Origin of the sequence: Alcaligenes sp. DN25 (assembly GCF_023674485.1) — a bacterium.
GTDB lineage: Bacteria > Pseudomonadota > Gammaproteobacteria > Burkholderiales > Burkholderiaceae_B > Alcaligenes > Alcaligenes phenolicus.
On record NZ_CP098408.1, the window covers coordinates 1252601 to 1310271 of the forward strand.

Below are 57671 nucleotides of genomic sequence, written 5' to 3' on the forward strand. Positions count from 1 at the left end.
CTGGCGCCAACGTCCAGGGCACCACGGAAGATGAAGGGGAAGCACAGCACGTTGTTGACCTGGTTCGGGTAGTCCGAACGGCCAGTCGCGATAATGCAGTCAGGGCGGGCAGCCTTGGCTACTTCAGGACGGATTTCAGGCTCGGGGTTGGCCAGGGCCAGAATCAGGGGCTTGTCGGCCATGGTCTTGACCATGTCGGCGGACAATACGCCAGGAGCGGAACAACCCAGGAACACGTCAGCGCCAACCATGGCATCAGCCAGGGTGCGGGCATCGGTTTCCTGAGCGTAGCGAGCCTTGTTGGGCTCCATGTTCTCGTCGCGACCTTTCCAGATGATGCCGCGCGAGTCAGCCACGAAAATGTTGCTCAGCTTCACTCCCAGGGCAACCAGCAAGTCCAGGCAAGCAATGGCAGCAGCGCCAGCGCCCGAGCAAACCAGCTTGATGTCGGCGATGTTCTTGTTGACGACTTTCAGGCCGTTCAGAACAGCGGAGGACGAGATGATGGCGGTACCGTGCTGGTCATCGTGGAACACGGGAATGCTCATGCGCTCGCGCAGCTTCTTCTCGATGTAGAAGCATTCGGGGGCCTTGATGTCTTCCAGGTTCACACCACCCAGGGTGGGTTCCAGTGCGGCAATGATGTCGACCAGCTTGTCCGGATCGGTTTCGTTCAATTCGATATCGAACACGTCGATGCCAGCGAATTTTTTGAACAGGCAGCCTTTGCCTTCCATGACGGGCTTGGCGGCCAGGGGGCCGATATTGCCCAGACCCAGCACGGCGGTACCGTTGGTAACCACGGCAACCAGGTTGGCGCGCGAGGTGTACTTGGCGGCGGCTTCTTCGCCTTCGGCGTGGATGGCCATGCAAGCAGATGCAACGCCGGGGGAGTAGGCTAGCGAGAGGTCATCTTGATTGGCTAGGGTCTTGGTAGGGACCACCGAGATTTTCCCGGGAGTGGGATACGCGTGATAGTCCAGCGCAAGTTTGGCCAGATCGGCGTTGGCATCCATTTTGGTAAAGCTCCTGATAGGATTTTCTAGTGTAAAAGTGAATCTAATTTATAAGAAATACAGTCGCCAGGTAGGTGCTGATTTGTTATAGGCAGCATATGTCATGGCAACGCTTGTTGCCTGCCTCAAGGTGACCAAGGGCAGGCTGGGCTCGGTTTGGTGGAAAAGGGGCCCGCGAAGCGCGTACTTGCTGCACCCGATTAGCATATCGGAATTTTTCCTTCATGTGGGGCAGCCAAGGGGCGTCAATCATGATTTGGAGCGCTTCTTTTGTAAGAATTCGCCCTCGTGATAGATCGATGTGTTTGTTAATGCCAACGGTATGACGCAGTCGCCAAGCATTTTAGATGTCATTAATTGCGCCTTTTGTGTGCGGCGTTATACTAGATCAATACGGCTTGTATAAGGCGTCCCACGTTGCCTTCTGCTCCTGCTATCCGCTAACCGGCGAGGTCCGTGTCGCGGAAGGTTTTCCTGCATCTCAACACGAGTGAAACACTCGGATAGGTGAAGCGTAATAATGTCATCGCAAAAAGAACTGCTCAGTAACTCTTATTTGTTCGGGAGCAATGCTCCTTACGTCGAAGAACTCTACGAGTCCTACCTCGACAATCCAGGCTCCGTCGCCGACCAATGGCGCGAGTACTTCGACCAGCTGCAGCACCAGCCTGCGACTGACGGCCGCGACAGCACCCGCGATCAAGCTCACGCTCCCATCGTCGAGTCCTTCGCTCAGCGTGCCAAAGCCAATGCCTTCCTGACCAGCGCCCAAGCACCGGACCTGACAGTTGCCATGAAGCAAGTGTCGATTCAGTCCATGATTGCTGCTTACCGCTCCCTGGGTGCACGCATTGCTGATCTGGATCCCCTGAAGCGCTCCGAACGCCCCAGCATCCCTGAACTGGACCCTGCTTTCTACGGTTTGACCGAAGCAGATCTGGACCAGGTCTACTCCGCCACCAACACTTACTTCACCAAAGCCGACACCATGACGCTGCGCGACATGCTCAAGGCCTTGCGTGATACGTACTCCCGTTCGGTGGGCGCAGAATTCATGTACATCTCCGACCCGGTCGTCAAGCGCTGGATTCAGCAGCGCCTGGAGTCGGTGCATGGCACAGGTTCTTTTAACGTTGAGCAAAAACGCAACATCTTGCAGCAGCTGACCGAGGCTGAAGGCCTGGAGCGCTTCCTGCACACCAAATACGTCGGTCAGAAACGCTTCTCCCTGGAAGGTGGCGAGAGCTTCATCGCTTGTATGGATGAAGTGGTCAACCACGCTGGCGAGAACGGCGTTCAGGAAATCATCGTGGGTATGGCTCACCGTGGTCGTCTGAACATGCTGGTCAACATCATGGGCAAGATGCCCGGTGACCTGTTTGCCGAGTTTGAAGGCCGTCACGCTGAAGGCTTGACCGACGGCGACGTGAAGTACCACAACGGTTTCTCCAGCGACCTGTCCACTCGTGGCGGTCCGGTTCACCTGTCTCTGGCCTTTAACCCATCCCACCTGGAAATTGTTAACCCAGTGGTCGAGGGGTCGGTCCGTGCTCGTCAGGATCGTCGTAGCGACGAAGACGGCAGCCAGGTTCTGCCCGTGCTGGTTCATGGTGACGCGGCTTTTGCCGGTCAGGGTGTGGTCATGGAAACACTGAACCTGGCCCAGACCCGTGGCTACGGTACCGGTGGTACGCTGCACATCGTTATTAACAACCAGATCGGTTTCACCACCTCTGATCCTCGCGATACACGCTCCACGCTGTATTGCACGGACGTGGTCAAGATGATTGAAGCCCCCGTCTTCCACGTGAACGGCGACGATCCTGAAGCCGTGGTGTTCGTGACTCAGCTGGCTCTGGACTTCCGCCGCGAGTTCAAACACGACGTGGTGGTTGATATTGTTTGCTTCCGCAAACTGGGCCACAACGAGCAAGACACTCCTTCGATGACCCAGCCGCTGATGTACAAGAAGATTGGTCAGCACAACGGTACACGCAAACTGTACGCCGACAAGCTGGTTGCTCAAGGCATTCTGTCCGAGAACGAACCCGAAGATCTGGTCAAGGCTTACCGTCAACTGATGGAAGATGGCAAGCGCACGGTTGAACCTGTTCTGACAGACTACAAGAACAAGTACGCCACCGACTGGTCTGCTTTCCTGGGCGCCAAATGGACTGACCAGGCTGACACCGCCTTGCCTATGTCCGAACTGACACGCATTGGTGAAAAACTGACCACCGTGCCAGAAGGCTTTACGGTTCACCCACTGGTCAACCGCATGCTGAACGACCGTCGTGCCATGGCACGTGGCGAAGCTCAGGTGGACTGGGGCATGGGCGAGCACTTGGCCTTTGCAACCTTGGTGAACAACGGCTACGCCATCCGTATTACCGGCCAGGACTCGGGCCGTGGTACGTTTACCCACCGTCACGCTGTGCTGCACGATCAAAAACGTGAGCGCTGGAACGACGGCACCTACATTCCTTTGCAGAACGTCTCCGAAGGCCAGGCCAACTTCACGGTGATCGACTCGGTTCTGTCCGAAGAAGCCGTGCTGGCATTTGAATACGGTTACGCTTCGGCAGAGCCCAACATTTTGACTATCTGGGAAGCTCAGTTCGGCGACTTCGCCAACGGTGCCCAGGTTGTGATCGACCAGTTCATTACGTCGGGTGAAGCCAAGTGGGGCCGTCATTGCGGTCTGACTCTGATGCTGCCACACGGCTACGAAGGTCAGGGTCCGGAGCACTCCTCGGCCCGTATCGAGCGCTTCTTGCAACTGTGCGCTGACAACAATATCCAGGTTGTTCAGCCCACCAACGGCGCCCAGATCTTCCACGTGCTGCGTCGTCAGATGATCCGTCCTTTCCGCAAGCCTTTGGTCATCATGACGCCCAAGTCCTTGCTGCGTAATAAAGACGCTACCTCGCCACTGAGCGATCTGGCTGAGGGTCACTTCATGCCCGTGATCGGCGAGACCGATCAGGCAATTGATGCAGCCGCTGTCAAACGTGTTCTGGCTTGCTCGGGCAAGGTTTACTACGATCTGGTGAACCACCGTAAAGAGCTGGAGCGCAACGATATTGCCATTATCCGTGTGGAGCAGTTGTATCCGTTTGCCCACAAGGCCTTCCAGGCAGAGCTGGCCAAGTACAGCAACGCCAAGGAAGTTATCTGGGTTCAGGACGAACCTCAAAACCAAGGTGCATGGTTCTACATTCAGCATCACATCTACGAGAACATGACCGAAGGTCAGAAGCTGGGTTACGCCGGCCGTGCCGCGTCCGCTTCGCCTGCCGTTGGTTACCTGGCCAAACACCAGGAACAACAAAAGGCGCTGCTGGAGCAGGCTTTCGGCGCTCGCAAAGGCTTCATGCTGACCAAATAACGCACCCTAAATTTTAAATACGGAAAATATAATCATGGCAATTACCGACGTTCTGGTTCCCCAACTCTCTGAATCCATCTCCGAAGCCACTTTGCTGGAGTGGAAAAAACAACCTGGCGAAATGGTCCAGGCTGATGAAATCCTGATCGAAGTCGAAACCGACAAGGTTGTGCTGGAAGTTCCCGCTCCTGCCTCGGGCGTGCTGAGCGAAATCGTCAAGGCCAACGGCAGCACTGTGACTTCCGGCGACGTGCTGGCCCGTATCGACTCCGAAGGCAAGGCCAGCGCTGCCGCTCCTGCCGCCGCTGCACAAGAAGCCGCTCCTGCTGCTGCCCCAGCCGCTGCCGCTCCTGCTGCCAGCTCCGCCGCCTCTTCGGTTGCTTCGCCTGCTGCTGCCAAGATCCTGGCTGAAAAGGGTGTGGAAGCCAGCTCCGTGGAAGGTTCCGGCCGTGGTGGTCGCATCACCAAGGGTGACGCTCTGGAAGCCAACGCCGCTGCTGCTAAACCTGCTGCTGCTCCTGTTGCCCCTCCAACCCTGTCCCTGGACGGCCGTCCAGAGCAGCGCGTGCCCATGAGCCGTCTGCGCGCTCGCATCGCCGAGCGTCTGCTGCAGTCGCAGTCCGAAAACGCCATGCTGACCACGTTCAACGAAGTCAACATGCAAGCTGTGCTGGATCTGCGCAAGAAATACAAAGATCAGTTCGAGAAAGAGCACGGCGTGAAACTGGGCTTCATGTCCTTCTTCGTCAAGGCTGCTGTTGCCGCCCTGAAGAAATACCCTGTACTGAACGCCTCGGTTGATGGCAAGGACATCATCTACCACGGTTACTTTGACATCGGTGTGGCCGTTGGTAGCCCACGCGGTCTGGTGGTGCCTATCCTGCGTAACGCTGATCAAATGTCCATCGCTGACATCGAAAAGCAAATCGCTGACTTCGGTGCCCGTGCCCGCGACGGCAAGCTGACCCTGGAAGAAATGACAGGCGGTACCTTCTCGATCTCCAACGGTGGCGTGTTCGGCTCCATGCTGTCCACCCCCATCATCAACCCACCTCAGTCCGCCATCCTGGGCATTCACGCCACCAAGGACCGTGCTGTTGTGGAAAACGGTCAGATCGTGATTCGCCCCATGAACTACCTGGCCATGTCCTACGACCACCGTATCATCGACGGCCGCGAAGCCGTTCTGGGTCTGGTGGCCATGAAGGAAGCCTTGGAAGATCCACAGCGTCTGCTGTTGAACGTCTAAGCACGCGGTAGTTTCGGTCTAGTATGTTTACGGCCAAGTGCTTGCTTCTAAGCCTTGGCCGACTTTGTTTAAGGCCCTGGGGGTTGGCGTTCGCCACCTGATACTTTCCCGCCCGACTTCCGGGCGGTCCAGCGTGCCTTTTCACATTTATGGGATTTTTTATGGCTAAGCAATTTGATGTTGTCGTGATTGGTGCAGGCCCTGGTGGCTACATCGCCGCCATCCGTGCTGCTCAACTGGGTATGAGCGTCGCTTGCGTGGACGCATGGTCCACCGCTGAAGGCAAACCCGCTCCTGGCGGTACTTGCACCAACGTTGGTTGCATTCCTTCCAAGGCCTTGCTGCAATCGTCCGAGCACTTCGAGCACGCCAATCTGCATCTGGCTGATCACGGTGTGGACGTCAAGGGCGTATCGCTGAATCTGGACAAGCTGATCGGTCGCAAAGACGTGGTCGTCAAGCAGAACAACGACGGCATCCTGTACCTGTTCAAAAAGAACAAGGTCACTTTCTTCCACGGCACCGCTTCCTTTGGCGCCAAGGTTGACGGCGGCTGGTCGGTGAACGTGGCCGGTGCCAACGCTGAAGAGCTGGTTGCCAAGAACGTCATCATCGCTACCGGTAGCTCGGCTCGTGCCTTGCCCGGTGCCGAGTTCGACGAAGAGCAAATTCTGTCCAACGACGGCGCACTGCGTCTGCCCAAGGTTCCCAAGAAGCTGGCCGTTATCGGTGCCGGCGTGATTGGTCTGGAACTGGGTAGCGTGTGGCGTCGCCTGGGTGCCGAAGTGACCATTCTGGAAGGTGCTCCCGAGTTCCTTTCCGCCGTGGATCGCGACGTTGCCAAGGAAGCCCTGAAGGCTTTCACCAAGCAAGGTCTGAAGATCAATGTGGGCGTGAAAGTTGGCGAAATCAAGAAGTCTGCCAAACAGGTCACCATCAACTACGTGGACGCCGCTGGTGCCGAGCACAAGCTGGAAGCCGACAAGCTGATCGTATCCATCGGCCGTGTGCCTAACACTGCCGGTCTGGGTGCAGACACCATCGGTCTGAAACTGGACGAGCGCGGCTTCGTGGTTGTGGACGACGATTGCGCCACCAGCCTGCCAGGTATCTGGGCGGTGGGTGACGTGGTGCGTGGTCCTATGCTGGCTCACAAAGCCGAAGAGGAAGGTGTGGCTGTGGCCGAGCGTCTGGCTGGTCAGCAGCCCCACGTCAACTTCGACACTGTACCTTGGGTTATCTACACCTCGCCCGAAATCGCTTGGGTTGGCAAGACCGAGCAGCAACTGAAGACCGAAGGCCGTGCTTACCGCGCTGGCAGCTTCCCCTTCCTGGCTAACGGCCGTGCCCGCGCACTGGGTGACACGACCGGCTTTGTGAAGGTTCTGGCGGATGCCAAGACGGACGAAGTTCTGGGCGTGCACTTTGTGGGCCCTGTGGCTTCCGAGCTGGTGGCTGAAGCTGTTGCAATCATGGAATTCCGTGGCGCGTCGGAAGATATCGCCCGTATTTGCCATGCTCACCCAACCCTGTCCGAAGCCCTGAAAGAAGCGGCCTTGGCAGTGGACAAACGCGCTCTGAACTTCTGATAGACTTTCAGGGTGTTGTTGGAAAAGGGCGGGCACAGGCTCGCCCTTTTTTTCGTCACGAAAGGCTGATCACAGCAGTCCGTAGCGGTTGCGATGCGTGAGATAATTGACCGCGCAGTATGCTCAGACCCTGCATCAAAAGCGGTGCTGCTGTGGATCGCAGTGCATGCTGGCAGACTACTACCTGTCTTGGACAGGTTCTTTTATTTTCAGTGATATGAATGTTCGCGAGTATTACCATCAGGCTTTAGCGGAAAAAGGCTACCGTGCCGACCAGGCACAGGAGCAAGCTATAGACCGGCTGCAACGCTATTACGACGAGTGGGTAGAGTTTCGCAAAATGCGCTCCAGCGCCTTGCGTCGTATGTTCTCCCGCCCGGAGGTGCCGCGTGGTGTGTACCTGTGGGGTGGGGTCGGGCGCGGCAAGAGCTTCCTGATGGACGCCTTCTACCTGACGGTGCCGCTCAAGCGCAAAACTCGGATTCACTTCCATGAGTTCATGCGCGGCGTGCACAAAGAGCTGAATCAGGTCAAAGGCATGAGCGATCCCTTGGATGAGGTCGCCAAACGTATCGCCAAGCGTTATCGCCTGATCTGTTTTGACGAGTTCCACGTCTCGGATGTGGCCGATGCCATGATTCTGTACAAGCTGCTGCTGGGTCTGTTCGAGCGCGGTACGTCCTTTGTGATGACCTCCAACTATGAGCCTTCCACCTTGTATCCGGAAGGCCTGCACCGCGACCGCATCTTGCCTGCGATTGCGCTGATCCAGAAGAACATGGATATCATGAACGTGGATACGGGCGTGGATTATCGCCGTCGTGCTCTGGAGCAGGTGAAAACCTATTTGACGCCATTGGGCCCGCAGACCACCGCAGAGCTGCAATCAATGTTCACCGCCTTGTCGGACACGGCCCCTCAAGAGCCGGTGCTCAGTATTGAAAACCGGGATGTAAAAGCGGTCGCCTTGTCCGGTTCAGCCGTCTGGTTTGATTTCGAGACCCTGTGCGTCAGCCCACGTTCGCAAAACGACTATCTGGAACTGGCGAACCGCTTCCAGACCGTGATTTTGTCTGACGTACCTCGCATGACGGCGCGTGATGCCTCTGCGGCGCGACGCTTCACCTGGCTGGTCGACGTTTTTTACGATCACAAGGTGAAGTTCATCATGTCCGCAGCGGTGCCTGAAGAAGAATTGTATGTGGATGGCCCTATGGCCAATGAGTTCCACCGTACTGTCTCGCGTTTGATGGAAATGCAATCGCGGGAGTACCTGGAGTCAGAACGGCGCCAGGCAGTTATTTTGTAGGATGCTGGGCGCGGCCACTGGCCACGCGTCTGATTCCTGAACCCTGACACGTAGTTTTATAAGCGTATTTTTTATCATGACGACACGAGTACTGACCGGCGTTACAACGACCGGTATTCCACACTTGGGTAATTATGCCGGGGCGATTCGCCCTGCTATCCGTGCTAGCCAGCAAGCCGATGTCGACGCATTTTTCTTCATGGCGGACTACCACGCCCTGATCAAATGTGACGATCCGGAGCGCGTAGCCATTTCGCGCCGTGCGATTGCTGCTACCTGGCTGGCCTGCGGCCTGGATGTGGAAAAAGTAACGTTCTACCGTCAATCCGATATTCCGGAAATTCCGGAGCTGTCCTGGATGCTGGGTTGCGTAACCGGCAAGGGCTTGATGAACCGTGCCCACGCCTACAAGGCTTCTGTCGACAAGAATGAAGCGGCGGGCGTAGAGCCTGATGATGGCGTCACCATGGGCCTGTTCAGCTACCCCGTACTGATGGCGGCCGACATCCTGATGTTCAATGCCCACAAGGTGCCCGTGGGCCGGGATCAGGTGCAGCACCTGGAAATGGCACGCGATATCGCCAAGAGCTTCAACCACCTGTATGGCCGTGGCAAGGAGCTGTTTGTATTGCCTGAAGTGCAGGTGGAAGAGGACGTGGCCCTCTTGCCTGGTCTGGATGGCCGCAAGATGTCCAAGAGCTACGACAACACGATTCCTCTGTTCGAGGGTGGTGCCAAGGCACTGAAGGCAGCCATTGCCCGCATCGTGACGGACTCCAAAGGTCCCGGCGAGTCTAAAGATCCCGATGATTCGCACCTGACGGCCTTGTACAAGGCATTTGCGACACCCGAGCAGACCCAGGCCTTTCGTCAGCAGTTGATCGACGGCATGGCCTGGGGCGAGGCCAAGGATGCCTTGCATCAGTTGCTGGAAGCCATGATTGCGCCCATGCGTGATCGCTACGAAGCCTTGATGGCTCGTCCCCAGGATATTGAGGATTTGCTGCAAGTCGGCGCGCGCAAGGCTCGTGCCTACGCTACTCCCTTCATCCATGAATTGAAGGCGGCCGTGGGCCTGCGTGACCCCTTGAGCGTGGCAGTTAGCAAGACTGAAGCCAAGGCTCGTAAAGCTCGTTTTGTGAACTTCCGCGACGAAGACGGCACCTTCCGTTTCCGCCTGCAAGATGCTGCTGGACAAGAGCTGTTTCTGTCTCGCTCTTATGCAGACCCAAAACAGGCTGGTGTGGCGATCAAGGCACTGCAGACTGCGGCTTTTGCCGAAGTTGCCAAGCAGGAAGGTCAGGAGTTGCAAATCCATTGTGCCGGTGAAGAAGTGGCACGAGTATCGGCAGATCTGCGTGATGCCGTTGCAGCCGCTTTGGATTCGATGCGCGACTAAGTGGTTTGTCTACTGTGGGATTGATCGGCTGTTCAGGATTGATGCCGCAGTGGAGGCAGCAAGCTTCTTTGAGCAGCAACGCTTCAGCTTGAAGATTGCTTGAAAATGAGCAGCCCCAAAAGAGAGACCTATCTCACTTTTGGGGCTGTTCTTTCTGCGTTGTATTGAACGTGTGCAGAAGATCAAAGCTGGAGCTTGGCTTGAGCTTGCTCGTGTAATCGGCTTTGGCCTTAAATTCATTCTTGAAATCAGGTCAGGTCAAACCAAGCCAAACCAAGCCAAGCCAAATCAGATCTGATTCGAACGTGAACTCTGAATTCTGAGCCCGAAACCTGGATTCGGACTTAAGACCTGGACTTGAGCCTAGGCCAGTCGCCCTTGGGCTTTGGACTTCTGATCCCAGTCCTGGCTGGCCAGCTCCAATGCTGCAATATCTTCTGCGCAGATCACATCTCGCAACGCCGTGAATTTCTCTTCCGACCAGTCGTAAATCTTCAAGGCCAATAGCCGGTCAATCGCTGCGTCCTCAAAGCGCTTGCGCACCGGCACAGCTGGGTTGCCTGCCACAATCGTATACGGGGCCACATTCTTGGTGACCAGTGCACCCGAGGCAATTACGGCACCTTCACCAATGACCACGCCGGGCATGATCATGGCCCGCATACCGATCCAGGCACCGTCATGGATGTAGGTGTCACCTTTGCCAACGTAGGCCTCCGTAATTTTGTCTACGAAGGGATACAGGCTGAACCAGTCCATGCGGTGGGTGTGATTGCCACCCATCAGGATGACGGCCTCGGCACCGATGCAGACGTAGTCACCGATGTGGAGCTGGTCCACTGGCCATTGCGAGGTCCATGCCTTGAGGCTGTACTCGTCCCCGTACAGGTAACGCACCACGCTTTCTTCAAAACTGCCGGTCCAGGCATGGCTGTAGTAGCTGTGCGTGCCACGCACATGGATATTGGGGTTGGATACGGTTTCGTGCAGGAGTTCGACCTGCGACCAGTGTTTTTGCTCCATGTTTTTCCTTCTGGACCTTGCCGCGCTGGAACTGACTTTGCGCCGGTCCCGGCAAAGTGGGTGTTCATGTTTGGGCCAAGCAGCCAAGCGAGCACAAGAGGCTCGCTTGCTGATGTTGATGGCGGGACTAGACTAATGCGCTTTGAGCTGCTTGGCATTCAAGCGGGCCAAAAGCATCAAGCCCTGCATGAATGCTCACGCAGGGCTTGGTGTGTTTAGGCCGGGATTGCTGGCCTTATTCGGCTGGCTGGGCAGGAATATCCAACTTTTCACACAGACTCAGGATTTCCTCCAGGCTCTCGCGTTTGACCACGATCAGCTGAAACTCCTCGTCATAGCTTTGGGCAAATTCCAGCAGGCAGTAGGAGGGGTGAAACTCCTGCAACTGCTCGTTCGCCCATTGGAAAAAGCCGTCCACGTCCTGAAAAGGCATGTCGTCGTAGGGAAAGGCGGGCAGATCCTGGCTTTCAAAGGCAGCCAGAATCTCTTCCCACAGTTCGTCCACGGTATCGGCCAGAGCCAGATAGTCGTCCAGCTCGTAGCTGATGGCCAGGATCAGAGCGCCATCCGGATCGTGTTCCATCAAGTTCTGGGCGTGCTTGCCATACGCCTCACCCATCGCTGTCGGGCTGGCGCTGGCTGTCAGCACGGACTGGCTGATGGCTGCAATATCCTGTTCCTTCTGATCAAATCCGGTCAGCAGATTGAGCAGACGCGTCAGTTGGGAAAGGCGCTCGGTCTCAGTCATGGCTTATCTCCGAAGTTTGCTAAAGGCGGCTGCCATAGCACCTGTCGGTGCCGGTTCAGCTTGCCGGTTGGGGCGATTGTTTCCGGAACGGCGCTGGGGTGCGTTGCTGGTGTTGCTGGAACCACGCACAGGGCCGCTGTCGTCGTTCAGGCGCATGGTCAAGCCGATACGCTTACGAGCTACATCCACTTCCTGGACTTTAACCTTAACGGTCTGCCCAACGCGAACCACATCACGCGGATCTTTGACAAAGGTCTCGGACAGGGCCGAGATATGCACCAGACCGTCCTGGTGCACACCCACGTCCACAAAGGCACCAAAGTTGGCCACATTGGTGACCACGCCTTCCAGAATCATGCCGGGCGTCAAATCGTTCAGGGAGTTGATGCCTTCCTGGAACTTGGCGGTGGTGAATTCAGGGCGAGGGTCGCGACCGGGCTTTTCAATTTCATTAAAAATATCACGCACGGTGGGCAAACCAAAGCGTTCATCCGTGAAGTCCGAAGGCGACAAGCCTTTCAATGCGCCGGATTTACCCATGACATCGCTGGCTTCGGTTTGCAGGCGCTCCAGAATGCGGGCGGCAACCGGGTAGGCTTCGGGGTGAACTGCCGAGGCATCCAGAGGGTTGGCTGCACCGGGAATACGCAAAAAGCCCGCTGCCTGTTCAAAGGCTTTTTCACCAAAGCGCGGCACTTCACGCAACTGCTTGCGGCTTTGGAAGGCACCGTTTTCGTCACGCCAGGTGACGATGTTTTTGGCCAGCGTGTTGTTCAGGCCGGAAACGCGCGCCAGCAGGGGAGCAGAGGCGGTGTTGACGTCCACACCCACGGCGTTCACACAATCCTCAACTACGGCGTCCAGGCTGCGAGCCAGTTCGCGCTGGTTCACGTCGTGCTGGTACTGACCCACACCAATGGATTTGGGGTCGATCTTGACCAGCTCGGCCAGTGGGTCTTGCAGGCGGCGGGCAATAGAGACGGCACCGCGCAGGCTGACGTCCATATCCGGGAATTCTTGTGCGGCCAGTTCAGAGGCGGAGTACACCGAAGCGCCCGCCTCGGACACGACCACGCGGGTCAAAGGCAACTGCGGGAAAGCGGATTGCAGGTCGGCAACCAGTTTCTCGGTTTCGCGTGACGCTGTGCCGTTACCAATCGCCACCAGTTCAACTTGGTAGCGAGTCGCCAGGCCGGCCAGGGTACGAATGGCGCCTTCGCGGTCACGACGGGGTTCAAAGGGGTAGACGGTGGCGGTATCCAGCACCTTGCCGGTTGCATCGATCACAGCGGCTTTTACGCCGGTACGAATACCTGGGTCCAGGCCCAGAACGGCTTTATTGCCAGCGGGGGCTGCCAGCAGCAAATCGCGCAGATTGGCGGCAAACACGCGGGTGGATTCTTGCTCGGCTTCTTCGCGCAGACGGCCAATCAGTTCGGATTCGAATGCTGTCAGCAACTTGACGCGCCAGGTCCAGCGGCAAACCTCGGCCAGCCAATGGTCGCGTGGGCTGGCGTCGGCGGAAAAGTCAGCGCCAATATCGGTCAGCTCGGCGACTTTCAGTACACAAGGGTGGGGCAGAAGCGCATCCTGCTCGGGGTTCAGGCCCAGGCGCAGGTCCAGTGCACCTTGCTGACGACCGCGCAACAAAGCCAGTACACGGTGAGAAGGTAGTTGGCGCAGCGCTTCGTTAAAGTCGAACCAGTCGCGGAACTTGTCGCCTTCCTGTTCCTTGCCTTCGGCAACCTTGGAGTACAGGTGAGCGGACTTCCACAGATAGTCGCGCATGGCTTCCAGCAGATCGGCCTGCTCGGCAAAGCGTTCGGCCAGAATGTCGCGGGCACCGTCCAGGGCGGCTTTGGCCGTGTCGATCTTGGCTTCGGCATTCAGATAGCCTTCGGCCAGCGCCACAGGGTCTGCGTCCTTCTGGGCCAGAATGGCGTCCGCCAGCGGCTCCAGGCCGGCTTCGCGGGCGATCTGGGCACGGGTACGGCGCTTGGGCTTGTAAGGGGCGTATAAGTCTTCCAGACGCTGCTTGGTGTCAGCCGCCAAAATGGCTTGCTCCAGCTCGGGCGTCAGTTTTTCTTGCTGGCGGATCGATTCCAGAATGGCATGACGACGCGATTGCATATCGCGCAAATAGATCAGGCGCACTTCCAGATCACGCAGGACATTATCGTCCAGGCCGCCGGTAGCTTCCTTGCGGTAACGGGCAATAAAAGGGACCGTGGCCCCGTTGTCCAAGAGCTCAACCGTAGAGGCGGCTTGTTGGATGCGGATGTTCAGTTCAGAGGCCAGTAGCGCCAGAATCTGTTGGTGATCCTGTTGCTGGGCGAGGGTTTCCACAGTCATTTCAGTTATGGGTCCATCGTTGTAAAAGGGTCTGCAAGCGCCGCATTTTGCCATAAAGACCGGCAGCGACCCAGAATTGGCAGGTATCATCTTGTATGTATTCCACTGTGATTGTAGACAGTTCTGTCATTCGTCACCTCTCCCTGAGCGGTTTTGCCCCATGTTGTTGCAGGATTATTCCGATATCTTTTCTCCCCAAGGCCCTCTGGCAGAGTCTGTCTCGCACTATCGTCCGCGGCAGGCTCAGCTGGAGCTGGCCCAAGCCATCAGCGAGACGGTTGCCGAGTCCGGTGTATTGATTGCCGAGGCTGGTACCGGAACGGGCAAGACCTGGGCCTATCTGGTGCCTGTGTTCATGCAAGGTGGCAAAGCCTTGGTCTCGACCGGTACGCGCACCTTGCAGGACCAATTGTTCCGTCGGGATATTCCCCACCTGCGCAAGGCGCTGGCCTTGCCGGTGGATGTGGCCTTGCTCAAGGGGCGCAGCAACTACGTTTGTCATTACCATTTGGAACGATTGGGGCAGGATGACCGTGCCCTGAAGTCCCGTGCGGAAATTGCTTATCTGCGGGCCATCCAGCTTTTTACGGAGAGCAGCCGTAGCGGCGACAAGGGTGAGCTGGCCGAAGTCCCGGAAGACGCGGATATCTGGCACCGAGTCACTTCCACACGCGATAACTGCCTGGGACAGGATTGCCCCTTTGTGCGCGACTGCTTTGTGATGAAGGCGCGCCGTCATGCCCAGGATGCGGATGTAGTAGTGGTGAACCATGCTCTATTCATGGCGGACCTGGCCTTGCGCGAAGAGGGTGTGACGGATTTGCTGCCTAGCGTGGATCTGGTGGTGTTTGACGAGGCACACCAACTGCCCGACGTGGCCACCCGTTTTCTGGGTAGTAGCGTGTCCTTGTATCAATTGACGGATTTGTGTCGTCAGATAGAAGCGGCGGGTCTGGCCCAGGCGCGCGAGACCGTGGACTGGAGTCAGGTGGCGCGCAAGCTGGAGCAAGCTGCTCGGGATTTGCATTTGCGCACCGCGTCGCTGGCCGCCCAAGGTGGCCGTGCCACTTTTCAGGCCTTGCCCGAGCCCGAGCTTTTTGACGAGGCGCTGGAGAATTTGCTGGAGACCTTCGACAAGGTCATCAAGATGCTGGCCATGGTGGCTGAGCGCCATCCTGATCTGACGGCGGCGCATAAAAGCGCCTTGGAGTTACGTGCGCGCTTGTTCCAATGGAGCCAGCCGGATCGTCAAGGCCGTCACGCCTATTTGCCAGAAAGTGAAAAAGACGAAGACCAGCCCGACGAGTTCGTGCGTTGGGTAGAAAGTGGGCAGCATTATCTGCGCCTGCACAGTGCCCCTTTGTCGGTGGCCAAGATTTTCTCGCGCTACCGAGGCAAGGAGCAGTCCTGGGTGCTGACCTCGGCCACCTTGTCGGTGCATGGGGATTTCAACCACTTCAAGCGACAGTTGGGCTTGTTTGATGCTCGCACCGAAGCCTGGGCTTCGCCGTTCGACTATCCGAACCAGGCGTTGTTCTACGTCCCCAGCACCTTGCCGCTTCCTAGCCATCCCAACTTCAATCAGGCCTTCGTGGATGCGCTCATTCCGCTGATCAAGGCGGGTCAGGGTGGTGTGCTGGTGCTCTGTACCACCTTGCGCTCGGTCGAGCGGATTGCAGATATGCTGCGGGACCGATTTGATCGGGAAGACATCGAACGCAATGTGCTGCGCCAGGGGGAGCGTTCACGGCAAGTTCTGCTGGACGAGTTCCGTGCCCGTGGTAATGCGGTTTTGGTGGGAAGCGCCAGCTTCTGGGAAGGGATTGACCTGCCCGGTGATGCCTTGACGCTGGTTGCTATCGACAAGCTGCCCTTTGCTCCGCCGGATGATCCGGTGCTGGAAGCGCGTATCAAGGAGTGCAAGGACAGGGGCGGTAATCCCTTCATGGAATATCAGTTGCCCGAAGCCGCCATTGCCTTGAAGCAAGGGGCAGGGCGTTTGATTCGTACCGAACGTGATTGGGGCGTGCTGATGGTGGGCGACACCCGTATTGTCGAGAAGCCCTACGGCAAATTGCTGTGGCGTGGTTTGCCCCCCTTTGCGCGTACTCGTGATCCTGCCCGTGCCTTGGCGTTTCTGCGGGAGCAGAAAGCCAGGCGGCAGAGTGCTCAAGCCAGCGATGTGGAACTGAACGACAGCTCTGAACAGGCTTGAGAATACGGCTTGTATTCCGTTTGCCTTGGCTTGGACTACACGCTTGTAGAAGCTTGAGGCAGAGGAGCAGAGGAAATAAAGCCAGCCGCTCCCTGTGCAGCCCACCGCGGGCTGGCTTTTTTATATAAATCTAGGGCAAGGACTCGTCTGCGATGATGTCCTCTGCCACCAAGCCCCACAAGAACAGATCGGGCGTGCCAGCACCTTCCAGATTGCCCTCTATCTGCTGCAGCACGGACATGATGGCGCTGCGATTGCTGACTGCCTCAAATGCTTCCCGAGTGATAGGCGGATACCAGCCCTGCTTGAGTACAGCGACAGCCATGGCCAGCGCCATGGAAAATACATGCTGGCCCAGCATGGAGACTTGGACCGTTTCGCCTGCGCGATTGCGCACATCAAACATCTGCTCTTCATCAGGCAGCTTGGCACCCAGACGCCAGGCCAGTGCCAGCCCGAAGGCTTCGGGAATCATTACGCAAAGCTTGGTCGCACGGACTTCTGACAGGCCGCTGGCTTGCAGTTGAGTGATGCATTCGTCAATGCTTTGCTTCGCTGCCAGGACAGGAATGGCTTGCAGCACCTGTTTTTCTGCTTGTTCGTGATTCATGGTGTCTGCTTTAAGAAGGAGGCACGTCCGGGGACGGGGAAACGGTGGCGAGGAAAAGTGTGGTGCATGTCCACACTTGTTCAGAAATCAACAATCCATTCTGCTGATTTTGCATCCGGGTAATTTTAGCCAGGATCCTCAGCACGAGGCCCGTCAAAAAAACGGTTTGCCGCTCCATGAGAAACATCATTCCGAAGGGTGCTTGTGACGCCGGCTTCATTGTTTAAATGTAAAACACTTGACTGCCGAACGCAGGGTAATCCCCATCCTCCAATAGATTGACTCCCCAAATCTGGCTCATTACCATCACAGCATACAACTATGTATGTTCTAAATCCACTTGTGTTTGGTGATCCTAATGACGACAGAAAAGACTATGCCGCGGGTAATGCGTTTTGATGAGTTGGCCTTCCAGCCTCGACAGGAAAAGCCCGAGATGGCACAACTGGCCGAGATCGTGGGAGAACAGGACGGTACGCCTTTAAGTGCCGGTTATGCCCGCTTGAGCAAGGCACGGATTGAATGGACCGTCCTGTATGACGAAGTGGTCACGGTGATTGAAGGCAGCATCAACATTCACACCCCACAAGGAGTGTTGACGGCTGGGCCTCTGGATTGCATCTGGCTGCCTGCTGGCACACCCTTGATTTACGAAACAGAATCCGCCTTGATTCATTACTGTCTGCATCCCAGCAACTGGGCTAGCGCACGGACGGCCGCATGAGCATCCGGAAAATCACGCGCTTGCCGGAGAACGACAAGACCAATGGGTGGAGTCGGCTGCTGACTCCTCGTACCCCCAAACCGTCCCTGGCTAAAGACATACAGGCGGATTGGGTGATTGTCGGTGGTGGTCTGGCCGGTTTGGCCGCCGCCCGTCGTCTGGCAGAGAACCGCCCCGGTGACAGCATCGTGGTACTGGAAGCGGATCAGGTGGGCGAGGGTGCTCAAGGTCGAAACTCCGGCTTTGCCATTGATAGCCCCCACAACGTGGGTAGCTCGATGGGCGAGCTGGATGCCGCGCGTTCGCATCTGCGCCTGGCACGTACGGCGATTGCATATCTGAAAACACAGGTAGAGCGTTACGGCATTGAATGCGACTGGAGTCCCATCGGTAAGTTCCACGCTGCGGTCTCGCAAGAGGGCGTAGAGAAAACACTGAAGCCGACGCGTCAGGTTCTGGATTCCTTGCAAGAGCCGTACGAATGGCTGGACGGCAAAGCCTTGCAGGACAAGTTGGGGTTCACGCATTTCCGCACAGGCATTTATACCCCCGGTACGGTGTTGCTGAACCCGGCGGGTCTGTCGCGTGGTCTGGCCGACAATATGCCTTCCAACGTCACCGTCTACGAAAAAACGCCCGTGCTGTCCTTGCAGCAAGACGACGGTGTCACGCTGGAAACCCCCGGTGGCAAGGTTCGTGCAGGCAAGATGATTCTGGCCGTGAATGTGTTCGCCGAGCAGTTCGGTTTTTACAGCGGCAAGCTGATGCCGATGGCGGCTCATGCCAGCCTGACCCGCTGCCTGACAGAAAGCGAGCAGCGCGAATTGGGTGGTTTGCCCAGCTGGGGTTTGACGCCCGCCAATGCCTTTGTGGGCATCACCATGCGTCGCACCAATGACCAACGCATTCTGATCCGCCAGCACATGACTTACGCGCCCAATTTGCGCAGTGATGATGAAAGCCGCCGCCGCGTGCGCATTGAGCACAAAACCCTGTTTGACGAGCGTTTCCCGAATCTGAAAAACGTGGAAATGGAGCACACCTGGACCGGCTTTATCTGCTTGTCCCGTAATGGCTCCCCAGGCTTTGGGCAGGTGGCACCGCATGTGTATTCCGCGGTGTGTCAGAACGGGGTGGGTCTGACCAAGGGCACGATTTCCGGCATGTTGGTCGCCGATCTGGCTTGCGGTGTGGACAATCCCTTGATTGCCGATATGCAGGCTTTGGGGCAACCCGATGCCTTGCCGCCACGTCCGTTTCTGGATGTGGGTGTCCGGGCCCGTTTGGGCTGGGAGTTATGGCGGCACCGGGCGGAAGCCTGATAGCCGACGTTTGAACAATAAATTTAAAAGACATACCCAGGAGGAGTTATGAAGCTTTTGAGCAAGACCTTGCTGACGGTGATGTTCAGCCTGAGCGCGGCCACCGTGTCCGCACAGACCATGCGCATTGCAACGGACTCGGGCGCGCAAGGCTCGCCTAGCGGTGATGCAATCGAGAAATGGGCTGCGCTGATCAAAGAGGGTACGCAAGGCGCGGTGTCGCCACGCGTTTTCTATCAAAACCAGTTGGGTGGTCAGGAAGAGGTGTTCGACCAGCATGTAGCCGGTGATGTGCAGTTGATGCTGAACTGGCCCATGACTTCCTACGACAAGCGCATTGCGGTGATCTACACACCCTATATGTTCACCACCTGGGAAGAAGCCTTGGCCGCGTACCAGCCCGGTGGCTGGTTGAATGAAACGCTGGACGGTATCTACAAAGAGAACGGCTTGAAGTTCTTCGGTGCCTGGCCTGAAGGATTCAATGGCGTCGCCACCAAAGGCAAACATGCGGTGACGGTAGAGGACGCCAGGAACATCAAGGTACGTGTTCCCCCGATCTCCATGATGCAGCAGTCCGTGCAAGCCATGGGTTACCAGACGGCAGCCATTGACTGGGGCGAAGTGTTTACGTCAATTCAGACCGGCGTGGTGGATGGCGATGCAGCCAACGTCATTTATTACGACTACGAATATTTCCGTGACACGCTGGATTACTACGTGCGCAGCAAGCAGCAGTTCATTACCGGCGTGTTGTCCATGAACCTGGAAGCCTGGGAAGCCTTGAAGCCCGAGCAGCAGGAAGTGATTCAGGCCTCGGCCATCACCATCATGCAAGATCAGTTTTCCAAGGCTCAGGTAGCGGACGCGGCCATTGTGGAGAAGTGGAAAGCGCTGGGTAAAACCTACCTTGAGCTCGACAAGGATCAACTGGCTGCTTTGGGCACCCATGTGCGTGCCAAGGTCTGGCCTGCGATGCACGCTGAAGTGGGCGACAGCATCATGGCCCATATCGAGAAAAACGCCTCGGCTCTCAAGTGAACACCTTGGAACAAGGGAGTATGAATGTGAGTGAGGACCCTCTGATCAAGCGAGGGCCGACCCTGATCGCTCTGGAATGGCTGGCCATTGCGTCCAGCGTTGTGGTGGCGGCAGGTTTGGCCTATGTGGTGGCCGCACGTTATTACCTGAATTGGCCGGCAGCCGGTGTGCACACCATTGTGATGGTGGCGGCGATCTGGCTGTACATGACGGGGGCCTTGATCGCCAGCCAGTCCCGTCAGCATTTGGTGGTGGATTACCTGTCGCATCGTTTGAAGACCCCACGGGCGCGTGCTATCCATCGTTTCATCGTGTCCGTACTGGTGCTGATCATTGTGGTGGCTTTTGCCTATTGGACCTTGCGCATGTTCATGTGGGGTTCCCGGTTCTCGACCACGATGGCCGAGCTGGGAATTCCTGTCTGGGTACCGCAAGCCGCTATTGGTCTGAACGCCGCCGGTAGCCTGATGTATGCCTTGCGCGATGTTTATCAGTCTTTAATGGCCTTGCGCCATGGAGGCCATTGATTATGCATGCTGGATTTTCTGTTCTCTTGCTCCTGTTCCTGCTAGGTGTCGGGGTGCCAGTGGCCTGGTCCTTTGCCGGCACGCTGCTGATGTTGACGCTGGTGTATGACGTCAACTTGAACACCTTGATGTTGCAAGGTTTCCGTTCCTTGAACTCCCTGGTTCTGCTGGCTTTGCCTTTGTTCATCATGGCGGGGTACTTGATGCAGGCAGGCGGGATTGCACACCGTTTGGTGGGCTTTGCCGAGATGCTGGTCAAGAATCGTCGTGGTGGCATGGGGGCCAGCATGGTGCTGGCTTCCGGGGTGTTCGGGGCGATTTCGGGTACGGCCTCGGCGGCGGTGGCGTCCATTGGCACCATTCTGGTCGATCCCATGGAGCAGCGCGGTTATCCGCGTCAGTACTCGGCGGCCTTGCTGGGGATTTCCTCTTTGCTAGGGATTCTGATTCCGCCGTCCATCACCATGATTCTGTTCGCGGTGGTGACGCAGCAGTCGGTAGTGGCGTGTTTTGCAGCCACGATCGGGCCAGGGATTCTGTTGATGGTCGGGCTGACGCTGTTCAATTATGTGGTGGCTGGACGCTGGTTCAAGGAACTGCCAGCACAAGCTGTTGATGAAAAATCCCGTCGTTCTTCCCTCAAGACTTTGCTTTATGCCGTGCCCGCCTTGTGTATTCCCACCTTGATTCTGGGTGGTATTTACGGGGGCGTATTCACACCCACGGAAGCTGCGGCGGTGGCGGTTGTGCTGGTGATTGGCATCGGCTGCTTTGTGTATCGTGAACTGACCCTGGGCAAGCTGCGTGACAGCTTCGTTCGCACGGCAGAGACTACGGGCACCGTTATCCTGATCTTGCTGTTCTCCTTTCTGATCGGCCGTATTTTGGTTGCGCAAGGCGTGCCTCAGGACCTGACCGCCTTTGTGACGGGTCTGGTGGATAGCCCCATCGGCATTCTCTTGATGGTCAATGTGTTCCTGATTCTGGTGGGCATGATTATTGACGATGTGTCCTTGACCGTGGTGGTGGCTCCCTTGCTGCTGCCTTTGGTGGGCGTGGCCGATGTCAATCCGATACAGTTTGCCGCGATTGTGGCGTGTGCGGTGATTGTGGGTTCCAACAGCCCGCCGATGGCACCTGTGCTGTACATGTCCTGCCGTATCAGCAAGGTGACGGTACATCGTTCCTTTGGCCCGGCCATCGCCATGATCGTGTTTGTGGCTATTCCGATTCAATTGATCACCACCTTCGTGCCCGCTGTTTCCTTGGCGTTTCCACGAATGCTGGGCCTGTTATAAGAGGAGCGCCGGTATACTTTGGCGACTAAAGCGACTCTACAAGCAGGCGATATGAGCGATAAGGAATTGATTGAACGTGTGGCCCAGGCCGGCGTACTGACCGAGCCCAATGTGCATTTGACGCGGGCGGATTGGCTGGAGGCGGCCATTCGCCTGTTCATGCAGGAAGGCGTGGAGGCGGTGCGCATCACTCGTCTGGCGCAGGTGATGGCCGTCACGCGAGGCAGTTTTTATTGGCATTTCAAGGACAGGGACGATCTGCTGGATGGGCTGGTCGGTTTCTGGGAACAAAAGAATATGCGCTCCACCATGTTGGCGCTGGAGAATGTGGACAATCTGCAAGATGGCATGTTGTCCCTGTTCTCTACCTGGTTGGACGTGTCCCGTTTTGAGCCGGGCCTGGATATGGCCATGCGGGATTGGGCAAGGCGCTCCGAGCGAGTGCGTCAAGCCGTCGAGCGGGCGGACAAGGCCTGCATGAATGCCTTGGCCAATTTCTTTCAGCGCATGGGTGTGGAAGAGATTGAAGCCCAGACCCGAGCCCGGACGACGTACTTTTGTCAGATTGGCTATTACCTGATTGGCCTGCAGGAAGAGCTGGAAGACCGCATGGTGTATCTGGACGACACTATGAAGATTCTGGGAGGCCAGCCCCTGGACCCAGCCAAGGCCAAGGCTTTTGCAGAGCGTATGTATAGCGTGCAAAAGGACAATGCCAAGAAGGTGGGGTGATATTCAGGATGCTCTGGGGCCTGTGGGGGCGGGGTGTGTTTAGATGGCTGCAGGCTAAGGAGCTACCTGACTTGTCGTTACTGTTTTGATGAGCAGGGCAGAGCAGACTGGTAAGGAATATCAGCTTGAAGCCGGAAAACTGAAAAGGCCGAATCCTGTATGGGATTCGGCCTTTTTTTGACTGCGTTCTGTGAGGCGTTTTATTGTCGCTTCACAAAGGCAGCCTGTGTTTTATGCTGCTTTGCCTCAAGGTTTAGAACCAGTTAATCGGGTTCCAGTAGTTAACCTTGGCATCCAGACCGTCCTTGAAGTAGGTGGAGTCCGGGAAGTTCTGATCCATCACGCGTTTGGTGGTGTCACGCAGCTCGGTTTGACCCATCTTGTCGTAGGACAGGTACATCAAGTACAGCGCGCGTTCAGCAATAGGCACGCCCTTGAAGTCCGTAATCACGGTTTGCGCACGGTTCACAGCAGCCACGTAAGCGCCACGCTTGTAGTAGTACTCGGCTACGTGTACTTCGTTCTGGGCGATGGTGCTGACCAGCCAGGTCAAGCGCTTGGCGGCATCCGGTGCGTAACGGCTATTGGGGTAGCGTTGCAGCAGATCGTTAAAGGCTTCGTAGGATTCACGCAGACCTTTGGGGTCACGCTCGCTGGGGTCCTGTTGGGTAATGTTGGACAGGGCAGCGCTAGGAGGCGTAAAGGAGATCAGCCCTTTCAGGTACAGCATGTAGTCGGTACCGGGGTGGCTGGGGTACTGCTTCTGGAAGCGGTCGATAGCGGCCAGGGCTTTGGCAGGCTCCTCGTCTTTCCAGTTGATATAGGCTTGGTCGATCAGCGATTGCTGTGCGTAAGTGCCAAAGGGGTAGCGGGACTCGACGGCTTCCAGGCGGGTACGCGCGTCTTTCCAGTTGCCGGCGGACATTTCTTCACGGGCGTCTTTATACAGGCGCTCGGCGGTCCAACCCGAGGTGGGGTCAACTTCTTTTTTGGTAGTGCCGCAGCCAGCAAGCAAAGTGGCAGCCAGCATTAATGCGGCTACGTGGGCCAGCTTGGTACCACGAATACGTGGCAAGTTCAGGTTCAGGCGAGTCACAAAAGCGTCCTTGGTGTTAGCATTGCTGCTCAATTATATGATTTGTCGCCATGCCTGACACAGATACTGAAAAAGATAGTGTTGTTTCTTCCGACGCACTGCGTTTTATCCTTCCCATCACTGCGTCTCCCGATCGTCTGGACAAGACTTTAGCGCGTTTACTGCCACAGCATTCGCGCAGCCGTCTACAGTCCTGGGTCGAGAGTGGGCATGTTCTCGTCAACGGCCAGGCCGTCAAGGTCAAGCATACGGTTTACCCCGGTGATACCGTGCTGGTCTGGGAGCAACAGGCCCCAGAAGACATGGCCTTCGAACCCGATGACGTGGACTTCGAGATTGTGGCTCAAAGCGACTCCTGGCTGGTGGTTAACAAGCCAGTGGGTCTGGTCACGCATCCTGGCGCGGGTAACTGGCGTGGCACTTTGCTCAATGGTTTGCTGTTTCGCTTCCCCAATCTGCGTCAGGTACCCCGTGCCGGTGTTGTACACCGGTTGGACAAAGACACTTCCGGCTTGCTGGTCGTGGCCCGCACGGAAGTCGCACAAACTCACTTTGTCCGACAACTGCAAGAGCGTAGCATGGGACGCCAGTATCTGGCGTTGGTCCATGGCGTCTTGCCGGGCCAGGGCTCGGTCGATGAGCCGATTGGACGCGATTTGCGCGTGCCAGTGCGCATGAGTACTGGGCCGTCCGTCGCTCCCAAGCATGCTGTAACGCATTATCAAATGTTGCGTCAGGGTTATGCAGGCGAGGAAGCGGTGACCGAGGTGGCTTGCCGACTGGAGACAGGGCGTACCCACCAGATTCGTGTCCACCTGAGCTCAATCAAGCATCCTCTGCTGGCCGATACCTTATATGGTGGCCGCGTTGTCGCGGGGGCGCAGCGCCAAATGCTGCATGCCCATGTGCTGGAGTTTGATGATCCCGATACGGGCGAGCGCCGTCGCTTCTCGGCGGAGCCACCGTCTGACTATCAGTCTGTTGCAGAGGCGATTGAATGGCACACTCAAAGCTGATGCCTGGTGTTAGCGGCCCCGAACAAGCGGGGCTGCTTTATTTCTGTACGACTCGGGCTGGGGGCGTCAGCCAGGACGAGCGTGACAGCCTGAATCTGGGCCTGAATACCGGCGACGATCCGGAGCGGGTGCAGGTAAATCGCCAGCGGCTGGCGGACTTCCTGGCTTCGGAGCCAGTCTGGCTGGCACAGGTACACGGCACAGATGTGCTGGATGCAGATCAGGATGTGTTGCCTGCCGTGCCCAGAGAGTTTGATGCTGCCATCACTACACGCCGGGATCGTACCCTGGCCATTCTGACCGCCGATTGCCTGCCGGTGGTGATCTGGGACGAGCAATCTCAGGTATTGGGTGTGGCCCATGCCGGTTGGCGTGGTCTGCAAGCCGGAGTCCTGGAGCGTACCTGGCAGGCGATGGCCGCCCGTTGTCCTCAAGCGCAATCCTGGCAAGCCTGGATTGGTCCGGCAATCAGTCAGGAGCACTTCGAAGTCGGGCAGGAGGTCTTTGATGCCTATGTTCAGGATGAGCCGGAATTGGCCGCCTTTTTTATTCAGGGAAAGCGTCCTGGAAAATGGCAGGCGGATTTGCCCGGTATTGCCCGCCACCGTTTGGAAAAATTAAGCCCTGGAAAAATGACCGTGCACTTAAGTGGCTTGTGTACGTTTCAAGAGAATGGATTGTTTTATTCCTACCGCCGCTCGCCCTTGACCGGCCGACAGGCCACCATTGCTCGCTTGAACCTGCTTTAACGGTTTTTTGATCGTATTAAATACGATATGGAATCTTTAATTCCGTCTATTGGCGTGCCAGCCTAATTAATTACCCCAATTGACTGCTTTTGTTACGAACGTCATGCTCTAAGCGTATTTGCAATTCGTTTACAGGTGGCAGATGTCGAGTAACAACAGAGCTTTTCAAGGTTTTGGCAAACCGATCGATGCCACCCGCTGTGCTGAACTGCAAGCTCGTTATATGCAACAGTGGCAGGAGTTGTGGGACCAGGCCCAGCGCGGTGCCTTGCCACCTCCCCAGGATCGCCGGTTTGCGGATGCCGCCTGGCAGAGCAATCCCACCGCCTTGTTCAATGCCCATATCTGGCAGCTTAGCGTTCAGGCCATGAACGAGATGCTGGACTCGATGGAGCTGGAAGCCCCGCAGCGTGAGCGCCTGAGCTTTTCCATGATGCAGTGGGCTGAGGCCATGTCGCCCAGCAACTATTTGATGCTCAACCCCCAGGCCCTGCAAACCATGATGGATACGGGCGGCCAGTCGGTGCTGGAAGGAATGTCCAATTTTATGGACGACTGGCAAAAAGGCCGTCTGACACAAACGGATGAAAGCCAGTTTCAACTGGGGAAAAACGTGGGTGCTACCCCCGGTGCCGTGGTATTCCAGAACGATATTTTTCAACTGATTCAATACGCACCTACTACCAGCATGGTCCATGCCGTGCCCTTGCTGATCGTGCCGCCCTGCATCAACAAGTTCTACATTCTGGACCTGCAGCCGGAGAATTCCTTTGTACGCCACGCTCTGGATCAGGGGCTGACGGTGTACCTGATGTCCTGGCGCAATCCCCAGCCGAATGACGCGGCCCATATCCATGCACTGAGTTGGCAGGATTATCTGGAGCAGGGCGTGCTGGAAGCGATTCGTGTCAGCCAGGAGCTGTCGGGCCAGGAAAAAATCAATACGCTGGGCTTTTGTATCGGTGGCACCTTGCTGGCCAGCGCTTTGGCTCTGGCACGCGATAAAGGTCAGGACCCGGCCGTTTCCATGACCTTGCTGACCACCATGTTGGATTTCACCGATGTGGGCATGCTGAATGTCTTTATCGACGAAGCACAGGTTGCGTTTCGGGAGTGGCAGTTGGGGCAGGGCGGATTGCTCAATGCCCGTGAGCTGGCCAGTACCTTTTCTTTCCTGCGCCCCGCCGAGCTGGTTTGGAACTATGTGAACAGTAACTACTTGCAGGGTAAAAAACCACCTGCCTTTGACTTGCTGTACTGGAACTCCGACGGCACCCATTTGCCCGGTCCTTTCTTTACCTGGTATTTGCGCAATACCTATCTGGAAAATCGTCTGGTTCAAAAAGGTGGTGTTCCCGTGGGGGCGCACCGCGCCGATCTGAGCCAACTGGATTTGCCTGTGTACCTGTATGGCTCCAAAGAAGACCATATCGTGCCCTGGCAGTCGGCCTATGCGTCCTTGCAGGCACTGCCTGCGGCTCAGCATCGTTTTGTGCTGGGAGCTTCGGGCCATATCGCAGGCGTGATCAATCCACCTGCCAAGCAGCGCCGTAATTACTGGGTGCTGCAAGATGGCGAGCCAGTCGCCACGCTGGATGCCCAGCAGTATATGGAGCGGGCTCAGTCCGTACCTGGTAGCTGGTGGTCCGATTGGATTGCGTGGCTTGCACCTTTGTCGGGTTCGCGGCGTCGCGCAAAACGTCGTCTGGGCCATGCGCGTTATCCCGTGCTGGAGGATGCGCCCGGCAGTTATGTGAAAGTGCGCGCCAGTTAATTTTCAATTTTTCAGGTTTCGGGAGCCGGGCGGTCTGCCTGCTTCCATTATCCCGACGCCAGGCTTTTTCATTGTCCGGGCCGGCCCAGGGATCGAGCTTTGTCACCCCTTTCAGGAGAAGTATATGAGCAGCAAAGTAGCTTACGTCACTGGTGGTATGGGAGGGATAGGGACAGTCATTTGTCAGCGTCTGGCCAAAGACGGTTTTACCGTTATTGCAGGCTGCGGCCCCAATCGCGATTTTCAGAAATGGTTGGGTGAGCAGGCCGAGCTGGGCTACACATTTCATGCTTCGGTGGGCAACGTAGCAGACTGGGACTCGACCGTTGAAACCTTTAAAAAAGTCTTTGCCGATTTTGGTCGTGTGGACGTGCTGGTCAATAATGCCGGGATTACACGCGACGGTACCTTCCGTAAAATGAGCCAGGAAGACTGGCGTGCGGTAATCGACACCAACCTGAACAGCCTGTTCAACGTGACCAAACAAGTTATTGATGGCATGGTAGAGCGCCAATGGGGCCGCATCATCAACATCAGTTCAGTAAACGGGCAGAAAGGGCAGTTTGGCCAGACCAACTACTCCACGGCTAAAGCCGGGATCCACGGCTTTACCATGGCTCTTGCCCAGGAGGTTGCCAATAAGGGGGTGACGGTCAATACTATTTCCCCCGGTTATATTGGTACGGACATGGTGCGTGCGATTCGCCCCGACGTTCTGGAGAAAATCGTGGCGACCATTCCAGTGGGCCGTTTGGGTACACCGGATGAAATTGGCTCCATGGTGGCCTGGCTGGCCTCGGGTGATTCCGGCTTTGCCACGGGTGCGGATTTCTCCCTGAACGGTGGCTTGCACATGAGCTAAGGCTTGTTGCAGTGCATAGCGCGTGTTTTTGATTTATTGATTAGGAAGTAAGCACCAGCATGGGATCCCCTCGACTCATCAAGAAATACCCCAATCGTCGCTTGTACGACACGCAGGCCAGCGCTTACATCACTATGGTCGATGTCAAGCAACTGGTCCTGTCAGGAGAGGAGTTCGCGGTCGTCGATGCCAAAAGCGGCGAGGACCTGACGCGCAGTATTCTGTTGCAGATCATTCTTGAGGAAGAAAGCGGGGGTATCCCCATGTTCTCCACTCCAGTGCTGATGCAGATCATCCGCTTTTATGGCAATGCCATGCAGGGGGTGATGGGTTCGTATCTGGAAAAGAACATTCAGGCCTTCATGGAAATCCAGGAGCGCATGACCGAGCAGTCCAAGGGCGTCTACGGCGGGCAATTCGGCCCGGAAGCCTGGGCGCAATTCATGAGCATACAGGCGCCTGTGATGCAAACCGTCATGAACAGCTATATCGATCAGAGCAAGAATCTGTTCGTGCAAATGCAGGACCAAATGCAGGATCAGACCCGGCAAATGTTCTCGGTCTTTCCCTTTGCGCCACCAGGCAAAGACAAGAAAGACTGATTTTTAGCTTGCCAGCGTTTTAAACGGGGTATGGCTGTTTAGTGCTTCCTGATAGCGGGCCACATGGCCCGCTTCTTCATGCAGGAACTCTCCAATGGCGTGGGCAAAGCGGGGGTCAGCAATCCAGTGCGCCGAGCTGGTGGGAGTGGGCAGCAAACCTCGCGAGAGCTTGTGCTCCCCTTGAGCACCGCCTTCAAAGAAACGCAGTTGCTGCGCAATGCAGAACTGAATTGCCTGGTTGTAGCAGGTCTCGAAATGCAGGCCTGGCACGTATCGAGTACAGCCCCAGTAACGTCCATAAAGTGTATGCCCGTCCCGCAGCGACAGGGCGCAGGCTACATCTTGCCCATCTTGCTGCGCCAGAATCAGTACCAGAGAGTCGGGTAGATGTTCGTGCAGGCGCGCAAAGAAATCCCGATTCAGATAAGGGCGTTGTCCGCGCTCCTGATAGGTATTGGCATAGCACTGGTAAAAGTAGTCCAGGTTCTGCTCGCTAATCTCCTGACCCTGTTTGTGCTCAAAGGACAGCCCCTGCTCGTAAACCTTGCGGCTGTCCTGTCGCATTTTTTTGCGCTTTTGCTGGGTCAGGGAAGCCAGGAAGTCCTCGTAGCTGGCGTAGTTCTGGTTTTGCCAGTGAAACTGCACATCGTGGCGAATCATGAAGCCCGCCTGCTCCAGAGCTTGCCTGTCCTTTGGATTCGGGAACAGGACATGCACAGAGGACAGCTGATTACTTCGCGTCAGCTGGATCAGTTGCCTGGCCAGCAGTACGCGATCCTCCTGGGTGTGGGCCAGCAGGCGAGGGCCGCTGACGGGTGTAAACGGGATGGCACACAGGAGCTTGGGGTAATAGTCCAGCCCATGGCGTTGATAAGCCTGCGCCCAGCCCTGATCAAACACATACTCACCGCGCGAATGGTGCTTCAGATAAAGGGGCACGGCACCACACAGCGTCTGTCCACGATGCATCAAGAGGTAATGTGGTGACCAGCCTGTTTGTGGAATGGCGCAGCCAGCTTTGTCCAATGACGTCAGAAAAGCATGACTGAGCAACAGGTGATGGCCAGAGAGCGCGTCCCAGTGTGCTGCGTCGAGCTGACTCAGTTGTGTGCAAAGTGAGAATTGGATCGGTTCAGTGCTGACCATGGCAGGGAGTATGTCGGTAAGCTCAACTTGAAACAGGGCTAGGGCATAGACCCTGACGGCTTTGTATACTAGCCAGCGTTTCATGCAAAGGGAAGGCTTGATTGGTATTGTTGCCAGCGCTTGCCCAATAAGAGGAATTCATGAAGAAAATTGCCTTGGCGCTGGGGACGTGGATGGTGCTGGCGGGTTCGGCTCATGCGGGTCCTGCCTGTGAGTATTTGCGTAATTATGTCGCTTTACAGCCGCAATCCGGCGACGAGCTGCAGATGCAGGATCAGGAGGGGGCTTGTCTAGTTCAGAACGGACAGTGGTCGGCCAGTTTTTCGTCAATGCTGCTGGCCTTTGATGAGCTGATCTTGCGTGATGAGGGCTTGGCATCGTTGTCCGAGCGGCAAGTTATTCCAGACTCCATGGATCTACAAGTAAGCGGGATCTATGTTCTGACGGGACGTTTGCCAGGGCAGGACTACGTAATGCGCCTGCAAGCCAAGCCTATGGATTTTACTTTCAAGTACAAGTGGGACTCGGCCTCGGCACAATTGAATTTGGAGCAGGCTCGACTGCGTAGTCAGTACCTGCGTGAGGTTCGTGCTCAGGCGCAATTCGGGATTGAGTCGGCCGCAGGACGCCCCTTGGGTGCCGATGATCTTGAGCAGGCAGAGCTTAAAAGTCTGAATCTGTACCTGGATAATCAGAATCTGATCCAGTCCATGATCATGCCTGCGTTGGTGATGAACATGAGCATGTACGAAGACCCGCGCCCCGGTATTGAGAAGGCCTTGTTGGCCGCACGCACTTCCGTGCAGTTGATGCCTGACTCGGTGGCGGATCGGGACAGCCGCGATGCCTTGCTGGCATTTATTGCTCAGCTACCCGCGCCTCAGGGGCGCTTGTCGTTGAATATGACAATGGATCCCCCTTGGCCAGCGGCACGTCTGGAGTCTGGCTTGTCTGTGGATCAGGTGCGTAAATTGATGTCTGGCATGAAGGTGCAAGCCAGATTCAATACAGGGCAAGAAGCCCCGTCTGTCTATGTGTGGCTGCGTGATCGTCTGCGTGATGGTTTGCGGTTTTTCGATCTTCGCAAGGATGACGCGGCGCGCTAATGAGCGTTTGGCCCTGGTGGCGTGAGGCCCTGTAATACCGGACCAACCCCATCTTGCTTGGGGTCTGCCATTGCCAGTGCGCAGGCTGCGCTCTCCTGCTTACGGAAAACGCAGCCATTAGCCTGGTTTCGTCAGGCGTCGGGTAGCATGTTGTAGTTTCTGATCATGCTGTTGTAGTCGTTCTCCAGCTTGGAGAGCTGGTACTCCACATTGGCTTGCTTTGCGTCCGATGCCAGGGCTCGGCGCAGATCCTTCAAGCCCACCAGGAAGGTATTGAAGTTGCTGGACAGGGCAAACCACTTGGGCGCGTTGCCCAGCTGCGTTTTGGTGTCGGGATGTGCTTTGGCAAAGGCATCAGCCTTGTCGAAGGCGGCTTGATACGCTTGCTCGATTTTCTCGATGGACTGGCCAGTGAGCTGCTCGGACTCTGCCAACGTGCTGATGGCATCAACGGCGCGGCGGGCGGCCAGAGAGACATTCAGCGTGTGCCAAGCAAAGTTCTCGGTGCCGTAAGCCTCTTCAATCGCTACCAGCTGTTTTTCCCGCAGACTGTGATTGCGCTCCGAGACTGTTTGTCTGAGCGTGTCTTCCGCATCAAAGAAGCTGATGAACAGAGGCATGATCTGCTCGTCCAGCTCGCGGCCTTTCTTCATCTGGTCGTCAATATTGTCCTTGCGACTGTAATAGAGATCCGCTTCATTCATGACGGGAATCAGCTTTTCCAGCGTGTCAGCAAACACTTGACCAGGCTTGTCCAGTCCAGCGTCTGCTGGCGGCATGGCGATGGCATTGCGCATTTGGGTGATGCATTCGCGCGAGATGGAGTTGTTCTGCTCGTACACCTTGATCTTGAAGCTGGCGGCAATGCGGGTGGAGCCGGGGGTAGCGACAAGGTTCTGATATTCCTTGATGTATTTCTGGGCATGCTGGCTCAAGGGGCTGGCGACGTCATTCAGGCAGGCAATTACTGGCTGCAGTTTCTCGGCCAGTTGCATATCCTGCTTTTGCAGGCTCACTTCACCATTGCCCAGAAGGGAACTGCCAGAGGTGCCGACCTTCATTTCCTGTGGCAGCCAGGTGTTGAATTGGCCGCTGGCGTAGGCGCCGATGGCAATGCCGATCGCGCCCAGGATCACAATACTTGTAAGTTTCTTCATTTTCGCGCTGTAGAGATAAGCTGCATTGCCCCTGGGGAAAGGGACAGAGACAGGTCTTTTCGGGGAGGGGGGTTACTGCTCGAAGCCACTGCGCTCGGCAGAAATGGCGCTGCAGCTGCCCTGGTCTTTTTCGCCTACCATGCGGCGATCGCGGATGATGGTGCCGCTTGCCAAGTCAATCTCCCAGGCAATTGCGCCTTCATTCAGGCTGGCCTTGTTGTCGGCAAAGGTGCCTCGCTCCATTCTTTCGCTGCCCGAAGCAGGAACGTAGACCCCAAATGTTCCTGCCTCTTGATTCAGGGCGAAATTGAAAACCTGGGGCTTGCCCGACGGGTCGGCAAACTCGCAAGTCAAATAGGTGGTGGCAGCAAAGGTGCTGGTGCTGACCATCAGCAAGGCCAGAGCGGCCCCTGCGATTGCGGGTACTCGTTTCATGTCTTGATCCTTTAGTCGGCTGTCTCCAGCCGATTCTGCTTGTGTGTGAGTGACTGCAAAAAGTACGACTCATCCTGGGATCGCGCAGGCACGTACTTGGCTCCAACGCTGGAGAAGAGGTGGCCTGGCTTTCGTAAGGGATTTCGTCTTTCTTGAAACTCAGCTTGGCTGTGAGGCGTGAGCGTGCAGCGTAGACCACGCCCATGAGGCGTCACTGTGTTCACGCACAAACAAGCTGATTGGCGGGATTTGAAGCGCGATTAGAGGGGCTGGAGCTGACTTGTTATTCTGTGTTCTGGTCATGCTCAAGCTGGCTAATCACCCGCACGGGAAGGTTTATCGCACGGTGAGACTGCGGTCGTCAAGAACATTTCGTGCTTGAAGTAGATGGGTGCGTACTGGCGGGATGGGAGTTACTGCAGGAAGGGGGGGCTTGTCTTGGGTTCGCCTTGTTTATTGTTTTGACGAAGCCGGACTATTTAAAAATAACAGGCATAAAAAAAACCGGAATAAATCCGGTTTTTTTAAATTTATCTGCAAGAAGCCGATAAATGAATTTGGTTGCGGGGGCGCGATACGGAACGCAGAAAGAAAGTACAGAGTTACATAAAAGTTACAACCCGCCTGGAGCGGGTTGTGCGCATTTTATTTCTCTTCTTCGTCGTCCTCTTTTAAGGATTGCACAGCATCCGTCTTGCGAATCTTGAGTTGGGTCAACGAAATGGCGTTTGCTTCCATCTCTACATGAGGGACAGCACGCGCATAAAGCACACCGTCTCGAACCATAGCAGCGACACCCACTTCACGGTTCAGATGAGCTGCCAACTCATCTATGAGCGAGTCTCGAATTACCTTTCGTCCAGTCTCCTTACGGAGATCTTCCTTCGTAATTTTTACCGACGGCGTGTCATCTTGAACGGAAAAGTCGCCATCCATCTCTTCAACCCCAGCAAGAAGAGCTGAAGAAGCATTTTCTGCGTAGACAGCGCGGAGGCCTCTTGCCACCTCCTTAGTGAGTGCTTCATCTTGGCTACGAAGTTTCATAGGATTACCCCCTGTTAATATTAGCGATTCGTTGATTCAGTGTTTGATTGATTCAATGACTGAGTCAATGGGTGGTATTCTATATGGACCTTGAAAAAAAACAAGTGCCGATGTTGCTTTTCACAGTTAGACCGGGATTTGTATGCGGAGTTTGTGTGGGCGGCTATGAATTAAATTTAGCAGCCGTTGGAGACTAAATACTCCAAGTAACGTATTTATTTCAAGGATTGAGTTAGCGAGGGACCTAGGGCATTATGAGGACGCTTTCACTCTCGTAGAGGTGGCTATGCCGCATATTCCAGCCGTTTGTGATAATCCAATGTGCCAAGTGATTTTCCCATCGGGGATCGTGGTAGAGAGCAGCTCGATCGCCCATTTGTCAGGAAATAGATCTGGTCCATGTCCTAGGTGCGGCAGCATGGGCACAATTCCAGACGGAAAATATTCGACGGTGGGGAAAGCCTTAACCTTGCTTTCAGGGCCTCGGTCTTCTAGAGAAACAATGCAAAGATTGGCCGCTATTCTGGAGCAAGCGCAGTCAGAGCCACCACAGTCCGAAACGGTCTTACAACAGATTGCTGAAGTTCCAGGTCTTGGCGACGCGGTTCTTCGATTGCTCCCTGAAAATAAGGAACAGTGGTACAGCTTTATCGCTATGTTGCTGGCTGTGATTGCCTTTCTATTTGCAACGCAGCAGCAGGAGCCGCTTAATGAGGATCAAGTAACCAGAGCTGTTCAACGTGGGGTAGAGGCGGCTCAACGATCTTTAGTAGAGCGGGACGAACCCTATGCTGAACGACCTAGTCGCAACCAACCATGCTCCTGCGGAAGTGAGAAAAAGTATAAACACTGCTGCGGCAGGGATGATCCTTCTCCCTCTGATCGTTTGCTCAGGGATCTGCAGGATGACAGGAAGAACCCTGATTACGGCACAGGCGGCTATCGCACGTAGGGGATCCTTCAATAGAAGACCGAACAGTACCAAAGCGGTTACACAGCGCATGCTGAAATAGATGGTGTCACGGAGTTTCATGAGTTTTCCTTTGCACTACTCTAGCCCAGTCTTGGAGCCCATTCACTCGGTCTGCCCAGACAGCAGCATCTGATGCCAGCTCTCCATATTGTGCGTAGCACGCCGCAAAACCTCCGATCCAGTCGGGGTCGGCTCCATCAGTTCGGGTGCTGGTGGTGGGATTCGTGGGGTCACGGCCATGGGTGCGGAGCAGCCCGTCAAGGCTGCCGCGAGCAGCGGCCAGGCCATGCTCAGCTGCTTCACGTGCGAGTACCGCAGCCCGAAGCCGGGCGTCAGCTTTCTCTTTCTCATATTGCATTCCTTGTTCAACACGCTGCACTAGGTCTTTGGAGTCCTGCTGGGAGTCCGCATAACCATTGCGATACTCCCCTTTTCCATAGATGAACGCTCCAAAAATAAGAGCTACTAGTACAGCAGCCCCCGTTACTGCAGATCGGATAGACATATCTGCCTCTCAGCCTCTCGGCGTAGCTCCAGGCCGCGCAGCTTCCTGCCACCGGCATACACCCAGCGCGGTAGCTGGTTGCAGGACCCGGCCAGATCACCAGCCCGCAGCTTGCGCAACAGTGTGGACCTGCCGTAGGCTCCAGGCCCCACGTTGTAGACGAAGCTGGCCAGCGCAATGCGCACACCATCCGGCAAAGGCTGTGGCACAGAGCGGTCTACCACTGCCAAGGCCTTGCGCACTTCCTGCTCGGTCAGGGCGTCGCACCGTTCCGGTGCGGCCACATCGCCCAGTTTCACGCCATGGGTATAGCCGTCGCAGATAGTCGGGATGCCCACCGGGTCCACATAGGCCACCAGTGAACGCCCTTCCCATGTAGCTACCAGACCAATCGCGGCCGCAATTACCCCTGTGCCGATCTTAGTTTTTAGATCCACGCTTCCACTCCTTAAATCGCTCCCAGCGCTTGCCCAGGAACGCGACAATCTGAAACGAAGAGCGCGTAAACTCGGGCAGCTTGGCAACAATCAACATGAATACGTAAGCTCCCCACATGGAAAGAATGATTTCTTGCGCTGTCCATCCGTAAATGACAAGCGCGGACCCCGTGCTTATTGGCAAGTGGGCGGCATCGTTATCAAACATTCGTTTTCCCCATCTAACGGTCGGCATGGCTGTCTCCCGTAAAGCGCTGCATAAGCAGCAGACGTAAAAAAGCCGCAATCAGCAGCCTCCTTCTAAAACAGCAGTCGACAAGGTGTCATTTCATGTCTCTCTGGCTAAAATCGTCGCTTAAGGCGGGTAGACAGCATCGTGACATCAATTAGGGCAGTTAAAATCAGGTTCATTCGGGTAGAAAAAAAATGAAACAAGGAAAAGTTTTCTTCGATATAGAAAGTGGATTGGACTATTCTGGCGAAGATCCATTTTACGTATCGAAATCTGGAGTAATTTATCCAGTTAAGTTTCATGAAAAACCAAACAGCAAATCCTTAATTGTATTTTTCCCTGGAATGAACAATAGAGGCGGAACAGTCCCGGTTTTCATGAGAAGTACATTTGCCGAACACCTGGAATCAGATATATTGATCCTGTCAGATCCGGCAATGATATACAACGACGAAATAACCATAGCTTGGTTTGCTGGAAATAGAGATACACACTTTGCTGCTGATCTTGGGGTTTTAATAGAGAACTACATAAAGAAGAAAAACTCATATAAAAACATTATTCTCTATGGAACATCCGCTGGCGGAATACCAGCTTTAAATATCGCAATGATAATAAAATCGGCTCCAGTAACCACGGTAATAGGAAATGCACAAACAAATGCATTTAAATACTGGAGAAAATTTATTATTAAAATGTCGAAAGCAATGATAGGGACTGAAGATATCAATGAGATAGAAAAAATCTACTCGGAGAGAATTAACAGAAACAGTTACAAGTGCTCGCATAATTTAATTTTCACACAAAATATAGATGACAAACATCATTATGAAAATCACTATCTGCCGTTTATAAAGACTTATCATGGCCCCGGAGAAGCTAGTTTCATAGAATACTCAGATCATGAGTTGGGGCACAACCCACTACCCAAAGAAACTGAAATTAAAATTCTAAAATCAATTATGCTTGGTAATAAAAAATACGAAGAGGAAATACCAAATATAAAAAAAATAAGAAAAATAGGCGGAAAATCAGACTATGGATACAAATACACCATTGAAAAATCAAAAGTAACAGCAGAGATAGATGATAACAATGAAACCGATAATGAATTTGCGTTTTATTTGATAGCAGACGGAAAAAGAATAAAATCAATCTGGTATCAGTTAGAAAAAAAGATTAGCTTTGAGATAAGCAATCTAAATAGAATAAAAAAATTATCAATAGTATTTTTTGTTAAAAAAATCTGGAATGATAATTTAAAATCAATCGAAACCAAAGAGATTGTATTGGGCCATAATGTATGAAGAAAATATTATCTTTAAGTATGATCACGCAATCATCCCAGCCGCCATAGCTCAATATGTTCTATGACTACTGAATCCGCTGCATTTTCTAGCTCTACTCGGAGAGATAGGGGCGATTCCAGCGCCCCCCACGGCAGGGCTGTGGGCAAAGCTCGACAACTACTGGACCCTGGAGACCCGGAGCCGCCACCAATCACGAACCATGAGCTGCTCTGCTGCGCACCAGGAGACTTCACTCGAGATGAAAGCTCCATTACAAACTGTCCAGTTTCTGTTGTGGGAACAACGGCTGAAGCTACAGTGGAGTTTCGTGAAATGAGGGAGAATGTCTTTCTTCCACTGGCCCCTAAAACAACCCCTGATAGGCGGAGACGCAATCCACCATCGCTCTTAAAGTCACGTGCACGAAGCGTGTGTAAAGTGCCTCCGACGGTTTTCGCTGTAGTAGTGCCAGTAACCGTGTGTGTTACTTTATTTACCGCGACGCGCTGCTCCAGGTAAGCAAATGACTGTGAAAAAACTGTATCAGTCCCACCTTCAAAAACAACGTTATCTGTCAGATTTTCGTCGGTAGTCCCTAACCCAAAATCAACGTCTGGCTGTATTTGCACGTCGCAACCATACCGTGCCCTTACGCCTATACTATTTTTCTTTACAATTGAGTTAGCATCGAGATGAACTCTTGATGAAACTCGAGCGTCAATACCGTATGCAAATTCACTAACATCAGCATTTACGTGACCCGTAGCAAGCTCTTGAGCCAGCATGCCCCGTGACCCTCCTGACCGTGCATTTCCTCGCAGAACAGGCATGTGCTCTGGCGGATCCATAATAGGGTTACCGGTGTTCTCATCATATGAGTAACCAATTGCGTGCTTTACCAAGAATCGGGAAAGTATCCGGTGAGTTTCTGCGGAGGAAGTTGAAAACCCCGCTGTTAAGTCGTGCACACCACCAGAAACAAAAAGAAGCCCATTATTCTCGCCTCCGATACCGGTACGACAATCCCTTGTATGGACATTATTTAAGAACCACAGGCCTTGCCCTGAACCATTGAATCCGTACTCTCGGTATCTAGTAAGAAAAATGTCTCGTAACTCAACACAATTATGTCCACCTGCACGAATACCGAAAGATATTTTTCCGAGCCCATCTAGCGTCGCAAGAGGCTGGGACATCTTTGAAACTGGTGGGCCAACAAGCTTTAATAGTTTTTTACCAGCCATTTTTACATTCGGTAGGCTCAACGACAAAGATTGATAATCTCCGGCCGCGAAAGAAACAATCCAATCACCATTGAGCACCGGCCCACAATTTAGTAGCGCAGCCATAGCGGCTTTCGCCTCTAATGGATTGTCAGGAGATAAACCATCATTTAGCTCCAACCCGGATACTGCAACGTGCAGGGTGTTTGTGTCCGCATCCCCCGGGGATATATGCCATCGGTTAGCCCCGCGACGAATCACCCCGCGTCCGATGTGCCTTACACGATGGAATCCCGGAATATTCTCAGTGCTGATGTAGTCATCATCTGCTGCAGGCCAATTAAGATTTGCACCCAACTCAATTGCAGCTGCGACGGCAGCCACAATGCCTTCCTGGTTGCTAGTCTCCCCGTCGACGGGTGTCGCTATGTAGTCACGGACGCTCACGACATCACGCATCTTGTCTTGGAAGGGGCGATAGATGGCACCAAGACCTTTTTGTAAAAACCATCCAAATCCACCACTGACACCCGCAATCGCGCGATCTACGTACTCGACAACAAATGAGAACATGGAGCGTCGGTTTACAGCATCGGTATCTGTGTGTGGATCGGCTAAGTCAGTAATCCGATTGTTGCGAGCTTGATAAGCACCGTGACCATCTCGATCATGTTTTCCCAGCAGCAAGGCTCGGCGTATAGAGCCAGGTGTTAGACCGAAGTAGCTCCCCAGCATCTGACAGATCATTGTCAGCTTGTCTAAGGCCTGCTCATGCGCGCGCTCAGGGAAGGGATCGTTCCGTTGATAAGCAGTCTCTTGCGTAATTGGCACAACACGTTCAATCGCAATTGATCCACCAGCGGGATAGGCCGTATAGGTTGTGACGGTACCGCCCGAGGGGTTGCCGGCCCCTACAGCGTCAAAATCCCGGCCAGGCACCAGCTCAACTGCATCGTCATCACCTTGGGCGAAAGACACGCGCAAATGCAGTCCACTTAGGAATCGGAACGGCACAGGAAAAGAAATGGCCACACCATCGGTGGCATACTGAATACGAGACTGTTCTGAGGAAACTGTCATGGTAGGCACAATCTGGGGAGATAATGCCGTCCATGGTCTACGCGCGCGTGCGTAGTTTGATGCGAAAAATGCTTAGGCCTTATAGTCTTCAATCATTTCATGATTAACGATAGGAGAGGATGAGTGAGCCGAGAAAATTTATTCCCCAGAATTCATAAAGTATTAGAAGAGGCTGAAAGGTATCGTAAAGGAGAGAGGGAGGCTGCTAATCTTCAGGAAGAATTGGATGCCATACTTGGTGAAACTATCCAGGCAGCTGGTGACTTACGTGAAGATGCAGCCAAACAGGAAGATGGCGAATCTGAACATGATCAACGGGTGAGCAGCGTTGCACACCTTTATGAAAACGCAGCTTCAAGGCTTCACAAGGATTTACTGGATTTATTTAAAATACCGAAGTTGGATGCCCCCCGTCCTGCAGGGATCATTAAAGTCTAGGAATCAAAAAACTATCTTTGCCCTACAGCCCTACTCAGATCTGGCGCACGTAACCTGCGGCCGTCGGGCGATGCAAAGTACTCCTGCTTAAACTCCTTTCGGGCGCGACGCTCCATGCGGCGTAGATAGCCAGGCGAGGCCATCTCCTGCAACTGGTTGAAGATCATCCGATCAGTTGCGGCCTTTGTGTACCAGAGGTTGGCGAAGGGGACTTTGCCTTTGAGCATGCGCACAGCCCGTGCGCCGGTATCGGTGTCCTTGCCTTCCGCTGTGCGCTGGATATTTCCCATTGTCAGCTTTAGGAAATCATCAGCATCACCCAGGATCGGCCCGCCAAGCGTACCTGCCAGCGAGGATCCGTACTGTGTCTGATCAGAGAAAAGGAAGTCAGCGTACAGGCCGAGCGCACCACCTTTTAGAAATGCCTTTCCTGCGAACCGTGGATCTGTCATATCGAGGGGATCATGCCCTGACGCAACCTCATTGACTTGCACAGCCAGGCCACCAAAGACCGACGTAAGAGCGACAAGCCCGGCAACATACGAGGCCTTGCCGACTCCAGTTGCTTGCCCCATTGCCCGCTGGCCGTGCCGCATCATGATGGCAATCGGGAAGCTTTTGAACTGCATAGCGGAGCGGTAAAGCTCTGTAGGCAAGCTACCGCGCTCTTTACCAAATCGGCCATAGATGGCGACACGCTCACGCGCTGTGGGAGTTTCGATCACAGCCATGCTCGTCTCGCCATTAACAAATGCCATCATGCGGGTGGCAGCTTGATCGCGTAGCGCTTGAGTCGTGACACCCAACTGACTGGCCAGCGGGTCCAATGCCGTATCCGGCACCCGGTAAATGCTTTGTGCTGTCAGTACCGTATCCCCCATGCCGCGCCAGTCCTCTGGCTGGGCGAGTTTCCAAATAGCGAAATCGGTATCAGTGATCCCGTATTCTTTGGCACGCTCAGCCAACTCACGGAACTTACCCGTCTTTGCATCACCGATTTGGCTAAAGGTGCGAGACATTTCGCCCAGGCTGTCCATCATCACAGAAGAGTAGGCCTGCTGCCCAGCACGTGATAAAGCGTTCAGCCCAGAGAATTTCATAAGTCCGGCAGCTGCTCCTTGGGCATACCGAGCCATTCGTCCAGAAACAAACGCATCCTGTTGAAGGCCATCAACGCCCCAGCGGTTAATTGAGCCAATGAACTGGTCAATTCCAAGACCTGCGCGCAGCGCTGTGCGTTGATCCGTTTTATTGGCAGGATTGAGACTGCGCAGCTCATTCATGAAAAGGCGGGTTACCGGAATACCGTTATAGATAGCCGTCATCGTCTGGGTACCAATATCCGATATGGCCGTCAAAGCGGCAGAGCCAAGACGGCTTGCCACATTCAGTGCGCGGTAAGTATCGAAGGCTGACGCCAACGAATCAGAGACCGCCAGACTTCTTGCTCCCGAGATCTCGTTGTACAAGGTTTCCAGCCGGGTCGCCTCGTTCTCAATCTTGTTAGCTGATACTGGATCTTGATCAGCCATAGACTTGCGAGCATTGTCTATCCAGTACCGCATCATATTGTTTGGGTTTGGCCCAAGTGCTTCGACCAAGGCAATGTCCCGCGCCATCATGTCGATGTGGTTCAGCATGGACTGAAGCATGGGAGTTTCACTGTATTGTCGCTGATACTCGATATAAGACTCAGCGTCCTTGAAGTGAATCTGTCGCTCAGTGCTGCCACGGTTTCCGCGCATACCGTTGCCGGTGGGCTTGCCTGGCTCAATCTTGCTCGCACCGTTGGTAGCAATGGTGTTCCAGGCCTCTTTCAGAAACTCTGTAAGCTGGGTGTCGTCCATCAAGGTTCCGTTCGGATTTGTGTAGCGCTCCCGATCAACCTTCCCAACAACGTCCGCAATCCAGCGATCTTGCCCAGCCTTTGCCACCAAGTGCTGGCTATGTGACTGCGGCATACCCCAATCCTCCAGCCGACCAATGTTCCCTCCTGCCCGGTTGAATCGTTGACGCAGGCGCTCGGCTGTCTCGGCATACTGTTTTGCCCCAGCCTTGGCCAATGGGTTGCCAGAGTCGCCCCCTCGCAGCTCAGTCACCAGATCCAGTACGCCCTGCTTATTGGTGAACACCCCAAGCAGGCCGCCCTTGGTAGTCTCCAACGCATCCAGTACAGACCCGAGCGCATCGTCACGGATGGCTTTTGCTGCACTCTCGACAGAGATAGTCCCGCTTTTCCCATCACTGTAAAACGCCAGCATCCGCTTGAGGGAGTCCATTTCATTATGAGTGGAGCTCCGCAGATAGCTCTGGACGGCATCATGGCGCAAGGCGGTCAGTGCCACCCGGCGTCGTTTCAGCGCAGCATCAGCTGCAACGTCTCGTGCGGCAAGGTCAGCAGCAGCCATAAAGCGGTCACCTTCCGTCATGCCCACCCAGTTAGCTCTGTCCTGGCTGGCCAGCTTGCGCATCGCCTGCAAGATACGGGCTTCAATATTCGTCGCTTCGGCCTGGGTTATCTGGCGACCCAGAGCACGGGAAACAGCATCAATACATTCAGCGCGCATTGTTATTCACCTTTGGTCATTGCACACACCACGGCAGCATTGAATGCTTCGGGTGTGCTGTATTTGAGTTCAGCGTCTGCTTCGGCAAGAGCTTGGCGTAGGGATACGTTTACGACTTCACCGTTTTCCAGCTCCATCGGAACAACGATGTCGCCTTGCTCGTCCAGCAGAGCAAGCCCGGCCTGAGTCTCGGCGTCATCAGCTGTATTGATGATGCGGCTGTCACTCTGTGTCTGCTGGCGTGCAGGTGGTGCCCCATCTGTCGCGCTGGTAGCATCGATTGCTTGGGTAGGCTCTTGTGGAAGCATGGGAGCACGGGTCTGGCCTAGCTGGGCCTGTCCTGCACCCGGTTGACCAGCAGTAGGGGGCCGGGGAGGGACTGGGGCCTGACCTGCTGGAGGTGGCGCAACGCCGGATTCAGCAGAACCCATTTCAGACAAAGCGCTCCGCACAGCGCCGGGTAACGGCTGCTCAACCAGTGGAGGCGTTTCAATCATGGCCCGGTTTTCGCGCAGTACGGCGGCCTGTTCATCGATTCGGGCTAACTGCTGAGCGGCTTGGTTTGCTTGGGCATTCTCACGCAGCGCGCCTTCCAGCCGATTTATGCGTGATTCCAGCTCCATCGTCTCAGAAGCCCGTTGGCGACGGGCCATGGCTAGAGCTTCTTTGTAGCTGGTGCGTGGAGTGCTGGCTTGAATCTCCTTTGCAAGGGGGCGCACGTCGGTTTCATCCAAAGTGCTGCGCTGTGCCTGCAGGTCCAGCAGCTCCGAGCGTTTCTGAGCAATCTGCCCCAGGTCTGCCTCGTTCCCGGCAGTAGCCAGGACTTGTGCGCGCTCAGTGTCCAGAGCCGCCAACTCGACATCGATCGCGCGGGCTGCTCTGGCCTGTTCTGGCCGGATAACAGGCATCGGCTCAACGATGGCGCCAGACTCGGCGGCTTGCCGTGGCATGCCCGAATCTTGACCACGCCCAGACCCCTCCCGGCCCAGCCACTGGCGAACCCGTCGCAGGTAGTCCTGCGTCTCCTTTGCCTTTGGCCGCCGTCCTGCCAGGACTTCCCTGGCTTGGCGTGGCCCACCGTTGTAGTCGGCGATCACCGCATCAACATGGCCGCCGTACTGGCGCATAGTGTCGCGCAGGTAACGCCCAGCGGCGTCTATCATCTGAACAGGATCAGAGGCGTCAGTAACCCCATACTTACGCAGATTCTCCGGCATGAACTGCATCACGCCACGAGCACCGGCTGGGCTGACTTGGTTGCTGTTGCTGCGCTCGCCTGCATTTTTCAGCGCATTAATCAGGCCGGGCGGCAGGTCATATTGCTGCTCGACCTGGGCTGCGTACTCATTGAGCTCAGGGGCATCAAACCGCAAACGTGTACGACTGACCACAGGCATAGCCGTGAGGCGGTCGCTGGGTATGTATCGGGCGGCTGGCGGCAGATCCATCAGGTACTCAGCTCGTGCTGTTTCCGAGATCTCGGGAGAACGTGGCCGGGTGACGAATGAGCCATCCTCGATGCCAGTCTGGCCCACATCCACACGCTGACCACTCAACAGCTGTTGTGTGGCTGTACCCATTGATCGGCTGTGTGCCGCAGCCGATGCTGGATCAGACGGTACGCCTGGGGCGGTGTCGATTGCAGCGTGCTTAGCGTCACGCGCAGTCAGAGCGGCATCAATGGCGGCCTGCTCCCCAGCGTTGGGCAACCCGGCCCGTGCGCCGACTGCACCGAATGCAGCACCCAGAATTGCCTCGGCAGCCACTGATGCTGTATCCAGTGGTGAGTACTGCTGAGCCATTGTCGTGTAACCGCCTGCTTGCAGAAGCTCATGGGTAGCGCCACGCTGTGCAGCTCCCATTGCGACGTTGGCAGCTGCGCCATAGGCCACGTTCGCGCCGTAGTATGCGCCGCGACTTAACCCCACCCCGGCCAGGCTCAGAGGCGTGGCTAATGCCCTAAAGCCAATTGAGGCTGGCATAGCAACACCAGCGCCAACAGTAAGAGCGTCAATGAACCCGATGTTTGCGGCGGTCCCAGGATCGACACCTTTGCCTGTCATGTCCTGGAAGGTGGCTCGGCCTGTAGCCGTGCCGGTTGTTGCGGCCCCTGTCAGCATTGCGGTCGTGGCTGTACCACCCGTAGCCAAGCTGGCGGCTGTACCCACACCCACCTGAGTTAAGACGCGGGACACATCAAACATGATCTGGCCGACCATACCTGTGGTCATTGGATCTGGCTTGTACTGCTGTGCCCACACATCAGCCTGGCCGCGCAAACTTGTGAATGGGTTCCAAGGCTCAATACCCGTGGCGCTTTCAAGAACATTCAGCACCGGTTGATACGCACGCTCAGCCACCCCAGCAACAAGCCCCTCTACCTGCGCAACGCCGGTCACAACCCCTTGTGGAATTGCCGAAGCCGCGCCGGAGAACACCCCAGGCTCAGACCTGACCAGGATCTCAGACGGGGTTTTGGCCGCGTCACGAAGGGCTTGCAGTCGCTTCTGATCAGATCGCATCACTCTGTCGCCCCCGTAATGTTGCTCGGTTGGCGTGGGATTAGATCCGAGGCGGATACGCCAAAAGAATCACGCCCAGAGTCTGCGTCCGGAGACATCTCAATGATGATCAGGTCGCCAGTGGATGGATCCATCAGGGGTTGATCCCCTAAGGTAGCTGCGTAAACCCCAGATCCAACGGCGATCAGGCCGATGTTATCTGCTGATTGGATCAGGTCAGAGCCCAGTTGCCGCTCTTGGATTTGGCGGTTGATAGCAGAGTTGGCTCTGGCGGTGAATGAATCAGAGTCCATACCCCAGGGGGCCAGGACTCGGCCTTGGCCATTGAAATCGACCGGGGCACCAATCACGGCCGTAATCGCTTGGTCCAACCGATCTGTATCCACATCCGGGGCGAGACTGCCATCCTGCGCGGCCTTGCCTACGTAATAAGCCTTGATAGCGTAGGTGTCCTGCATGAAGTCGGTTGCGGCGCTACTGCCAGCACTCAAGCCTCGATAGAGGTCCTGCACCTTTTCCTCCAGGGCCTGCACAAACTCGTTGTCTTTCGGCACTGGATAGCTGATTGTTCCAGCCTTCCCGCCTGCGCGTAGGATCTCATCCCCATGGATTGCGGTAGCTGCCGCATCCCCGGCAGACTGCACCACGTCCTCACTGAACCAATAGTTTGTCAGCTTGGATTGCTCAAAGCTGCTGGCCAGCCGCCCCATGCGAGCCATGAACGGGTTTATCCCATCCACTTGCTCCACGATTCCTTGAAAGGTATCAGGCTCACCGGCAGCCCAGTACAGCGCCCCAAGTACTTCGCGCTTCTGCCGAGCATTCCCTTCTTTGAACGCATTTGTCAGGGTTTGAGCTTCCGCATCCAGCAATGGGCGCATGCTCACCACGCCAGGTGGGTTTTGCGACTGCATGCCACGGATAACATCCGAGCGGTCGCGCAGCTGCTGGCCCACCACGGCAATTCCGTCCTGGCTTGCCAGCAGGGTTAAGTCGAGCGGTGCCACAGGCTGTGCAGCTCTTTGCTCCACCCAAGCCAGCGGGTTTTCCTGAAGCAGTTTGCTGCTCGATTGGATTGCACGTTCTACTCGGTCCAAGTTGGCAATGGCCGTTGGATTTGCGCCGGCAGTTTGTTGCTGCATTCGGCGTTGCAGTACATATGCCTGTTGCTCTGCAATGGGCATACGCAGCACGTCCTGCACTTCCTGCTGACCTTTGAGCATGTCTCGGTATGATTGCTCGTAGTCGGTTCCAGCAACCATGCACGCCCAGCGGAGCATGTCATCAGCGGTAGCAGGCACACCAGTCGAGATCTGGCGATCAATTTCACCAATGGCACGCTGGCCCCGAGCATCCGCCTTGTCTTGCTCAATCCGAGCTTTGTTGTCAATCCTGTCAGCCTGGGTTTGGGCGCGGGTACGCAGTTGCTGGATTCGGTCAGAGTCCAAGCGGCTGATCCAGCGGAATCCATTCACGGCCTCGCCACGGGACGCAGCTTCCATTGCTGCTACGGCTCCGTGCGGGTCCCGGTCGATCATCGCCGCACCAGCGGCATAGGCCATGGTAGCTTCGGCGTCCCCGATCAGCTTTGTTTTGACTGATGCGGGCAGGGTCGATTCATTCAGCGCAGCCAGTCGCAATGCCCGGCGTTCGTCATATAGAGATGGCTCCAGCGCAATGGAGCGTGAGTCGGAGTCCAGGCCGGTACCGTACTGAGACACAATGTACTCACTGCGCTTCGTTGCCTCAAAGCTGATGGCGTTGCCACCGAACTGTGTGCGTTGACGGGTAAGGCTTTCGCGGTAAGCAGCACGCGCAAACTCGGGCGCGTTTTCTACAGCCTGGGCGGCGTAGTCATCAAACTCTTTGATAAAGCGCGGCGTGAAGTCGGGAGCACCAGCCTCTGCGGTTTCTTGCAGCTCGACCATGCGCTGCATCCATTTAATCTGGTCGTCACTGCTGGCCTTGGAAACCCAAGCGATTGCGTCTTCTTTCTGCTGTCGCTTAACTGCATCGCCGATCTGGCCAACTGCTTGGCCCAGTCCAGCAACAGCGCGTCCTGTAGGGTCTTCAACAGCAACCATAGGTGCACGAGCAGCAGGCATACCCAGCGGCGTTGACTGACGCTGCTGACCAAGAGGGATTGGAATACGAGTTGCCATTGCCTTACCCCCAGTATTGGCTTACGTTACCGACGCGCAGCCCGACGCCGCCCCCAGGCGCAAGACCGCCGCCACCTGTGGCCGCGCCTGCTGCTCCCGCCTTCGCGGCCAGGCCATACCCTGCGGCACCAGAAAGGACGCTCGTGGCCGCACTGAGGTATCCAGCTCGGCGGGCGTTCTTGCCCGACTGACGCAGTGTTTTTGCGGCATAGCGATCCATCACCGCCTGTTGTTCAAAGCCTTGACCCTGCAGCAGCGCCTGGTAGCGCGTCTGCAGGGCATCCATTTCCAAGTCGCGGGCAGACTGCTCTTGTATTGCCATGGCCGTTCCACTACCAGACTCAAAGCCGGACTCGGCCACCGATGCGCGGACATCTGCTTGTTGCTGGGAGGCGCTACGGCGCTGGGCCAGCTCATTCTGCAGCCCGGCATCGTAGGCTTGGCGGGCCTGGATATCGGACATCTTGGCATTACGCTCGGCAGCGTTCGCTTGTTGTCCATAGGCTGCGGCCTGCTGGTTGCCCTGCATGATGGCCCCACCAGCCTGCAGCGCTGTAGAGCCGATGATGGCGGCGGTAAATGGATCCATTACTTCACCTTTGCGTAGAGAAAGCAGTCCCGGCCATCCTGGGTATAAGCGGCCATGAGGCCTTCGCATTTAAAACCCAGGTGTTCAGCCCAAGCGATTCCAGCTGAGTGCTGGCTATCAACCGTCATTTCCAGCCGACGCCAGGGCGCAGATTCGACAACACGAGACACCACCCGATGAATGGTTTTGAATTGACTGAGTGCGGCATCAGAGAGCAAAGCCCAGGCCATGCCGCGCTGAGGGTGCATTTCAACAATCCCAGCGCAGGCTATAGCGGTTCCGTCATCGTCCAGTGCCGCCCAGCCCACGCCATTCGCTGATACCAAGGCTTGGGCGTGTTCTGGCGTCACCGTAGGTATGGCGTAAGCCTGGGCCTGTTGCAGCTGGACAGCCAGTAGGTGGTCAGAGGTAAGGGCTACGATCTTCATCGGTCATCACTTGTAGAAACGACCGGCATTAAAGCCAGCAACGTGATCGGCAACGGCTGGTCGTTCGTGTACCAAATCTGGGCCGAACGCTCGTAACCACCACGCCATGGAATTGGCTCACTGTCACCGGTGTAAAGAGGCGGCGGATTGTTCATGCGCTGGCTGGGCCTACGGAAGTTCAATGTCTCAAGATTGTCAGGAGACGGGCCGAGGTTGCCGCCCAGGCTGCGGTGCATGCGAACAATGACATTGGTTAAGCGTTTGGTCTTTCCCTGCGCGGTGCCATTCGTAGCGCCTGCCTCAACCCCCATGGTCGCCATTGAGCACGGCGCGGGTAGGCCAACGTGCACCACCGATCCAGGGTACTGCAGTTCAATGGAGCCATTGATAACGACACGATCAGGCGAAGCCGCGCCGTCCACCAGCGCCTGCACGGTTTGCCCCTCAAGGTGTTCAAGACCTGAAATGACTGTCACCTCAGGGCCCCGATAGGTCAGCCCACAATCGACATAAAAGGCTTCGCTAGGGTTCTCAGTACTTCCCAGTGGATTACGCAGGAGTTCCACATACCTGACGGTCTGACCGTTGATCTCGCGCCGCACGATCAGCCACAGATCGCTGCCTTCACCATTGGGGGCGGGCATAGTCTCAATCGACTCCACCCAGCCATTGTCCATTGGGTGTGGGTGCCAAGCATATACGTCACTGCGGCCAGGCTCCTGGTCATATGTGCAGCCAACAAGCACGCCATCGGCTCGGGCCACCCAAATAATTGAATCAGGCTCCTGCTGGTAGGTCAGATCAATTGCACCAGCACGCAACACGTGCTCTGCCAGTTTGGTCGTGTCGTTCGACGCGTAGTTGTTGGTGTCGTAGTTGAAGACGTAATCACGCAGCTTTTGACCAGAAGCCTGGACAAACAGTACGCGGCCGCCCACTTCGACCGGAACGATGGCACGCGATCCGTAGGCGGTACGGCGCTCAGCTCGCACGTTCGCCGGGCCTACGGCTTGGTTTGGTTGAATCGGCCCGATCAGCCACTCGTCGCCGTCGGTACCGATAATGAGCTCGTCCGACTCAGCAACCCACACTGCCCGGTTAATTTGACGAGCATTCAACGTCTGAACGATTGCCGAGTCGGTTTCGACTTCACCCCCGATCTTGGATGCAAAAGTCTCAAAGTCACCAGTGACTGACATGGCTACCTTCCGGCCGCGCACCAGTACCAGGCGTTGCCGCCAGAAGGCTCCGTGCTCAGGCCACCCATCATCTTGGTTGTAGAGGCTCTTGGCCCATTTATATGTCGCGCCCCCAGCAGGAACTGTTACGACATGCTCAACCTTGGCAATCGAGCCAGGAGAGTATGAAAGTGCAGGCTGGCTGAGCAAGAGCGTTACTCGGAACGTAGTGGGTGTGACTTGGTGCACCTCATAGGTGCCGTCAATTGTTGACATGACCGGGGGCGGACCAGCATTCGCCACCACGACTGTTCCGAGCAAGCGCACAGTGTCACCGTTTGACAGGAAGTGTGGGCCATCTGTCGTGAGCTCGGCGTACCGCTCAAACATGCCCGAAACAATTTGGCCAGACGCAATGCGTACCTCCCGAGTGATTATCTCGGAGACAGGGACAAGGTCATTGGGCAGGCGGCGAATGACATCAGCAGTTGCCTGCGTGCTGCTTTGCACAGAGGTCATCCTAACTTCGCCTGAACTGTCGTGTAGGTACTCCCACTCGACGCCAATAGGGCCGCGCTGGTCGTCAGGCACATCAATGCCGTCCCCGTCCCAGGCCTTGCCTTCGGTATGAATCGGAGTGTTGTTCCCGGTGACAGGCTCGCTCCCTTCGCCAACAGCGGTGCATTGGTACACGCGCATATCGACTCGGCGCAGCTCACCAATGTTTACACGCTGGTATACCGCCCATGGCCGGACTGCAGAGAAGTCCATGGACTCAAGGTAGAAGATATTGCCCACCATGGACTGTGTGAAAATCCCCCACGAAGATGTCAGTGTGACTGTTCCGGTAGTGCCGCTGGCCACAACAGTAGAAGTTTTCTCTGTGTTCAAGTCTTGATACGGCCCGCCTTGAAAGTCCACGTCTTGTAGCTGAAACTGCTCAGACGTGGTGCGCAGCAATTTACGCGGCCGGTGTCGAGGGTGAAACAGGTACATCGTGTCAGCAGATTGCACAGCACGCAGAGTAAACAGGCCATTCCCGTCTGTCAGATCCTCGGCAGAGTACGGCGTGGCCACCTCTACCGGCACGCCACCAGGCGCAAGCAGACCCCGTCCTGTATAGAAACGGATGTAATACGGGCCAATTTCCAGCATGTAGGAGACACGCTCTGACACCTGGAACCGCAGCAGCCAAGCCCGGCCAGCCTTTACTGGGTTGATGAACTGGGTACCGCCTCGGCGTACAAGTGGGCCCTGTACGAGCGGCAGAAAGTTTTGCAGCACGCTGCAGCTATTGAAGTACTTGGCCAAGTCGGTGCGGCCGCCCATCAACGGGGACATTTCGCCACCGTCGAAGGTTTGCAGGATCGGTGTTTCTTTCGCCATCAGTTGCGTGCCTCCAGCCAAGTGTCATCAGAGATGGCCAGTGCGGGGCGTTCGATGGCATTGGCGCGTCGTGCTGCCTGTAGGGCTTGCTCGTACTCCGCCCACATGGCTTGTTTCTTGGTGTTGGATTGCGTCAGCGTCTCGCAGGCTTCGGCAGCCAGGCGGCAGGCAAGCGCTTCGACAAATAGAGCATCAAACAGGGTGGGATCATCGACCCGCTTGATATATCGGATCCGCAGAGGGCCTGGGTGATCAATCAGGATTCTGTTTCCCTCGATGCTGTACCAACCACCAACAGTGGGCCGTGGCGTAGCTCGCACATCACTGACCTTGACCAAGCGCAGATAGTCAGAGGGCAACTGGAACTGATGGGTGTAGCCGAACGCCGGACGCTCAGATAGAGCGGGCAGCTCCGCTCGCGCTTTGGCGAAGTGCCAGAGGTTTGCCCGCAGCTCTGCTTCGCACACGATGTCAAACATGGAATCCATGGTGTTTGACGCTTGGGAGTCATCATCCAGCGCAATAATGCGCGCTTCACCGAGTTTGGTGAGCGCGCGGTTTGCGATGGCTACTTTGGAAACAGCCATGGCGTTACTCCATTATTGCGAGCTTGTGCTGGGTTCTGGCTCTGTCGTGTCGGACTTCTGGCGAGAGCCACCGCCACGAGGGTTTCCCTGGGTGGCCGCCCCCTTGGCGCTAGCTTGCTCTGTCGTGTCGGTGACATCCTTCACGAACCATTTGGACTTGGTGCCGTCTGGAACCTCAAAGGTGTCGCCGACATTTTTGTAATCAGAGCCATAGAACCCTGGCTTAATTGCACGCACTTTCATGACATTCCCCTTAAACCTGGGCTGGGTAGGATTTCCAGGACTGAGGTTCCTGAGAGGTCAGCCATGCCGATGCAGTGATAGCGGCGCTGTAGTTCAAGCGCAGGTAACGCTTGTTCGAGTACGGGAAGCCGATCACAAAGCGGGCACCAGCCGGTGTGTTGGCGGGAATCAGCACGGATGCAATTGCTACGGCACCAGAAAAACCGGCAGCGTCTGCAGTTTGAACGGTCACCGTCACATCAGCCGCAACAACCGCATCAGTCTGCACGACGACGTACATAGGTTGACCAGGGCCAATGTGTCGGGGGGAGCTGCCGACGTCAATGACGTTTGTGGACGGGCCTGCGGCAGCCACGGCTTGTTTGACGGACAGCTCCAGGCGGGAATCGATATACATATTGGTCTCCAAGAAGGGGCGCGAAGCCCCTCATAGAATTAAGAAACGGCGGCTTCTGTATTCAAGATCGCGTCGGTGCGGCGCACTGGGATGTCGTCAAACATCATCACGCGCTTGCCGGCCGAGGTTTCCCAAGTCAGGTTGTTGGCGATCTTGTTGAGGATGCCCAGGCGCAGTTTTTCGCGGATGGTGCGATTGATGTACCAAGCCGCACGGCCTTGGCCAAAGTTGGGGATACGCTCGGAGGCCTGAATCATCAGTTCGATCAAAGCCATGGTCGCGTCTTTGGCCGTCGAAGGGCTGCTAAGGGCGGAAACGTCAATGTTTGCGATACGTGCGCCATAGCGCCAGTCGCGCACAGTAGCGCCCAGATCCCATTTGTAGTGGGAGCGATAGGCTTCCATGCGACCGCCCTGGCCATCCACGTTCTCGACGGTCACTTGGCCTTTGTCTTCCATTGACAGCCCTGCTTTAGAGCCTTTCGGATAGATGCCGTGGATGGTGTTCGGGCCCCAGACAACCAACCAGATAGATGTGTTGTCGTTGCCCGCACCGCCACCCGTAATAATGTTTTCGCCGCTGGGGGCGCTGAGATCGTTGTAACGAGCGGCCAGGCCAGTGAACTTCGCTGGGTCCGTGCCTTCATTACCGTAAATCAAGGTACGAGCCATTTCCTGGTTCATGCCCTCAATGTGAGCAGAATCCTCAGAGAGGCGAAAAGACGCGGTATTGCCGTTCAGATCTGCCAGAGCTTTATCAACTTCGGCATAGGCTTCCAGCATGCCGCAGTTGTCTGTGATCTGAGTGGTGGTGCTGCGGGATGGTTGTACTCCGCCATACAGCTTGCGCCATGTTGGGGTTGGGATACCGGTGCGAACGGTGGTGCGGTGACCAGTAGGCAGGTTCCCCTCGATGGCGGTCATGTCTTCGAGGATCCCGTTATTCTGGCTCAGCAGTTCGACAATTTTGGCGATCTGGCCGTTAGGGTCCAGACGCTTAGCCACATCGGCCATGGTCGGATTTTGGATAGAAAGGGTAGCCATATGTGCTCCTTAGAGTTGGCCGTTTAACAAATGCCTTGCGGCGGGTTGTGGGCCATGGCCCTATTTCTTGATCATGCTGGGGTAGAAAACTTCTTCGATGGACTTGTCCGCACCACCTTGGCCAGAGCCAGCCGTAGTGGGAGCCAACGTCCCTTCGCCCAAGTGTTTGCCGATCCGGGAGAACAAGCGCAGCGTTTCGGCATCGCCCAGGGCACTGGAGATTTTCTCGATTGCGTCGGCTTCTACTCCGAAGGTGCGAACAGCGCGGCGGCCCAGCTCGGCATTGGAGTCAAACTGTTGGCCCCACTCTTTCCGCAGCGTGGCAAGATCGGCCTCGCCCTGTTGCTCACGAGCCAGGTCAGCGGCTTGCTGTTGGGCTGCGGCGTACTCGTTCCACTTGGTGGCCAGGGCCTGGGCCTGTTCGGCTGGCACACCGGCTTCGTGCATCCATTTGGCTGCTTCGGTCGCAAAGGCCGCGTCTTGGCCTTCGGGCACGGGTAGCTGGTAGGCTTCGGGCGATTCGGGAACAGCCGTTTTGCCTTCCAGGTCCTGCAGCGCCTTGGCGGCTTCGCCTGCATCCTTGAAGCCTTTGCCGGAGATAAAGGCTTTCAGACCTTCGTCCTGGATGCTGTCGTGCCATGCGGGTTGCGTGCCAGTTTCTGGGCCAGCTGGTGTTGGTGGGGCGGCAGGGGGCGGCGTCTGCTCGCCACCGGAACCACCTTCTGCACCGCCTTCACCTGCTTGTTGACGCAGCAAACGAGCAAAAAGCCCACGTTTATTCAGTACGTTCATTCTCACGCTCCATGATTTGATTGATCTGCTCGTCGGTCATGCGTAAGACCTTGGCAATGTGAAAGAAGGCTTCTCGGCGTCCCTCGGCCAGCATGGTGGCGTGGGTATCAACTGAGCCGGTAATTCGGGAGGTGGCAACCGATGAACTGCCCACCTTGCAGAACTTGGCTAGGTCGGCCATCACGGTCTCACCATCTCGACCGGAGAACGTGCGGCGGTAGGCGTTGCGTAGGCCCGTCAACAGGCGCACGCGGCGTGCGATTCGGTCCAGGCTCATATCTGTGCACTCCCTGCTATTTGTTGAGCTTGTGCAATATCTTTGGCGGCACCAGCAGCCACGGGGGCGGCCTCAAGAATCTGGGCGGCTTGCTCCTGTTGAGCTGCTGCTTCGTCGGCTGCCTGCACATCCTCTTCGTCAACCATGTATTTCTCTGGGACGCTGAATACACGCCCAAGCCCACGGACAATTTCCGGGGAGTTCATGACGCGTGCTGCGTTCGGGTCGGCTTGAATGAATGGGGAGGCGGCTTCGGCCCAGCGCAGTACGTTTGCACCCTCTTCGGCGCGCATTGCCTGGTTGAGCGGGCTGTCATACTCGATCTCTATTTCCCCGCCAATTTCCTCCAGCTCCGGAGGCATAGGAGGCAAGGCACCGGCATTTGAAAGAATGTCGATCTCGCGGGTGATCTGTGGCCCCAACTGTTCAGACTGGACACGGCCCATCGTAGGGCCGAGCAGAATGCCTTTCTCCTGGGCGCGTTGCAGCACCTCAGTGGCAGTCATCTGGTGGTTATCGACAAGGATCTGGAACAGGCTCACGTAGAACGCCAGATTGATGGCCTCTCGCTTCTGGTCCGCATAGTTGATTCCCATGGGGACGTTCTTGCCAAGGTCGAGCGGCTTGATCAACTGCTCACCGCGCTCGTTCAGGTAGCCAAAATTCAAAGCGCCAGAACGCAGATCAAAGGAGTCAAGAGCACCGTCATCAGCAAGAATCAGTGGCGGATCGACGGCCTTCTGAGCGCCCTTGATGTTGGTCTTCTCAATACGATTGAGCATGCGTACGTCGGGCAATGCCTCCATCGCAGGAGAGTAGCCATAGGCAGAATCGTCAGCGGCGTAAAAGCGACCAATGGCCAACGGAAACACGCGGTATCCGCTGTGCTCGACGATCTCGCTGCCAGCATCCATTGCGATCCAGACGGATTGGATCGGCATGTTACGGCTTCCAACGAGACCAGATTCGCGGTCGCGCCGTGGGCGAATGGCATGCAGAAACTCGAACTTGCGCTCCATGTCATTGCGGTCAATGGCATTGCGAATGGCAAGAGGCAACTCATCGGCACCCCAGCGCTGCGCAGCTTGCCGTGCAGTCAACGTCCAGGCAATGTGAGCCTTATCCACGACCCCATAGGCATCCTCGGAGAACCAGAGCCGGTTCAGGCGCAGATTGCGGTACCGGATACCCTGACCAAGAACGTCATCAATCATCAGACCACCGGCACCGAACGAGCCATGGCTGATGTAGGACTCGCCGGATTGAGACGCGAAGTTAGCCCGCCACTGGTAGCGCTGGGCAAACAGAATATTGGTGACCTGCTCCAGATACTGACGTACAGCCGGTGATTCGCGCAGGTTCTCATCAGAGATCGTGAGCTTGTGCCAGCGTTGTGTACGAGGCGTGATCATCGAATCCATAGCGGCCGCAAAGTGGCGCAACGCCAGCATGGGCGTGGAGTCGTAGATTTCTTGAGTGCGTTTCTCGCCAGGATTGTTGTTGCTATCCTGCTTGAACTTGCGATAGCGCGGCAGGACGGTGGAGATCACCTCGTCCCACTGCGACTCAAAGGACCGACGCGCCTGCTTCATGGCTTCGTGATCGGCCAGGATCTCGCGCACCAGATCGACGTCGGCGTTCTGCATTACGAGCCCAGCAGAGTTTTAGTCGCCACAGAGCCGGGCGTGGCAGTAGCGTCACCGGCCAGGACCGTACTTGCAGTCCCACGACGACGGCGCAGGCGTTCAGCCTCTGCAGAGCCAGCGGCAGCCGCATCCGTAGTGCTGGGCGGCGCAGCTGGTGCAGGGGGATCGGGGATCTTGGGTGTGCTGGGTTTACTGAAGAAGCTTGTCATAACGGCATCCGTTAGCGAAGATGCCGTTAGTTTCTATACGCGCGTGCGTAGTTTGATACGAAAAATCAAAGGTGGCTCGATGAGCGGAAATAGCAAGTTGGTTCCGATGGCAGTGAGTGGGACAGATAAGCAGATTAACGATGCGAAAGTATTTGAGTTGATTCAAGCATCGCTACAGATGCGAGTGAAATATATTTATTTTTTGTTAGCGGCGGCAGGTGCAAGTATTGGGTTTTCAATGACCCAGACGAAAGAGGCTATGTTGTCTGTGTATCTTTTGCCTTGGGCTGCGGCTCAACTGTGTTGGGGTATTAGCTTTTATTTGGGGTGCGTAGCAGTAAGGTCATTTTCAGAGTCAACTCTTACCAATGCTGATGTAATTAACTCTCCTATTACGTCGATGTTTGGAGAGACTGTGGTTTTTTCTCAATTGTCTAACCGTGAAGATAAGGTCAGGGTTTTTAATCAACATATCTCAAGGGCCTTGATTGCTTACGACCGTCAATTGAAGGCTTTACTGATCGGAGCAGCTTTCTTTTTGTCCTGGCACATCATAGAGATGTGGCGCCGTATCCCAGAGAACATGTGCCTGTGGGTTTGAGTAATTAATCCATCCTCGCAAAACGCTGTCGTGGTGCTGCTCCCGCAGGTCTTTTAATTCTTACCAGTGGCCTGTGTTCACCGCCACCGACCAGCAGATATTGCGCAGCTTCCGCAACGTGGGAGTATTCGTTCTTCAATGGCTTATCTGCAAACCGTTCACCGGATACAGCCAGGCGGCGGTAGCAATAGCCGCCGGATAAGGCCTTACGCAATGACTTACAGTCAGGGTGCACCACGAGGCCGGGTTCACCGTCAATAATCCTTGTCAGGGCACCGTCAACAGCACCGCAGCGTAGCAGCGGATCGTTTGTTGGTGCCGGTACCGCAGGCAATCCCGCTGCTTTGAGGATCTGGAACGCTGTGCTTTCGTCGCTCTGGGCCCGGTTGTCTCCAGAAGGGTCCCCCCAGAATCCGCCAATATGAAACCCTTGGTACTGCTGTGCCAGGTGTAGATGAATTTCATGGGCGAATTTCTCAGCCCCCATGTTGGTGGCCACCAGCTCAGTGCGAATACGCCAGCCCCCCATTTGTCTACGCTGGCCAAACACAGCGGCAGGAGTAAGGCCGAAGTCCATGCCTACTAATAACGGCTCCCGTGGATCTAGCTCAAATGCTCGGCAGTGCATGGAGTCTTGGTAATCGGGGTGAATCGGACGGCCATCAACCACAAAGCCGTATTCATTGGCCAGGTTGACCTTGATCCAGTCCAGCTTCTTTCCCTGCATGCCGCGCTCGTAGTAGCCGGGAGGCAGGTTGTGTAGATTCTCAGCGTTTGGGTTGATGACATAGGAGTCGCCTTGCTTGATAACGCCCCCAGGCTGTCGTAAGAACAACCAACCTTCAGGCTTTTCTTCCTCTGCCAGGCGGTAGTACCAATGGTCGCTATCTGGCGCGTTGGTATCTCCGAATATGCCGAACCATGTGGGGCGTACATCTTTTGGAAAACGCCCCACGCGCAGGTCCAGCATGTCGATAATCGCCTTGGCCAGTTCCTTTACCTCGTTGACCCATGCAAATGTGAGCTGCAGCCCGCGTAGCTTGCGCTCATGCTCGGGCCGGTCCAGGGCAATGAATACCAGCTCGGCTTCTACGCTGGTGCCGTCGTCCAGGTCGAACGAAAGATAATGTGTTGGTGGTTCCAGACCGCCAGCTATCCAGCGCCCCAAGTCTCCGAACATTTCCAGCCAATCCTTGGATGTAGTGCTGATCAGATCCGGGTAGGTGTTTCGCACTGCAGCGCCACGGGTACGCCTTACCCCATCGGCATCTGGCTCCTGTTCACACATGATGTCCATAGCCCGCCAGCAACTGGCGTTGGTCTTACCGCTACCTAGCG

Annotated in this window: 50 protein-coding genes (2 of these 50 running past the window's edge); 22 read left to right on the plus strand and 28 right to left on the minus strand. The window is 55.8% G+C overall.

Annotated features, from left to right (window positions below; all coding sequences use genetic code 11):
* Window positions 1–1016, minus strand: partial view of an NADP-dependent malic enzyme gene (locus NBV64_RS05740; RefSeq protein ID WP_250756856.1) — the 5' end (the start) only. 1279 nt of this gene lie to the left of the window's left edge; only the first 1016 of its 2295 coding nucleotides appear in the window; it begins with the start codon at window positions 1014–1016; its stop codon lies beyond the left edge, outside the window.
* A gap of 520 nt (window positions 1017–1536) precedes the next feature.
* Between NBV64_RS05740 and NBV64_RS05745 the strand changes: the two genes are divergently transcribed.
* The 5 genes from NBV64_RS05745 (at window position 1537) to NBV64_RS05765 (ending at window position 9950) form a co-directional block, all read left to right on the plus strand.
* Window positions 1537–4404 carry a 2-oxoglutarate dehydrogenase E1 component gene (locus tag NBV64_RS05745; protein ID WP_009457674.1) on the plus strand — a complete coding sequence of 956 codons (2868 nt, stop codon included), beginning with the start codon at window positions 1537–1539 and terminating at the stop codon, window positions 4402–4404.
* Window positions 4405–4438: 34 nt separating this feature from the next.
* The gene (gene odhB, locus NBV64_RS05750; protein WP_009457673.1) at window positions 4439–5653 is read left to right on the plus strand and encodes a 2-oxoglutarate dehydrogenase complex dihydrolipoyllysine-residue succinyltransferase; all 1215 of its coding nucleotides are present in this window, start codon (window positions 4439–4441) and stop codon (window positions 5651–5653) included.
* Window positions 5654–5814: 161 nt separating this feature from the next.
* A complete protein-coding gene (gene lpdA / locus NBV64_RS05755) occupies window positions 5815–7242 on the plus strand; it encodes a dihydrolipoyl dehydrogenase (protein ID WP_009457672.1) in 1428 nt (475 codons plus the stop codon).
* A 217-nt stretch (window positions 7243–7459) separates the two neighbouring features.
* Window positions 7460–8551, plus strand: a complete 1092-nt coding sequence (zapE, locus tag NBV64_RS05760; protein WP_035271417.1) for a cell division protein ZapE — start codon at window positions 7460–7462, stop codon at window positions 8549–8551.
* 76 nt (window positions 8552–8627) lie between these two features.
* Window positions 8628–9950: a tryptophan--tRNA ligase gene (locus NBV64_RS05765; protein WP_022983551.1), complete on the plus strand. Its 1323-nt coding sequence runs from the start codon at window positions 8628–8630 to the stop codon at window positions 9948–9950.
* Window positions 9951–10313: 363 nt separating this feature from the next.
* Here NBV64_RS05765 and NBV64_RS19070 read toward each other — a convergent pair whose 3' ends face one another.
* The 3 genes from NBV64_RS19070 to NBV64_RS05780 form a co-directional block, all read right to left on the minus strand.
* The gene (locus NBV64_RS19070; protein WP_009457660.1) at window positions 10314–10973 is read right to left on the minus strand and encodes a CatB-related O-acetyltransferase; all 660 of its coding nucleotides are present in this window, start codon (window positions 10971–10973) and stop codon (window positions 10314–10316) included.
* Between the two features lie 235 nt (window positions 10974–11208).
* Window positions 11209–11721, minus strand: a complete 513-nt coding sequence (locus NBV64_RS05775) for a hypothetical protein (RefSeq protein ID WP_250756857.1) — start codon at window positions 11719–11721, stop codon at window positions 11209–11211.
* Between the two features lie 3 nt (window positions 11722–11724).
* On the minus strand, window positions 11725–14073 hold the full coding sequence (locus NBV64_RS05780) for a Tex family protein (protein WP_060185728.1): 2349 nt from the start codon (window positions 14071–14073) through the stop codon (window positions 11725–11727).
* 160 nt (window positions 14074–14233) lie between these two features.
* Here NBV64_RS05780 and yoaA point away from each other — a divergent pair, with 160 nt between their 5' ends.
* Window positions 14234–16288, plus strand: coding sequence for a DNA repair helicase YoaA (gene yoaA, locus NBV64_RS05785; protein WP_250756858.1), 2055 nt, complete (start codon window positions 14234–14236; stop codon window positions 16286–16288).
* 130 nt (window positions 16289–16418) lie between these two features.
* Here yoaA and NBV64_RS05790 read toward each other — a convergent pair whose 3' ends face one another.
* Window positions 16419–16898, minus strand: a complete 480-nt coding sequence (locus NBV64_RS05790; protein WP_009457651.1) for a hypothetical protein — start codon at window positions 16896–16898, stop codon at window positions 16419–16421.
* Between the two features lie 358 nt (window positions 16899–17256).
* Here NBV64_RS05790 and NBV64_RS05795 point away from each other — a divergent pair, with 358 nt between their 5' ends.
* Genes NBV64_RS05795 through NBV64_RS05820 form a run of 6 tightly spaced genes read left to right on the plus strand, consistent with a single transcriptional unit; the run spans window position 17257 to window position 22542 of the window.
* Complete coding sequence (locus NBV64_RS05795; protein ID WP_031233022.1) at window positions 17257–17622, plus strand: EutQ-related cupin domain-containing protein; 366 nt, start codon at window positions 17257–17259, stop codon at window positions 17620–17622.
* Window positions 17619–18944 carry an NAD(P)/FAD-dependent oxidoreductase gene (locus tag NBV64_RS05800; protein WP_250756859.1) on the plus strand — a complete coding sequence of 442 codons (1326 nt, stop codon included), beginning with the start codon at window positions 17619–17621 and terminating at the stop codon, window positions 18942–18944. The genes NBV64_RS05795 and NBV64_RS05800 overlap by 4 nt, the downstream gene beginning before the upstream one ends.
* 48 nt (window positions 18945–18992) lie before the next feature.
* Window positions 18993–19985 (plus strand): TRAP transporter substrate-binding protein DctP, encoded by a 993-nt coding sequence (gene dctP / locus NBV64_RS05805; protein WP_250756860.1) that lies wholly within the window; start codon window positions 18993–18995, stop codon window positions 19983–19985.
* Between the two features lie 20 nt (window positions 19986–20005).
* Complete coding sequence (locus tag NBV64_RS05810; protein ID WP_009457636.1) at window positions 20006–20512, plus strand: TRAP transporter small permease; 507 nt, start codon at window positions 20006–20008, stop codon at window positions 20510–20512.
* Between the two features lie 2 nt (window positions 20513–20514).
* Window positions 20515–21810: a TRAP transporter large permease gene (locus NBV64_RS05815; RefSeq protein WP_250756861.1), complete on the plus strand. Its 1296-nt coding sequence runs from the start codon at window positions 20515–20517 to the stop codon at window positions 21808–21810.
* Window positions 21811–21861: 51 nt separating this feature from the next.
* Window positions 21862–22542 (plus strand): TetR/AcrR family transcriptional regulator, encoded by a 681-nt coding sequence (locus NBV64_RS05820; RefSeq protein WP_250756862.1) that lies wholly within the window; start codon window positions 21862–21864, stop codon window positions 22540–22542.
* Between the two features lie 253 nt (window positions 22543–22795).
* On the opposite strand, the gene NBV64_RS05825 is transcribed toward NBV64_RS05820, so the two are convergent.
* Window positions 22796–23572, minus strand: a complete 777-nt coding sequence (locus NBV64_RS05825) for an outer membrane protein assembly factor BamD (RefSeq protein ID WP_035271413.1) — start codon at window positions 23570–23572, stop codon at window positions 22796–22798.
* A 116-nt stretch (window positions 23573–23688) separates the two neighbouring features.
* Between NBV64_RS05825 and NBV64_RS05830 the strand changes: the two genes are divergently transcribed.
* From NBV64_RS05830 to phaR, 5 genes are all read left to right on the plus strand, one after another.
* Window positions 23689–24654, plus strand: a complete 966-nt coding sequence (locus NBV64_RS05830) for an RluA family pseudouridine synthase (RefSeq protein WP_026484310.1) — start codon at window positions 23689–23691, stop codon at window positions 24652–24654.
* Window positions 24636–25403, plus strand: coding sequence for a peptidoglycan editing factor PgeF (gene pgeF / locus NBV64_RS05835; protein WP_250756863.1), 768 nt, complete (start codon window positions 24636–24638; stop codon window positions 25401–25403). The genes NBV64_RS05830 and pgeF overlap by 19 nt, the downstream gene beginning before the upstream one ends.
* A 142-nt stretch (window positions 25404–25545) precedes the next feature.
* Window positions 25546–27177, plus strand: a complete 1632-nt coding sequence (locus tag NBV64_RS05840; RefSeq protein WP_009457630.1) for a PHA/PHB synthase family protein — start codon at window positions 25546–25548, stop codon at window positions 27175–27177.
* A gap of 124 nt (window positions 27178–27301) precedes the next feature.
* Window positions 27302–28039: an acetoacetyl-CoA reductase gene (phbB, locus tag NBV64_RS05845; RefSeq protein ID WP_009457629.1), complete on the plus strand. Its 738-nt coding sequence runs from the start codon at window positions 27302–27304 to the stop codon at window positions 28037–28039.
* 59 nt (window positions 28040–28098) lie between these two features.
* Entirely contained in the window at window positions 28099–28641 is a 543-nt protein-coding gene (phaR, locus tag NBV64_RS05850) for a polyhydroxyalkanoate synthesis repressor PhaR (RefSeq protein ID WP_009457627.1), read from the plus strand.
* A gap of 3 nt (window positions 28642–28644) precedes the next feature.
* Here phaR and NBV64_RS05855 read toward each other — a convergent pair whose 3' ends face one another.
* On the minus strand, window positions 28645–29787 hold the full coding sequence (locus NBV64_RS05855; RefSeq protein WP_250756864.1) for a GNAT family N-acetyltransferase: 1143 nt from the start codon (window positions 29785–29787) through the stop codon (window positions 28645–28647).
* Window positions 29788–29927: 140 nt separating this feature from the next.
* Here NBV64_RS05855 and NBV64_RS05860 point away from each other — a divergent pair, with 140 nt between their 5' ends.
* The gene (locus tag NBV64_RS05860) at window positions 29928–30893 is read left to right on the plus strand and encodes a hypothetical protein (RefSeq protein ID WP_250756865.1); all 966 of its coding nucleotides are present in this window, start codon (window positions 29928–29930) and stop codon (window positions 30891–30893) included.
* A 131-nt stretch (window positions 30894–31024) separates the two neighbouring features.
* Here the strand turns inward: NBV64_RS05860 and NBV64_RS05865 are convergent, their stop codons facing one another.
* The 3 genes from NBV64_RS05865 to NBV64_RS05875 form a co-directional block, all read right to left on the minus strand.
* Window positions 31025–32050, minus strand: a complete 1026-nt coding sequence (locus NBV64_RS05865) for a DUF3829 domain-containing protein (RefSeq protein ID WP_035270781.1) — start codon at window positions 32048–32050, stop codon at window positions 31025–31027.
* A 72-nt stretch (window positions 32051–32122) separates the two neighbouring features.
* Window positions 32123–32485, minus strand: coding sequence for a hypothetical protein (locus tag NBV64_RS05870; RefSeq protein WP_250756866.1), 363 nt, complete (start codon window positions 32483–32485; stop codon window positions 32123–32125).
* Between the two features lie 645 nt (window positions 32486–33130).
* On the minus strand, window positions 33131–33529 hold the full coding sequence (locus NBV64_RS05875) for a hypothetical protein (RefSeq protein ID WP_250756867.1): 399 nt from the start codon (window positions 33527–33529) through the stop codon (window positions 33131–33133).
* Window positions 33530–33947: 418 nt separating this feature from the next.
* Here NBV64_RS05875 and NBV64_RS05880 point away from each other — a divergent pair, with 418 nt between their 5' ends.
* Complete coding sequence (locus tag NBV64_RS05880) at window positions 33948–34481, plus strand: SEC-C metal-binding domain-containing protein (RefSeq protein WP_250756868.1); 534 nt, start codon at window positions 33948–33950, stop codon at window positions 34479–34481.
* 504 nt (window positions 34482–34985) lie between these two features.
* Here the strand turns inward: NBV64_RS05880 and NBV64_RS05885 are convergent.
* Window positions 34986–35444: a lysozyme gene (locus tag NBV64_RS05885; protein ID WP_250756869.1), complete on the minus strand. Its 459-nt coding sequence runs from the start codon at window positions 35442–35444 to the stop codon at window positions 34986–34988.
* A complete protein-coding gene (locus tag NBV64_RS05890) occupies window positions 35428–35652 on the minus strand; it encodes a hypothetical protein (protein WP_250756870.1) in 225 nt (74 codons plus the stop codon). Before NBV64_RS05890 ends, NBV64_RS05885 begins: the two co-directional genes overlap by 17 nt.
* Window positions 35653–35870: 218 nt before the next feature.
* Here NBV64_RS05890 and NBV64_RS05895 point away from each other — a divergent pair, with 218 nt between their 5' ends.
* Window positions 35871–36983, plus strand: a complete 1113-nt coding sequence (locus NBV64_RS05895) for a hypothetical protein (protein WP_250756871.1) — start codon at window positions 35871–35873, stop codon at window positions 36981–36983.
* 32 nt (window positions 36984–37015) lie between these two features.
* On the opposite strand, the gene NBV64_RS05900 is transcribed toward NBV64_RS05895, so the two are convergent.
* The gene (locus NBV64_RS05900) at window positions 37016–39268 is read right to left on the minus strand and encodes a hypothetical protein (protein ID WP_250756872.1); all 2253 of its coding nucleotides are present in this window, start codon (window positions 39266–39268) and stop codon (window positions 37016–37018) included.
* Between the two features lie 123 nt (window positions 39269–39391).
* On the opposite strand from NBV64_RS05900, the gene NBV64_RS05905 reads away from it, so the two are divergent.
* On the plus strand, window positions 39392–39706 hold the full coding sequence (locus tag NBV64_RS05905; protein ID WP_250756873.1) for a hypothetical protein: 315 nt from the start codon (window positions 39392–39394) through the stop codon (window positions 39704–39706).
* 11 nt (window positions 39707–39717) lie between these two features.
* Here the strand turns inward: NBV64_RS05905 and NBV64_RS05910 are convergent, their stop codons facing one another.
* Genes NBV64_RS05910 through NBV64_RS05975 form a run of 14 tightly spaced genes read right to left on the minus strand, consistent with a single transcriptional unit; the run spans window position 39718 to window position 55732 of the window.
* Entirely contained in the window at window positions 39718–42273 is a 2556-nt protein-coding gene (locus NBV64_RS05910; RefSeq protein WP_250756874.1) for a hypothetical protein, read from the minus strand.
* 2 nt (window positions 42274–42275) lie between these two features.
* Window positions 42276–44795 carry a lytic transglycosylase domain-containing protein gene (locus NBV64_RS05915; RefSeq protein WP_250756875.1) on the minus strand — a complete coding sequence of 840 codons (2520 nt, stop codon included), beginning with the start codon at window positions 44793–44795 and terminating at the stop codon, window positions 42276–42278.
* The gene (locus NBV64_RS05920) at window positions 44795–46957 is read right to left on the minus strand and encodes a hypothetical protein (RefSeq protein ID WP_250756876.1); all 2163 of its coding nucleotides are present in this window, start codon (window positions 46955–46957) and stop codon (window positions 44795–44797) included. Before NBV64_RS05920 ends, NBV64_RS05915 begins: the two co-directional genes overlap by 1 nt.
* A gap of 4 nt (window positions 46958–46961) precedes the next feature.
* The gene (locus NBV64_RS05925) at window positions 46962–47546 is read right to left on the minus strand and encodes a hypothetical protein (protein ID WP_250756877.1); all 585 of its coding nucleotides are present in this window, start codon (window positions 47544–47546) and stop codon (window positions 46962–46964) included.
* Entirely contained in the window at window positions 47546–47974 is a 429-nt protein-coding gene (locus tag NBV64_RS05930) for a GNAT family acetyltransferase (protein WP_250756878.1), read from the minus strand. Before NBV64_RS05930 ends, NBV64_RS05925 begins: the two co-directional genes overlap by 1 nt.
* Window positions 47971–50538 carry a phage tail protein gene (locus tag NBV64_RS05935; RefSeq protein WP_250756879.1) on the minus strand — a complete coding sequence of 856 codons (2568 nt, stop codon included), beginning with the start codon at window positions 50536–50538 and terminating at the stop codon, window positions 47971–47973. The genes NBV64_RS05930 and NBV64_RS05935 overlap by 4 nt, the downstream gene beginning before the upstream one ends.
* Window positions 50538–51125 carry a phage connector family protein gene (locus NBV64_RS05940; RefSeq protein WP_247965710.1) on the minus strand — a complete coding sequence of 196 codons (588 nt, stop codon included), beginning with the start codon at window positions 51123–51125 and terminating at the stop codon, window positions 50538–50540. The genes NBV64_RS05935 and NBV64_RS05940 overlap by 1 nt, the downstream gene beginning before the upstream one ends.
* Window positions 51126–51137: 12 nt before the next feature.
* Entirely contained in the window at window positions 51138–51368 is a 231-nt protein-coding gene (locus NBV64_RS05945) for a hypothetical protein (protein WP_250756880.1), read from the minus strand.
* Between the two features lie 10 nt (window positions 51369–51378).
* Window positions 51379–51765, minus strand: coding sequence for a Bbp16 family capsid cement protein (locus NBV64_RS05950; RefSeq protein WP_250756881.1), 387 nt, complete (start codon window positions 51763–51765; stop codon window positions 51379–51381).
* A 38-nt stretch (window positions 51766–51803) separates the two neighbouring features.
* Entirely contained in the window at window positions 51804–52808 is a 1005-nt protein-coding gene (locus tag NBV64_RS05955) for a major capsid protein (RefSeq protein WP_250756882.1), read from the minus strand.
* A 60-nt stretch (window positions 52809–52868) separates the two neighbouring features.
* Window positions 52869–53600, minus strand: coding sequence for a hypothetical protein (locus tag NBV64_RS05960; RefSeq protein WP_250756883.1), 732 nt, complete (start codon window positions 53598–53600; stop codon window positions 52869–52871).
* Complete coding sequence (locus NBV64_RS05965; RefSeq protein WP_219235810.1) at window positions 53584–53877, minus strand: Bbp19 family protein; 294 nt, start codon at window positions 53875–53877, stop codon at window positions 53584–53586. The genes NBV64_RS05960 and NBV64_RS05965 overlap by 17 nt, the downstream gene beginning before the upstream one ends.
* The gene (locus tag NBV64_RS05970; RefSeq protein ID WP_250756884.1) at window positions 53874–55523 is read right to left on the minus strand and encodes a portal protein; all 1650 of its coding nucleotides are present in this window, start codon (window positions 55521–55523) and stop codon (window positions 53874–53876) included. Before NBV64_RS05970 ends, NBV64_RS05965 begins: the two co-directional genes overlap by 4 nt.
* The gene (locus tag NBV64_RS05975) at window positions 55523–55732 is read right to left on the minus strand and encodes a hypothetical protein (protein ID WP_250756885.1); all 210 of its coding nucleotides are present in this window, start codon (window positions 55730–55732) and stop codon (window positions 55523–55525) included. Before NBV64_RS05975 ends, NBV64_RS05970 begins: the two co-directional genes overlap by 1 nt.
* A 79-nt stretch (window positions 55733–55811) precedes the next feature.
* Between NBV64_RS05975 and NBV64_RS05980 the strand changes: the two genes are divergently transcribed.
* Complete coding sequence (locus NBV64_RS05980) at window positions 55812–56333, plus strand: hypothetical protein (protein WP_250756886.1); 522 nt, start codon at window positions 55812–55814, stop codon at window positions 56331–56333.
* Between the two features lie 4 nt (window positions 56334–56337).
* On the opposite strand, the gene NBV64_RS05985 is transcribed toward NBV64_RS05980, so the two are convergent.
* Window positions 56338–57671, minus strand: partial view of a TerL gene (locus tag NBV64_RS05985; protein WP_250756887.1) — the 3' portion only. It continues 97 nt past the right edge of the window; only the last 1334 of its 1431 coding nucleotides appear in the window; its start codon lies beyond the right edge, outside the window; its stop codon occupies window positions 56338–56340.

What these genes read in the sequence shown, in the direction of transcription:
- NBV64_RS05745 (WP_009457674.1), top strand. Translation starts at nt 1,537, where the DNA reads ATGTCATCGCAAAAAGAACTGCTCAGTAACTCTTATTTGTTCGGGAGC.
- odhB (WP_009457673.1), top strand. Translation starts at nt 4,439, where the DNA reads ATGGCAATTACCGACGTTCTGGTTCCCCAACTCTCTGAATCCATCTCC.
- lpdA (WP_009457672.1), top strand. Translation starts at nt 5,815, where the DNA reads ATGGCTAAGCAATTTGATGTTGTCGTGATTGGTGCAGGCCCTGGTGGC.
- zapE (WP_035271417.1), top strand. Translation starts at nt 7,460, where the DNA reads ATGAATGTTCGCGAGTATTACCATCAGGCTTTAGCGGAAAAAGGCTAC.
- NBV64_RS05765 (WP_022983551.1), top strand. Translation starts at nt 8,628, where the DNA reads ATGACGACACGAGTACTGACCGGCGTTACAACGACCGGTATTCCACAC.
- NBV64_RS19070 (WP_009457660.1), bottom strand. Translation starts at nt 10,973, where the DNA reads ATGGAGCAAAAACACTGGTCGCAGGTCGAACTCCTGCACGAAACCGTA.
- NBV64_RS05775 (WP_250756857.1), bottom strand. Translation starts at nt 11,721, where the DNA reads ATGACTGAGACCGAGCGCCTTTCCCAACTGACGCGTCTGCTCAATCTG.
- NBV64_RS05780 (WP_060185728.1), bottom strand. Translation starts at nt 14,073, where the DNA reads ATGACTGTGGAAACCCTCGCCCAGCAACAGGATCACCAACAGATTCTG.
- yoaA (WP_250756858.1), top strand. Translation starts at nt 14,234, where the DNA reads ATGTTGTTGCAGGATTATTCCGATATCTTTTCTCCCCAAGGCCCTCTG.
- NBV64_RS05790 (WP_009457651.1), bottom strand. Translation starts at nt 16,898, where the DNA reads ATGAATCACGAACAAGCAGAAAAACAGGTGCTGCAAGCCATTCCTGTC.
- NBV64_RS05795 (WP_031233022.1), top strand. Translation starts at nt 17,257, where the DNA reads ATGACGACAGAAAAGACTATGCCGCGGGTAATGCGTTTTGATGAGTTG.
- NBV64_RS05800 (WP_250756859.1), top strand. Translation starts at nt 17,619, where the DNA reads ATGAGCATCCGGAAAATCACGCGCTTGCCGGAGAACGACAAGACCAAT.
- dctP (WP_250756860.1), top strand. Translation starts at nt 18,993, where the DNA reads ATGAAGCTTTTGAGCAAGACCTTGCTGACGGTGATGTTCAGCCTGAGC.
- NBV64_RS05810 (WP_009457636.1), top strand. Translation starts at nt 20,006, where the DNA reads ATGAATGTGAGTGAGGACCCTCTGATCAAGCGAGGGCCGACCCTGATC.
- NBV64_RS05815 (WP_250756861.1), top strand. Translation starts at nt 20,515, where the DNA reads ATGCATGCTGGATTTTCTGTTCTCTTGCTCCTGTTCCTGCTAGGTGTC.
- NBV64_RS05820 (WP_250756862.1), top strand. Translation starts at nt 21,862, where the DNA reads ATGAGCGATAAGGAATTGATTGAACGTGTGGCCCAGGCCGGCGTACTG.
- NBV64_RS05825 (WP_035271413.1), bottom strand. Translation starts at nt 23,572, where the DNA reads ATGCTGGCTGCCACTTTGCTTGCTGGCTGCGGCACTACCAAAAAAGAA.
- NBV64_RS05830 (WP_026484310.1), top strand. Translation starts at nt 23,689, where the DNA reads ATGCCTGACACAGATACTGAAAAAGATAGTGTTGTTTCTTCCGACGCA.
- pgeF (WP_250756863.1), top strand. Translation starts at nt 24,636, where the DNA reads ATGGCACACTCAAAGCTGATGCCTGGTGTTAGCGGCCCCGAACAAGCG.
- NBV64_RS05840 (WP_009457630.1), top strand. Translation starts at nt 25,546, where the DNA reads ATGTCGAGTAACAACAGAGCTTTTCAAGGTTTTGGCAAACCGATCGAT.
- phbB (WP_009457629.1), top strand. Translation starts at nt 27,302, where the DNA reads ATGAGCAGCAAAGTAGCTTACGTCACTGGTGGTATGGGAGGGATAGGG.
- phaR (WP_009457627.1), top strand. Translation starts at nt 28,099, where the DNA reads ATGGGATCCCCTCGACTCATCAAGAAATACCCCAATCGTCGCTTGTAC.
- NBV64_RS05855 (WP_250756864.1), bottom strand. Translation starts at nt 29,787, where the DNA reads ATGGTCAGCACTGAACCGATCCAATTCTCACTTTGCACACAACTGAGT.
- NBV64_RS05860 (WP_250756865.1), top strand. Translation starts at nt 29,928, where the DNA reads ATGAAGAAAATTGCCTTGGCGCTGGGGACGTGGATGGTGCTGGCGGGT.
- NBV64_RS05865 (WP_035270781.1), bottom strand. Translation starts at nt 32,050, where the DNA reads ATGAAGAAACTTACAAGTATTGTGATCCTGGGCGCGATCGGCATTGCC.
- NBV64_RS05870 (WP_250756866.1), bottom strand. Translation starts at nt 32,485, where the DNA reads ATGAAACGAGTACCCGCAATCGCAGGGGCCGCTCTGGCCTTGCTGATG.
- NBV64_RS05875 (WP_250756867.1), bottom strand. Translation starts at nt 33,529, where the DNA reads ATGAAACTTCGTAGCCAAGATGAAGCACTCACTAAGGAGGTGGCAAGA.
- NBV64_RS05880 (WP_250756868.1), top strand. Translation starts at nt 33,948, where the DNA reads ATGGGCACAATTCCAGACGGAAAATATTCGACGGTGGGGAAAGCCTTA.
- NBV64_RS05890 (WP_250756870.1), bottom strand. Translation starts at nt 35,652, where the DNA reads ATGTTTGATAACGATGCCGCCCACTTGCCAATAAGCACGGGGTCCGCG.
- NBV64_RS05895 (WP_250756871.1), top strand. Translation starts at nt 35,871, where the DNA reads ATGAAACAAGGAAAAGTTTTCTTCGATATAGAAAGTGGATTGGACTAT.
- NBV64_RS05900 (WP_250756872.1), bottom strand. Translation starts at nt 39,268, where the DNA reads ATGACAGTTTCCTCAGAACAGTCTCGTATTCAGTATGCCACCGATGGT.
- NBV64_RS05910 (WP_250756874.1), bottom strand. Translation starts at nt 42,273, where the DNA reads ATGCGCGCTGAATGTATTGATGCTGTTTCCCGTGCTCTGGGTCGCCAG.
- NBV64_RS05915 (WP_250756875.1), bottom strand. Translation starts at nt 44,795, where the DNA reads ATGCGATCTGATCAGAAGCGACTGCAAGCCCTTCGTGACGCGGCCAAA.
- NBV64_RS05920 (WP_250756876.1), bottom strand. Translation starts at nt 46,957, where the DNA reads ATGGCAACTCGTATTCCAATCCCTCTTGGTCAGCAGCGTCAGTCAACG.
- NBV64_RS05925 (WP_250756877.1), bottom strand. Translation starts at nt 47,546, where the DNA reads ATGGATCCATTTACCGCCGCCATCATCGGCTCTACAGCGCTGCAGGCT.
- NBV64_RS05930 (WP_250756878.1), bottom strand. Translation starts at nt 47,974, where the DNA reads ATGAAGATCGTAGCCCTTACCTCTGACCACCTACTGGCTGTCCAGCTG.
- NBV64_RS05935 (WP_250756879.1), bottom strand. Translation starts at nt 50,538, where the DNA reads ATGGCGAAAGAAACACCGATCCTGCAAACCTTCGACGGTGGCGAAATG.
- NBV64_RS05940 (WP_247965710.1), bottom strand. Translation starts at nt 51,125, where the DNA reads ATGGCTGTTTCCAAAGTAGCCATCGCAAACCGCGCGCTCACCAAACTC.
- NBV64_RS05945 (WP_250756880.1), bottom strand. Translation starts at nt 51,368, where the DNA reads ATGAAAGTGCGTGCAATTAAGCCAGGGTTCTATGGCTCTGATTACAAA.
- NBV64_RS05950 (WP_250756881.1), bottom strand. Translation starts at nt 51,765, where the DNA reads ATGTATATCGATTCCCGCCTGGAGCTGTCCGTCAAACAAGCCGTGGCT.
- NBV64_RS05955 (WP_250756882.1), bottom strand. Translation starts at nt 52,808, where the DNA reads ATGGCTACCCTTTCTATCCAAAATCCGACCATGGCCGATGTGGCTAAG.
- NBV64_RS05960 (WP_250756883.1), bottom strand. Translation starts at nt 53,600, where the DNA reads ATGAACGTACTGAATAAACGTGGGCTTTTTGCTCGTTTGCTGCGTCAA.
- NBV64_RS05965 (WP_219235810.1), bottom strand. Translation starts at nt 53,877, where the DNA reads ATGAGCCTGGACCGAATCGCACGCCGCGTGCGCCTGTTGACGGGCCTA.
- NBV64_RS05970 (WP_250756884.1), bottom strand. Translation starts at nt 55,523, where the DNA reads ATGCAGAACGCCGACGTCGATCTGGTGCGCGAGATCCTGGCCGATCAC.
- NBV64_RS05975 (WP_250756885.1), bottom strand. Translation starts at nt 55,732, where the DNA reads ATGACAAGCTTCTTCAGTAAACCCAGCACACCCAAGATCCCCGATCCC.
- NBV64_RS05980 (WP_250756886.1), top strand. Translation starts at nt 55,812, where the DNA reads ATGAGCGGAAATAGCAAGTTGGTTCCGATGGCAGTGAGTGGGACAGAT.